Consider the following 57,541-nt stretch of genomic DNA (forward strand, 5'->3'; position numbering starts at 1 on the left):
CCCGGCAAACTGGCGCAGGATCGTGGTTTCGTACAGCGCTTCCTCCATCGCTGGATCGCTGTAGCCGAACCAGTTCTGCAGCAGATGCACACGCAGCATCGCCATCAACGGGTAGGCCGGACGGCCACCTTCACCCTTCGGATAATGTGGCTCGATCAAAGCAATCAAGCCCTTCCACGGCACCACCCGATCCATCTCGATCAGGAACAACTCCTTGCGGGTTTGCTTGCGCTTGCCAGCGTACTCGGCGTCGGCGAAGGTCATCTGCTTCATCGGGAAACTCGGTGGGTGGGGTCGCGGTATTTTGCCAAATCAGAAAGTCTTTTTCAGAGTTTCCCTAAAGACAACACCGAACCGGACGCGGAGCGTCCATACAGGCATTCCCACGCAGAGCGTCACTAGTGTCCGGTAAAAAAACGCGGGGGTGGCTCCAGCCCCCGCAACCGCACATTATTCGTTGATAATCGGCCTTCAAGACTCGATTTGAACGGCCTGACATGTTTTCACCAACTCGGTTTTCCCAACTTCTCAAATTCATTCCAAGAACGGCCTTTAACGCCGCTGTCAAAGAAAGTCAGGCTGACCGATATGCCAAGAAGGTCAGCTCATGGGATCTGTTGGTTACGCTGCTCCTGGGGCAGTTAACTCAGGCTCGAAGTCTGCGCTCGCTCGCAGTGACATCACAGTCTTTACAGCCCCATAGCTACCATCTCAATGCCACAAGCCTTAGCCGTTCAACGCTCAGCGACGCCTTGCAGAAGCGTTCGTGTGAGCCGCTAAAAGCGGTATGTCAGCTGCTCCTGGCTCAGGTTGGACGCAAGCAAAGACGCTCGATGGAGCCGATGATCAGCTTGATTGATTCGACCTGCATTACCTTGCGTGGCCCAGGTTCGATGACTGGACTCTTGCCACCAAGACGCGGATCACCCAAGGGCTCAAGCTCCATGTCGGACTGGACGCTCAGCAATTCGCCCCGACTTACGTGAATGTCACCCCCGCCAACATCAACGACCTTAGCGATGCACTGCAAATGCCAATCGAGTCAGGTGTGACCTACGTGTTCGACAAGGGTTACTGCGACTACAACTGGTGGCACCACATCGATCAGGCGGGTTCGATTTTTGTCACCCGACTAAAGAAAAATGCCAGTGTGGTGTGTATTGGAAAGCTGTCGGAACCCGAGCATGGAGTCGTGTCGGACGAAGTCATTCGCTTCAACAAGAAAAACCTCAACACCAAACGGCCCAACCACTATTTCGGGCAAGATGTGCGCCGTATACGGGTCAGCCGTGACAGCGACAAGTCCGATTTGATACTGGTCACCAATGATTTCAAACGTAGCGCTCAGGAAATCGCGGCACTGTACAAACAGCGTTGGCAAATCGAGCTGTTCTTCAAGTGGGTCAAGCAGCATCTGAAGCTCAAGTACTACTTCGGTTGTTCAGAAAACGCCGTGCGCTTGCAAATCTACAGTGCTCTGCTGGCGTTTCTGCTGCTGCATGCCTACCGGCGACAGTCAGCGGCTACCAGCAGCATTTACGAGTTTGCCACTCACCTTGCGTACAGCCTATTCGAGCGGCCGGCAGCGCTGCTGAAGGCAGACGAGCGAAGGCGGGATCAAGCGCAATTGAGAGTTGCTATGGGGAGCCTTCAGCTATGAGCAATTTTCCCCGGACACTAGTGACGCAGAGCGTGGGAACGATCAACGGAGCGGCAGCCGCCACCCAGCTACTCCGGAAACAACGCCAACCCAATACTCAACAACATCCGATCCGTCATCCGATCCAAATCCAGCCCGGTAATCTCGGCAATCCGGTCCAACCGATAACGCAAAGTGTTGCGATGGACTTCCAGGGCGGCAGCGCAAGCCTGGGCGTGGCCGTTGTGCTGCAGCCAGCTACGCAGGGTAGCGACCAGCTGTCCGCTGCCATCGGCCCTGCGCAGGGGCTGCAACGGCGCCAGCAGGCGCTGCACGGTCCAGCTGCCCTGCTGTTGATGCAGCAACACCGCCAGACGGTAATCCCCCAGCCCGACCAGACGCTCGGACAGGCGCATCTCCTGAGCGTAATCCCGCAGATTGATCAGCGCCTCGGTGGCCTCGCGCAAATCCGCCAGTGACTCGACCGCTTCGGCCAGCAGCAGGCGCCCCACCGGCCAGCCGCGCTGATCAGCCTGCTCCAGCCAGCTACGCCGGACCGTCTCGGCCTTGCCGCTGCGCAGCCAGAGTACGTCATGCAGGCCCAGCGGCAGGATGATGTCATGCGGATGGCGCAGGCGCATCTGGCTGATCAGCTGGCCCTGGGCCAACTCGTGGTCGGTTTCGCTCGCCAGGCACAGCAGACAGCCTTGCAGCGGCCACTTCCAGCGCATGCGCAGCCGCTCGGCGTCGGCCTCCAGGCTCGCCAGCGGGTAGCCGCGCTCCAGCAGGTTGACCAGCCAGGCTTCCTGCTGCTGCCCGCGCCAGTGCTGCTCGGCCTGCAGCACCCGCTGCTCGACCAGCATCTCGGCGGTCATGCGCAGCAGCTCGGCAAAGGGCCGTACCTGTTCCGGGTCGCCAGTGATGCCCAGCACACCGACCAGTCGGCCAGCATGCAGCAGGGGCAGGTTGATACCCGGTTTAACCCCCTGCAAACAGGCCGCGGCCTGCTCATCCAGCGCCACCACGCGCTGGTTCGCCAACACCAGCTGGGCGCCTTCATGCAGTGAGTCGATGCGCTGAGCATCACCGCTGCCGATGATCACGCCCTGCCGATCCATCACGTTGATGTTGTAAGGCAGGATGGCCATGGCCCTATCAACAATGTCCTGGGCCAGCAGCCGGTCCAGTTCAAACATAGTTCACTCCTGTGTCATCACCCGGTCATGCAAGCTGGCTCATGATGCCCCCGTGACGCAGCACCAACCACGACTCGGGAGACGCCAACATGGCCTTTAATCCGGATTTTGCAGGTGACACTCACTCCGCTGCCAGCGAGCGCCGCGAACGCCGCCGACAGGAAGACAAAAAGCGCATGGCCTACCGCCGTGCCATCGAGGACTACCGCGAGAGTCAGGCGCTGCAAGCGTCTTTCAGTGACTTTCCCGAACTGCTTGGTCAAACCGACTTTCATCGTTCGCATCGTCTCTACTGATCGGCAACGGTAGGTTCGAAGGGTTCTGCCAACTGACGGATCAGCGCCTTTTCCTCGCGCAGAAAAGCCAGAAACGCTTCTGCGACCGGGCTCAGGCGCTTGCCGCGTGAATGCACTGCGCACCAGCTGCGCATCAGCGGCAACTCGCTGATATTAAGGCAGACTAGCTCGCCGCGCCGAATCCAGGCCGCCGCCGCGTGGCCCGGCACCAGCGCTACGCCCAGTCCTGCTATGGCGCCCTGCACCAGCGCCTCGGTCGACCCCAGCTGCATGCTCTGCCCCAGATGCACGCGCTTGAGCTGCAGAAACTCATCGCAGGCCTTGCGGATACCCGACCCGGCCTCGCGCTGCAGGACCATTTCTTCCTCCAGTCTAGCCAGCGGGATATGGGTTTGCCTGGCCAGCGGGTGATTCGGGCGGGCAACAGCGACAATGGGGTTATTCAGAAACGGGAAGAACTCCAGCGCCCGGTCAGCCGGCACCAGCCCCATGATCACCAGGTCATCCAGGTTATCGGCCAAGCGCTGGATGATCTGCGCCCGACTGGTGACGTCGAGGCGAAAGGTGACCTGCGGGTAGCGTTCGCGAAACGCCGCCAGCAGATGCGGCAGCAGATACTGCGCGCTGCTCGCCGCCGACAGCCGCAACTCACCGCGCAGGCTGCCCTCCAGCGTCGAGAGATTCATGTCGAGGCTGTCCAGACGATCAAAGATGTCAGCGGATGCAGCCAGCAGCGACTCCGCCGCCTCGGTGAGATACAGCTTGCGGCCCACGTACTCGAATAACGGCAAGCCAACCTGCTCCTCCAGCTGGCGAATCTGCAGGCTGACAGCCGGCTGGGTCAGCGCCATGGCTTCGGCGGCGCGACTGTAGGAGCGGGACTCACAGACCGCGCGAAACACTTGCAGCTGGCGCAGGGTCATTCGCAGCAATGATTTACGCATGATGGTCTAGCCTTGATGGACGGGGCGGCTTTGCATGGCCGCAGTATATATAAGCAATCACTTATACATAAGCCAAGTATTATTCATTTCACAGAATACAGGCGGCCCCCGTAGGGTATGCAGGACACATTTTGCAATGTGTTGCCCGGGGACCACGCATCCAAGGCGCGACACGCAAAATGTTCACCGCATCCACTCGATCACCACCACGAGGAACGCGTACGTGATCAAGAAAATTCTGATTGCCAACCGGGGCGAGATTGCCGTTCGCATCGTCCGCGCTTGCGCGGAGATGGGCATCACCTCGGTTGCGGTCTATACCGATCCCGACCGCTATGCCCTGCATGTCAAACGTGCCGACGAGTCCTACAACGTCGGCAGCGACCCGCTGGCGGGTTATCTGAACCCGCGCCAGCTGGTTAACCTGGCGGTAGAAACCGGCTGTGACGCACTGCACCCGGGCTACGGGTTTCTGTCTGAGAACGCCGAACTGGCGAAGATCTGCGCCGAGCGCGGCATCAAGTTCATTGGTCCGGCGGCGGAGGTCATTACCCGCATGGGCGACAAGACCGAAGCCCGCCGCAGCATGATCGCCGCCGGTGTACCGGTCACGCCGGGCACCGAAGGCAATCTGGCGGATCTGGCTGAGGCCCTGCGTGAAGCAGAGCGCGTCGGCTACCCGGTGATGCTCAAGGCAACATCCGGCGGTGGTGGTCGCGGTATCCGTCGCTGCAACAACCGCGAAGAGCTGGAATCGGCGTACCCCCGCGTCATCTCTGAAGCCACCAAGGCGTTCGGCAGCGCGGAAGTCTTCCTCGAGAAGTGCATCGTCAATCCGAAGCACATCGAAGCGCAGATTCTCGCCGACAGCTTCGGCAACACTGTGCACCTGTTCGAGCGCGACTGCTCGATTCAGCGCCGCAACCAGAAGCTGATCGAGATCGCGCCCAGCCCGCAGCTGACCCCCGAACAACGCGCCTACATCGGCGATCTGGCGGTCAAGGCGGCGCAAGCCGTTGGCTACGAGAACGCCGGTACCGTCGAGTTTCTGCTGGCCGATGACGAAGTGTATTTCATGGAAATGAATACCCGGGTTCAGGTTGAGCACACCATTACCGAGCAGATCACCGGCGTCGACATCGTCCGCGAACAGATCCGCATCGCTTCCGGCCTGCCGCTGTCGATCAAGCAGGAAGACGTTCAGCACCAGGGCTTTGCCATCCAGTTCCGGATCAACGCCGAGGACCCGAAGAACAACTTCTTCCCCTCTTTTGGCAAGGTCACCCGCTACTACGCACCGGGCGGCCCGGGCGTGCGGGTCGATACCGCGATCTACACCGGTTACACCATTCCGCCGAACTTCGACTCCATGTGTCTGAAGCTTATTGTCTGGGCAATGACCTGGGAAGAAGCGCTGGACCGTGGCCTGCGTGCGCTGGACGACATGCGTCTGCAGGGGGTCAAGACCACGACCCCGTACTACCAGGAAATTCTGCGTAATGCCGAGTTCCGCTCCGGCGTGTTCAACACCAGCTTCGTGGAAGCCCATCCCGAGCTGCTGAACTACTCGATCAAACGCAAACCCGAGGAGCTGGCGCTCGCCATCGCAGCCGCGATTGCCGCCCACGCCGGACTATGAATTTAGCTTGAAGCCAGAAGCCTTAAGCTGGAAGCAGCACCAGACTACTTCCAGCTTTCAGCTTCAAGCTTCCAGCTCATCAGGAGATTAGACAGATGAGTAAACGCATTACCGTTACCGATACCATCCTGCGCGACGCCCACCAGTCCCTGCTGGCGACCCGTCTGCGTACCGAAGACATGCTGCCGATCTGCGACAAGCTGGATCAGGTCGGCTACTGGTCACTGGAAGTCTGGGGCGGCGCGACCTTCGACGCCTGCGTCCGCTTCCTGAAAGAAGATCCGTGGGAGCGCCTGCGCACCCTGCGCAAGGCGCTGCCGAACACCCGCCTGCAGATGCTGCTGCGCGGTCAGAACCTGCTCGGCTACCGCCACTACAGCGACGACGTGGTTCGCGCCTTCGTCGCCAAGGCCGCCGAGAACGGTATCGACGTGTTCCGCATCTTTGATGCCATGAACGACGTGCGTAACCTCAAGGTCGCCATTGAAGCCGTCAAGGCTGCCGGCAAGCACGCCCAGGGCACCATCGCCTACACCACCAGCCCGGTGCACACTGTTGAAACCTTCGTGCAGCAGGCCAAAGACATGGCCGCGATGGGCATCGACTCCATCGCGATCAAGGACATGGCCGGTCTGCTGACGCCGTTCGCCACCGGTGATCTGGTCAAGGCGCTGAAAGCCGAACTCGACCTGCCGGTGTTCATCCACTCGCACGACACCGCCGGTCTGGCCGCCATGTGTCAGCTCAAGGCCATCGAAAACGGTGCCGACCACATCGATACCGCAATCTCCTCCATGGCCTGGGGCACCAGCCACCCGGGTACCGAGTCGATGGTTGCCGCGCTGAAAGGCACCCAGTTCGACACCGGCCTGGATCTGGAGCTGCTGCAGGAAGTCGGCATGTACTTCCACGCCGTGCGCAAGAAGTACCACCAGTTTGAAAGCGACTTCACCGGCGTCGACACCCGCGTGCAGGTCAACCAGGTGCCGGGCGGCATGATGTCCAACCTGGCCAACCAGCTGAAAGAGCAAGGCGCACTGGACCGCATCCAGGACGTATTCGCGGAGATTCCGCGCGTACGTGAAGACCTCGGCTTCCCGCCGCTGGTGACCCCGACCTCGCAGATCGTCGGCACCCAGGCGGTATTCAACGTGCTGGCCGGTGAGCGCTACAAGACCATCACCAACGAGGTGAAGCTGTACCTGCAGGGCCGCTACGGTCAGGCACCGGGTGCGGTGAACGAGAAGCTGCGTCGTCAGGCCATCGGTGGCGAAGAAGTCATCGACGTGCGTCCGGCCGATCTGCTCAAGCCGGAAATGGACCGTCTGCGCGGTGAAGTCGGCGCACTGGCCAAGTCGGAAGAAGACGTACTGACCTTCGCCATGTTCCCGGACATCGGCCGCAAGTTCCTTGAAGAGCGCGAAGCCGGCACCCTGAAACCCGAGCAACTGCTGCCGGCACCGGGCGAAGGCGCCCCTGCCGCATCCAGCGAAGGTGTACCGACCGAGTTCATCATCGACGTTCACGGCGAGTCCTACCGCGTCGACATCACCGGTGTTGGCGTCAAGGGCGACGGCAAGCGCCACTTCTACCTGAGCCTCGACGGCATGCCGGAAGAAGTGGTGTTCGAGCCGCTCAACGCCTTTGTCGGCGACGGTGGCAGCAAGCGTAAGCAGGCCAGCGAGCCGGGCCACGTCACCACCAGCATGCCGGGCAACGTGGTCGACGTGCTGGTCAAGGTCGGCGACACCGTCAAGGCCGGTCAGGCCGTACTGGTCAGCGAAGCCATGAAGATGGAAAGCGAGATCCAGGCTGCCATCGCCGGTACCGTCAAGGCGGTCAACGTCGCCAAGGGCGACCGTGTGAACCCGGGCGAGATCCTGATCGAGATCGAAGCCTGAGCCGGTGCCGTACAGCGGGTGGCAACACCCGCTGACATTTAACTGCACCGGCGCCTATCGGCGCCGGTGTCGTATGCGAGACGCCAAGCGTCTCCTGAACAGTTCAACCTGATGATTGAGACTGCGACATGAATAACGACTCCAGACGCAATGAAAGTGCCGAAGAAGCCCTCAAGCAAATCGTCGACGGCTTCAACCGTTTCCGTAACGAGGTTTATCCCGCCCAGCAGGAACTGTTCAAACAATTGGCCCACGAACAGATTCCGCGCGCCATGTTCATTACCTGCGCCGACTCGCGCGTTGCGCCGGAGCTGATCACCCAGAGCTCGCCCGGCGACCTGTTCGTCTCCCGAAACGTCGGCAACGTGGTACCGCCGTACGGTCAGATGATGGGCGGCGTTTCCACCGCCATCGAGTTCGCGGTACTGGCGCTGAACGTGCAGCACATCATCATCTGCGGCCACTCCGACTGTGGCGCGATGAAGGCGGTACTGGCCCCGGAAACCCTCGACTCGCTGCCGACGGTAAAGGCCTGGCTGCGCCACGCCGAAGTCGCCAAAATCGTGGTCGAAGACAACTGCGGCTGCTGCGACGACAAGCTGGCCATGATGACCGAGGAAAACGTCATCGCCCAACTGCAGCACCTGGCGACCCACCCGTCGGTCGCATCCCGCCTGGCCCGTGGCGAGCTGTTCATCCACGGCTGGGTGTACGACATCGAGACCGCCCGCATCCGCGCCTACGACTCGGAAACCAACGAGTTCCGCCAGATCGGCGAAGGCCCGCTGCCGATGGCAACACCGCGCGCGCGCTACCCCGGCCGCAACGCGAGCTAACCGACGGGCGCATTACTGTATTTACACAATTACAGGTATACTGCGCCGTCTGTTTAGCGGCAGGCCCTCCATAAGCCTGCACTCTCCAAGCAAGCCACGCCAGTTCGCTGCCGTGGCTTGTTGGTTTCTGCCGCCGAGGCGGCCCTGATGAGCGAGGCACTACAGATGACCGCACTGGTTGGCGTGATCATGGGCTCCAAGTCCGACTGGTCCACCCTGAGCCATACGGCCGACATGCTTGAACAGCTGGGTATTCCCTACGAAGTAAAGGTGGTTTCTGCTCACCGCACCCCTGATCTGCTGTTCCAATACGCTGAAGAAGCGGCCGATCGCGGCATTGAAGTGATCATCGCCGGCGCCGGCGGCGCAGCCCACCTGCCGGGCATGTGCGCAGCCAAGACCCACCTGCCGGTCCTCGGCGTTCCGGTGCAATCCTCCATGCTCTCTGGTGTCGACTCGCTGCTGTCCATCGTGCAGATGCCGGCCGGCGTTCCGGTCGCCACCCTGGCTATCGGCAAGGCTGGTGCGATTAATGCCGCGCTGCTGTCAGCCAGCATTCTTGGCGGCAAGCACCCGCAGTTCAGCAAGGCCCTGCAGGAATTCCGCACCCAGCAGACCGACAACGTGCTGGACAACCCAGACCCGCGTCAGGCTTGAGGAAACGGATATGAAGATCGGTGTCATCGGTGGTGGACAATTAGGTCGCATGCTGGCGTTGGCCGGCACCCCGCTCGGCCAGCAGTTCGCGTTTCTCGACCCGGCCCCGGACGCCTGCGCCCAGGCCCTCGGTGAGCATATCCGCGCCGATTACAACGACACCGATCACCTGCGCCAGCTGGCCGATGAAGTGGACGTGGTGACCTTCGAGTTCGAAAGCGTGCCCGCCGAAACCGTCGCCTTCCTGTCGCAATTCGTTCCGGTCTACCCGAATGCCGAATCGCTGCGCATCGCCCGTGATCGCTGGTTCGAGAAGTCGATGTTCCAGGACCTCGGCATCCCCACCCCGGAGTTTGCCGACATCCAGTCGCAGGACAACCTCGACGCTGCGGTCAAGCGCATCGGCCTGCCGGCGGTGATGAAAACCCGCACCCTGGGTTATGACGGCAAGGGCCAGAAGGTCCTGCGCCACCCGGAAGACGTGGTTGGCGCCTTTGCCGAGCTGGGCAGCGTGCCCTGCATTCTGGAAGGCTTTGTGCCCTTCACCGGCGAGGTATCACTGGTCGCCGTGCGCGCCCGCGACGGGGAAACCCGCTTCTACCCGCTGGTGCACAACACCCACGAGAACGGCATCCTCAAACTGTCGATTGCCAGCACCGAGCATCCGCTGCAAGCGCTGGCCGAAGACTACGTTGGCCGCGTGCTCGACAAGCTGGACTACGTCGGCGTGCTGGCCTTCGAATTCTTCGAGGTCGACGGCGGCCTGAAAGCCAACGAGATCGCCCCGCGCGTGCACAACTCCGGCCACTGGACCATCGAAGGCGCCGAGTGCAGCCAGTTCGAAAACCACCTGCGCGCTATCGCCGGCCTGCCGCTGGGCTCGACCGCCAAGGTCGGTGAAAGCGCGATGCTGAACTTTATCGGTGAAGTGCCAGCAGTCGAGGCAGTCAGTGCCATCGAGCACTGCCATCTGCACCACTACGGCAAGGCCTTTAAGGCCGGCCGCAAAGTCGGCCACGCCACCCTGCGCTGCCCGGATATAGCGGCGCTGAAAGCGGGTATCGCCGAGGTTGAGGCGCTGATCGACAAATAAGTTGGTGGCGGGATAAACGAGAAAGGCGCAGCACTGGGTGTTGCGCCTTTTTGCTTGCAGCAACCGTTGCCGATGCTCCTGTGGAGGGCCACGGCACGCCGTGGCCGTGCGACCAACACCACCGCACCGTTGGCTTGTTCACTACGCTGCTTTCTTGCTCGCCTTTCGCCTTTTCCGGCGAGCCAAGGGGGGCTGCTTGCCCAGCCCCCCTTAGCGATCCCCCGGGGCACCCGGCTACGCGGCCCTTCGGGTTCGCTGCGTTGCTCGGGCTAACGGGGAGTCATAAAACTCGTCGCTTCGCTCCTCAGACAACCTATGACTCTTTTTCCCGTTAGCCCTGCGCTACTCGCCCGCGTAAACGGGACTCGGGTCCGTGCGGCAGTCACCTTCGTTGATCTTGCCTTCAAACCTAAAATCCCCGCAGCACCACACGGTGCTCCGGGGGTTGCTCATCGCTCATTGCATTACTGGTAGCGCTTGAGCTCGGCCTTGGCAATCGCGTTGCGGTGCACTTCATCCGGACCATCGGCGGTGCGCAGGTGGCGGGCGTATACGTACAGCTGGGCCAGCGGGAAGTCGGACGAGAAGCCACCAGCGCCGTGGGCCTGAATCGCCCAGTCGATGACCTGACAAGCCATGTTCGGCGCGGCGACCTTAATCATCGCGATTTGCTTGGCAGCGACCTTGTTGCCTACGGTATCCATCAGGTGCGCAGCGTTCATCACCAAAAAGCGCGCCTGATCGATCATGATCCGCGACTCGGCGATGCGCTCACGCCAAACGCCCTGCTCGGACAGCGGCTTGCCGAAGGCAACACGCTTGCTCAGGCGTTCGCACATCAGCGCCAGCGCACGCTCGGCCTGACCGATTACGCGCATGCAGTGGTGGATACGGCCCGGGCCAAGGCGCCCTTGCGCGATTTCGAAGCCACGACCTTCACCCAGCAGCATATTGCTGGCCGGTACACGGACGTTTTCAAAGACGATTTCCGGGTGACCGTACGGCGGATCCATATAGCCGTAGCAACCCATGTCACGCACTACCGTCACACCGGGGGTGTTCATCGGCACCAGAATCATCGACTGCTGCTGGTGACGGTTCGGGTTTTCCGGGTCGCTCTTACCCATGACCACCATGATTTCGCACCGCTCGTTAGCGGCGCCGGAGATGTACCACTTTCGGCCGTTGATAACGTACTCGTCGCCGTCACGCTCAATGCGGGTTTCCACGTTGGTCGCGTCGGAGGAAGCAACCAGCGGCTCGGTCATGGCAAAAGCTGAGCGGATTTCGCCGTTCAGCAGCGGGGTCAACCAGCGCTCTTGCTGCTCCTTGGTGCCATAGCGGGCCAGCACTTCCATGTTGCCGGTGTCCGGTGCACCACAGTTGAAGACCTCGGAGGCCCACATGCCGGGCACGCGACCCATCAGCTCGGCCAGCGGGGCGTATTCCATGTTGCTCAGGCCCGGGCCGTGCTCTGCTTCCGGCAGAAACAGGTTCCACAGACCTTCGGCGCGGGCCTTGGCTTTCAGCTCTTCCATCAGCTTGACGGTGGTGTAGGCGTTGCCGGCCTTCTCGTTGGCGCGGATTTCTTCTTCGTAACGCTGCTCATTCGGGAAAACATGCGCATCCATAAAGTCGGAAACGCGTTTCTGCAGGTCCAGCGAACGTTCGGTCTGGTGATACATGGCGAACTCCTGAGGTGTCGATCATGCGGCTGCGGTGGCGGCCGTCCTGAACACAAAATCTCAATACACATGTGTATTGTCAATTGTGTATGGAAATAGATATGACGCGGCCTTCGCCTGACTTATAATCGGCCGCTTCACTCAGTCACCGGAGCTGCCGATGTCCGCTGCCAGCAAACCCACCCGCCGCGGTCGCCCAACCGGCCGCGCCGTGCTGACGCCACAGGACTGGTTCGATGCCGCGACCGAAGCCATCCTTGACGGCGGCTTCGATCAGTTGCGCGTACTGCCCTTGGCCAAACGCCTGAAGGTGACCCGAGGCAGCTTTTACTGGCACTTCGAAGACCTGCCGCAATTCATTCGCCTGTTCCTCGATCAATGGAAAGCCCTGCGCATCAAGGGCCTGCGCTACTGGAAGCCGGGTATGGACCCGTCGCTTACGCCGCAACAGGAAGTGGATCGCGTGCTACTGCTGATGTTTGAGGGGCCGGCGGTGGAGTTCAAACGCATGAAGGTGGAGTTCGCCATCCGCGATTTTGCTCAACGCGACCTCTACGCCCGCGACATTGTTGCCGCTGTAGACGAGGCCCGCGTAGAACAGACCGCCAGACTGCTGCAGCCCCTGGTGCCTGAAGGCAACGCTCGGGGCATGGCAATGATTCAGTACGCCACCGTGCTTGGCAGTGTGCTGCTGTTCCGTGGCCAGCTCGGCGGCGAGAAGGCACTGCAGACGATCCGCGAACAATGGCGCTCATTGCTGCAAGCGCCTCAAGTTGTCACCTCTGAGGCCGATAATGACAGTACGGGAAGCTAAGCTGGACAGCTTGCGCCAACCCCGCCATGATTTCATAGTGCCGTCACGCGCCGGATGCGGGATGACTGCGCACCTGCTGACGCCAGGCTGGCGTTGGGCATAGTCAGGAGCGAAGCGTGCCGATCCATTCCTGGTTTTATCAGGCCGACCTACATCAAGGCCCCCTATTGCATGGCCACCACCACCACCACAGCTTAATAGTGCTGTCGGTGCTGGTCGCCATTGCGGCGTCGTGGCTGGCCTTGCAGGTGGCAGGCCTGGCGCGCCGCGCCGCCACTCCGGCCACCCGCCGCGGTGCTGTGCTCAGTGGTGCCGCCGCGCTCGGTGGCGGCATTTGGGCCATGCACTTTATCGGCATGCTGTCTTTCACCCTGCCGCTGGAAGTGCACTACGACCTTACCGTTACGCTGCTGTCCATACTGCCCGCCATGGGCGCCTCGCTAATTGCCCTGCAGCTACTCTCACGCCGTCTGCTGGGCGCCCGCGAACTGCTGATTGGCGGTACCCTGATCGGCGCTGGCATCGGCACCATGCACTATGTCGGAATGACCGCCATGCGCATGGACGCCCAGCTACTGTTCGACCCCTGGTGGTTTGCCGGCTCGGTGGTAGTGGCCGTGGTGCTGGCCATTCTTGCGCTCTGGATTCGCTTCGGTCTGGGCCGCCCAACCGCCAAAACCCTGCTGGTGGCGGCGGTGGTCATGGGGTTGGCGAATGCCACCATGCACTACACCGGCATGGCAGCGGTGCGCATTATCGGTACGCCGGAAACTGGCTACATCACGCAGTTTGAACAGCAACGCAACCTCGGCCTGCTGATCGCCTTCGCCACGCTGATGATGGGCATTCTGGTCGGCGCGGTGAACGGTGCTGTGCGCTTCAACCAGCTATATCAAAAAGTACAAGCCAGCGAAGAGCACATCCGTGGCATCGTCGACACCGCGGTGGACGGCATCATCAGCTGGGACCGCCACGGCCGTATTCAGGAGGTCAACCACGCCGCCGAGCAGATGTTCGGCTGGCCGGAGGCCGAGTTGCTTGGGCAACACCTGGATATGCTGCTGCCACTGAGCAGCCGAGAACGACTGAATACCTTTCTTGCCGAGTTTGCTGCCGGCCGCAAGCCTGAGCAACTGGGCAGCAGTACCGAGAGCTGGTGGAAGCGCCGCAATGGCGAGCACTTCCCGGTACGGCTGTCGATTGGCCAAACCCACATCCACGGCAAGATTCGCTTCGTCGGCTTTGTCAGCGACATCACGGAACGTCGCCAGCTGGAAGACTCGCTGCAGCAGAGCGAGGAACAATACCGCAGCCTGATCAGCAATATTCCGGGCGTTACCTTTCGCTGCCTGCCGCGCGAAGACTGGCGGATGCTGTTTGTCAGTGATGCCGTAGAGCAGTTGACCGGCTGGCCGCCCGAGCGCTTTCTCACCGGCGACCTGAGCTTTGCCGACATCATTCACCCTGCCGACAGCGACTTCACCGTCGAGCATGTCATGGGTGGCCTCGGCCGCCATGAAAAGTACAACCTCGAGTACCGCATCTTCCACCGCGACGGCCAGATTCGCTGGGTATCCGAGTACGCCAGCGCCATTTTTGACGAGCAAGGTGACCCCGAGTGGATTGACGGGGTCATCATTGACATTACCGAGACCAAGCTGCGCACGGCGGAATTCGAGGGCATCGTGCGGGCCATCAGCCAGGCCCAGGGCATGCTTGACCTCGATATGCATGGCCAGATCCAGTTTGCCAACCCGCACTTTCTGGCGCTGTGCGGCTGCACCGAAGACCAGCTCAAGGGGCGCAGCTTCCAGCAGCTGATCGACAACGGTGAGTTTAGCGATGAAGCCTGGGCCAGCATTCGCCGAGGTGAATATCTGGTCGGTGAGTACAGCCTTACCCACAGCCAGGGCAATAGCGTCTATGTGCAGATCTACTGCAACCCGATCATCGACAGCCTGGGCAATCCCGCCAAGGTGATCGTTCTGGTCACCGACCTGAGCGAGCGCCGGCGCATGGAAGTCGATCTGCTCGAAGCCAAGGAGCGTGCCGAGCTGGCGGCCGAGTCCAAGGGCGCCTTCCTGGCCAACATGAGTCACGAAATCCGCACCCCAATGAACGCCATAATCGGCTTCAGCGAAGTGCTGCTGAACGACAACCTGACCGCCAATCAGCGCAAGTACGCACGTACCGTTAACCAGTCTGCCCGTTCACTGCTGGGCCTGCTCAACGATATTCTCGACACCGCCAAGCTGGAAAAGGGTCAGGTACGGCTGGAGGGCCAGGACTTCTCTCTGCGCGAACTCTGCCAGCAACAAATCAACGTGTTCAGTCTGGAAGCCAATCGCAAGGGCTTGCAGCTGGCGCTCAGCTACCAGCTACCGCAGGAGCACTTCAGCGGCGACCCGACGCGTATCCGTCAGGTGCTGACCAACCTGCTGGGCAATGCCATCAAGTTTACCGAGCAAGGCCGGGTCGAGCTCCGCGTGGATAAGCACCAGAAACAGGTCCGTCTGCGCATCAGCGACACCGGCATCGGTATCCCGACGGATCGCCTGCAGCAGATTTTCGAGCCGTTCGCCCAGGCTGATGCGTCCATGAGCCGGCGCTTTGGCGGCACCGGATTGGGTACCACTATCGCGCGCCAGCTGGTGGAACTGATGGGTGGTCACATCAGCGTCGAGAGTACTCCGGGGCAGGGGTCTACCTTCCAGGTACTACTCCCGCTAACCGCTGCCAGTGCAGACGCCAAGGCGCTGAGCGCACTCACCAGTAACCGCATTGAGCTGCCACCACTACGCATTCTGGTTGCCGATGATGTCGCCGAGAACGTGCAACTGATGGAGCTGTTGCTGCACAACGAGGGCCACCGGGTACGCAGTGTGGGCAACGGGCTACGTGCCTTCGAGCTGGTGGCCGAGGAGCCCTTCGATCTGATCCTCATGGACATGCAGATGCCGGAAGTTGACGGCCTGGAGGCCACCCGCATCATCCGCCGCTACGAAGCCAATCTGGGGCGACGGCCCACCCCGATCATTGCCCTCACCGCCAGCGTGCTGGACAAGGATCGCCAGGCGGCACGAGAGGCCGGCATGGAAGGCTTTGCCTCGAAGCCGGTCGACCGCGTGGCGCTGCGCCAGGAAATGGCGCGGGTATTGGGCCTGCAAGCCCCCAGCGCCGACCACGACAGCGCCAAGACGGATCAGACTGCCCCCTTGATCGACTGGGCCGGCGGCGAGCTGCGCTGGGGCAATCGGGCCGCTCTGGAACAGGCCATTCACCGCTTCCTTGGGGAGTTGCCCGGCCAACTTGCCGAGCTCGACCAGGCGTTGGAGCAAGGGGCGCTGGAGCAGGCTCGCCGTCTGGCACACAAACTCAACGGCAGCGCCGGCAACCTGTCACTGCAGGCGCTGCGCCTGCTTGCCAGCGAACTGGAGGCCAAGCTGGCCGCGGGCCAGAACGATACCGAAACGCTGCGTCAGGCGCTGCATACCTGCGCCCTGCAGAGCCGCGCTGCGGCGCCGGTTCCCGCTCCTGCCCAGACCGGTGTCGCCGGCGAGACGCTGGATGCGGCAGAGCGTGACAGCCTGATTGAGAAGCTAATCACCGTGCTGCAACGCGGCGAGGTCAACGAACAGGCCCTGCAGCGTCTGGCTGGCAGCCTCACCAGCGAGCAACGCATGGCGCTTGACCAAGCGCTCGATAATTTTGACTTTGCAGCCGCTATCGCTCTGCTGGAAGCCGAGCTCAGCACTGCCTCCACCCAAGGTTGACCCCATGCCCTTCAAGGACCGCCGCCCGTCGATACTGCTGGTGGATGACGAACCAGCCAACCTGCACGTACTCAAGCATATCCTGCAGGACGACTACCGTCTGCTGTTCGCCCGCGACGGCGAGCGCGCGCTGGAGCTGGCCAGCAACGAGCATCCGCAGCTGATTCTGCTGGATGTGATGATGCCGGGCACCACCGGCCATGAGGTCTGTACACGGCTGAAGGCCGACCCGCGGACCGAAGCCATTCCGGTCATCTTTGTCACCGCTCTGGCCAACCCGGAGGACGAGGCGTTGGGCTTTGAGCTGGGCGCCGTCGACTACATCAGCAAACCGGTCAGCGCCCCCATCGTCCGCGCCAGGGTGCGCACGCACCTGTCACTAGTGCGCGCAGAGGTCCTGCGCCAGACCCGGCTCAACATCGTGCAGGCCCTGGGCATGGCCGCCGAGTACAAGGACAACGAGACCGGCCTGCACGTCATTCGCATGAGCCACTTCTCCCGCATCATCGCCCTGGAAGCCGGCTTCAGCGCTGAAGACGCCGAGGAGCTGCTGCACGCTGCCCCCATGCACGATGTCGGCAAAATCGGCATTCCCGATGCCATCCTGCAAAAGCCTGGCAAGCTCGACGCCGACGAGTGGGCCATCATGCAACAGCATCCGGATATTGGCGCGCGCATCATCGGCGAACACGACGCCAGCATGCTGCAAATGGCCCGTCGCATTGCCCTTGGTCATCACGAGAAATGGGATGGCAGCGGCTATCCGGCAGGCCTGGCCGGCACCGATATCCCCGTTGAGGCCCGTATCATTGCCATAGCCGACGTGTTTGACGCCTTGACCAGCGTGCGCCCGTACAAGCGGGCCTGGAGCGTGGACGAAGCCGTCGCCCTGATTCGCGAGCAGAGTGGCAAACACTTCGATCCGCACCTGGTGAATTGCTTCCTGGCGCGCCTGGACGAGATTATCGAGATCCGCGACCGCTGGGCGGAGTAGGCGCCGACTCACCGATGTGGAACACTGACGCGCTGAATCTGTCTCAGCACTGCCAGAGAGATTGGAATACGCTGATGCTGCGCCCCCTGCTACTGCTATTTGCCCTTGTACTACCACTCGCCTCGAGCGCCGCTCCCGCGACCATCGACTGGCTCGACCTGCTGCCGGCAGAGGACTACCAGGCCATGCTCGACATGCCGGAAATCGACCATGGCGGCAACCTGGACAGTGAGGGTGACTTTACCCAGAACCTGCACCAGCGCGATGGTCTGCCCGAGGTCATGTATTCGACCCGCGTAGTCGATGACTACGACGGCCAATCGGTACGCATTGGCGGCTATCCCGTGCCGCTGGAGACCGACGCTCAGGGGCGCTACCTGAGTTTCTTTCTAGTACCCTATGCCGGCGCCTGCATCCATGTACCACCGCCACCACCCAACCAGATCATCCTGGTCGACTACCCCGATGGTATCGTGATCGATGATATCTACCAGGCCTTCTGGGTGCAGGGCACCCTGCGCGTCAGCCAAAGCAGCAACGAACTGGCCGACGCCAGCTACGCACTGTCCGCCGAGCGTGTGTGGCTCTACGACGGCGAATAGGGGCGTAACAGAACGCTCTTGGCGAGTACGCAAATCGCCCAGCCGGGTGGCCCCACGCCAGCACTGAATCCGTTATGCTGTGACCAAATTATCATTGGCCCGCCCAAAGGGAGCCTTTTGCACATGCATATTCTGATAGGCCTTATCGGCCTGTTCATCCTGATTGCCACCAGTCTGCGCCGCTGGTTGCTACGGCGCGAAACACCGCAGGTGCAAGCGGTCGATTTCCAGGGTGAGCTGTATCAGGTCGGCCAGGCCTGCGTTGCCCGCCAGGGGCCGGAGGATGCAGCGCAAAGCGTCATCGTCATGCCCGGTTTTGTCGAGAACTTCCTGTATTTCACGGCGTACTATCAGGATCCTGCCCTGCAACTGATCATGCTGACCAGCGCCGACTACCATGTCCCGGTCAACCGTCCACGCTACCGCAAAGCCGAGTGGGTCGCCCCGCTGCGCTCGCGCCCCGGTACCATTGCCTACGACGCCGAAGTGCTCAACCAGGCCCTGGAGCACCTGGCCACCGGTCATCAGGTGCGCGTGCACGGCCATTCCCGCGGCGGCGCAGTCATTCTGGAAGCGGCGCGTCAGCGTCCGGAGCTGTTCAGCCGGGTCGAGGTTATCCTCGAGGCGCCGGTTCTGCCCCAGGGCAAGCCCTTCCGTGAGGTGCCCAGAGCCGCGCGCTGGTTTCTGCCGTTTTACCTGTTTGCCTGGCAGCAGCAGCCCATCTCACCCAGCAACCGACACCTGTTTGGCCCGCTGGATGACCCACGCAAGCGCGAACTGGTCAGTGCCCTGCCGTTCAACCCGCGTCACGGCAAAACATTTGTCGACAACATTCTCGACCTGGCCGACTGGATGGAGCGCACCCCCACCGCTATTTATCAGCACCTGCAGCGCGGCGCCATCCTGGTCCCGGAGAAGGATCGCATCCTGCAGGCCGAAGCGATGCGGCGCAGCGCGGACCAGGCAGAGAACCTGCAGATCATCCAGATCCCGGACTGCAGCCACCTGATCACCCAGGACCGTCCCGACTGCATCCCGCCGCTGGCGGAGACCTGAACGTGGGCTGGGAGTTCGAGCCGGTCGCCGTTGTGCACTCCTGCTTCGCAGAGAAATTTGCCATCCCGCGCCAGCCCCTGCTGGCCCCGGCGGCTACCGCCACCCTGGAGCTGTTGCCCCCCTATGACCAGCCCGAGGCGCTGGAGGGGCTGGAAGGCGTCAGCCATCTGTGGCTGCTGTTCGTTTTTCACGCCGCCGGTCACGGCAGCAAGCACCTGCGCGTTCGCCCGCCGCGCCTTGGCGGTAACCAGCGTATCGGCGTGTTTGCCAGCCGCGCCACCCACAGACCCAACCCGATCGGCCAATCGGTGGTGCGCCTTGAGGGCATTGTTGACGGCCGCCTGCTGCTGTCCGGCGTTGACCTGCTGGACGGCACACCGATACTCGACATAAAGCCCTACGTGCCCTATGCCGATGCCATTGGCGACGCGCATAACTCGCTCGCCCCGGCACCGCCCGCGCCTATCGCCGTTGTCTGGCAGGACAGCGCGCGGCAGCAGGCGGAAATACAGCAGCAGCGTCTCGACCAGCCTCTGGTCGCGTTGATTGAGCAGTGCCTGGCACAAGACCCGAAGCCCGCCTACCAGACGCCCGATGCCGAGCGCGAGTACGGTGTACGCTTCTGGGACGTCAACGTCCGCTGGCACTACCCCCGCCCCGAGTGCATCTGCGTGCTGGGCGTCGAGCCAGTCTGAACCGCCGCCGGGTGGCAGTAGCCCGAGGGCGGGTTATACTCGGGCCACGTTGAGTCACAGGGTAGTGCACGCGCCATGGAGCAGCTGTATTTCTCACCGATGCTGCTGGGCATTTGCCTGCTGGTTGCCATCGCACTGTGCGCCACGGCCTTGTACCGAACAGTGCCCGGCGAGCCCGGCCCCGGATTCTGGCTGGCAGGCTGTTGGAGCCTGATCGCCGGTATCGTGCTGTTTCTGATCTTTGTGATTACCCGAAACCCGGTGCTGAATGTCCTGGGTAACGCCCTGCAGCTGGCCGGCGAGGCCCTGTTTTTATTGGGTATTTTCCGTTTTTTTGGCCGCCGTATTCCCTGGTGGACCCTGCCGGCGAGCACCGGCGTCATGGTGCTGTTCAACAGCTGGTACTGGCTGACCAATGGCAGCTCTGATCTGCTGATGGGGGTGTACTCCAGTATTGCCGGGCTGCTCCCGCTGCAAGCCATCGCTCTACTGCTGCGCGAGAGCCGCGATCCGGCCACCCGCCCGGCACGCCTGCTGGTCGCCATCGCACTGGTTATCTACAGTGCAGTCACCCTGCTGCGCGGCGCCCTTGGCTACCGCAACTGGTGGCTTGATGCCCCCTACGTGCAGCCCTACGAATCATTCAGCTACCTGCTGTCCTACAATTTCGCCCTCCCCGCACTGGTGCTCGGTTTTGTCGGCTGCTGTCTGATGACCACCCAGCGCGTTCTGGCCCGTAGCGAGCAACTGGCCGCACAGCTGCAGGAACAAGCCATCCGCGACCCGCTCACCGGCGCCTTCAACCGTCGCGCCTTTCACCAGCAACTGGCCGATGAAGTGGCCCGCAGCGAGCGCTATGGCAGACCACTGTGCCTGGCCATCTTCGACCTGGATCACTTCAAGCAGCTTAACGACGAGCTTGGCCATCAGGCAGGCGACCACGCCTTGCAGCATTTCGCCGCCCTGTGCCAGCAGCAGGCACGGCATAGCGATCTGTTTGCCCGCTTTGGTGGTGAAGAGTTTGTGCTGCTGATGCCCGAAACCTCGGCAAGCCAGGCCAGCCATTCACTGGAGCGTCTGCGTCAGCAGGTGGCAGCGCACCCATTTCAGTACCGGCAGCAGCGCTACAACTTGCGCGTGAGTATCGGGTTGGCGCAAAGGCAGATGGGCGACAACGCCGACAAGTTGCTACGCCAGGCGGATCTGGCGCTGTACCAGGCCAAGAGCCAAGGCCGAAACCAGCTCCAGCTGTGGTCGGCCGAGCCAACCGTGGCATACTGAGCCACCTGCCCACACCAAGGATCTTGCACCGTGTTCAACCTGGGCCACGCCACGTTATTGCTCGTATGCGCCTTTGCCGGCTGGTGGCTCTGGCGCGCCCTGGGTCAGGGTGATCACGCACTGCGGTGTGTGCGCTCGCACTGCGAGCGCGCCGACGTGCAACTGCTGGACGACAGTGTGGCGCTCAGCTCCGTGCGCATCGGGCGCAACCGCCGCGGCATGCCTGGGCTGATTCGCCGCTACAGCTTCGAGTTCACCGTCACCGGCGAGCACCGCTACCGCGGTCATCTTGATCTGCATGGCCTGCAGGTACTGCAGATCGAACTGGCGCCGCACCCTTTCCCGGGCGGCGAAGCGCCCTCCGGTGAGCCAGCTGCTTCTACCGGCGGCAAGGCGCTACGATTCATAGAATTTATTAAACAAGCCGAATAGAGTTATTTTTACTATTCAATAGTTCCACGTGGAACCAATGCTCAGCCAGATCCCGACTCACCTGATTGCCGGCCCGCTTGGCGCCGGTAAGACCAGCTTGCTGCAGAACCTCCTGGCGCAACGCCCTGCGGATGAGCGCTGGGCCGTGCTGATAAACGAGTTTGGCCAACTGGGGCTCGACCGCGCATTGCTGCAATCCAGTACAGAGTCAGGGGTCAGCATGGCGGAAATACCTGGCGGCTGTCTTTGCTGCGTGAACGGTGTGCCCTTCCAGGTCGGCCTGGGCCGCCTGCTGCGCAAGGCACGGCCCGACCGTTTGTGGATAGAGTGCTCCGGGCTGGGGCACCCGGCCGAGTTACTGCAGCAGCTGGCGCGCACGCCCTGGCAAGGCGTGCTGGATCTGCAACCACTGCTGATGGTGGTGGACGCAGGCCAACTGGCAAGCGGCGAGCCCTTGCCTGACAGTCAGCAGCGCAGCCTGCCCCACGCCGGTCTGCTGATAGCCAACCGTACCGATTTGCTCAGCCCTGAGGCACAACAGCGGCTGGCCGATGCCTGGCCGCAAGCGCTCCCCTGCCAGCATGGCGCAGTTGACTGGGCCGCCATCCCCCGTCATAACACGCCGGCTGCCAGCAGCGAGCTGCCGTCCGCCAGTGTAGGTCAGCCCGTCGGTCAGATCGCTCTGCAGCCCGGACAGTGGCAGTGCCACGCACAGTTGGAGCATGCCCCCTACAGCCTGGCCTGGCGCACTGCCAGCGACCAGCGCTTCAACCGGGAAAAGCTGGAACAGTGGCTGGGCTGTCAGCCCTGGCTACGCGCCAAGGGCATCTTGCATACCGATCAGGGTTGGCTGGCCTGCAACCTGGTGCCAGGGCAGCCGGTCACCTGGACGGACAGCGCCTGGCGACAGGACAGCCGGCTTGAACTGATCTGCGCCGAGCGTCCAGACCGCGAGCAGCTTGAACAGGGCTTGCGGGCAGCCGCCTGCTGCCAGTAAGGTGGCGTTTTTGCTGGCGACATCATGACCCGCTTACTTCTGCTTGCCCTCACCCTGTTCAGCCCAGCCATTCTGGCCAGCGCCTGTCTGATCGAATCAAACGACGACCCGTTGCCCATTCGCCTGTGCCAAGCCAACCGCACCATACCTGACGGCCTGTTCGAGCAGCAGTTCTGCCAGCCACAAATTCCCGACCGCAGCTTCCAGATACAGATGCTAGACGCCTGCCCAGACGGCGCCTACGGCGTTTGCGCAGGCGCGCATACCGAAGGTGTCGGATACCAGCAGGATATTCACTACTACAGCAACGCAGAGGATGCGCCGGTACTGCAGGCCTATTGCGAGCAGATCAGCCAGGGCCAGTGGCAAACACCCTCCTCGCCCTGAGCTAGTGCATTGGCGGTGTCGGCGGCAGCTCCGACATGTCCAGCTGGTCGCCCTCTTCCAGCCCCAAGCGCGCGACGCTGCCCGCCGGCAGCTCTATTACCCAGCGCAGCGGCTGCGTCGCCTGATAGAGGGCACACGGCAACTCGGCACAGGGCGGCACCTCGGAAAAGACATGCCGAATCTCGCCAGTGTCTGCAACAAACACCAGGTCCAGACTGATCAGCATATTGCGCATCCAGATGGCCGGTTGGGTGCCGGCAGGAAAATCAAACAGCATGCCGCTGCCAAAGGGCAGATCAGACACGCCCATCAGGCCCTGACGACGGCTGTCTGGATCAGCCACATAGGTGAGCTCAAAGGAGGTGTTACCCAGCACCACGGAGCGTGTGCCGGCCTGGGCACTGGTGCACGCCAGCACGGCAACAACCATGGCTAACAGACTTGTCTTCACAGGGTATCTTTCAGCAGGTTCTGATAGACCAGATTGGTCAGGTACAGACGGTTCTGTTCGCTCAGCTCAACAAACTCCACTCCGGTGGCAACCTGCTGCTCCTGAGCTTCTTCCACGGTCACTGCGCGCACACGCGCATCCACCGTCATATACACATCCAGCCCCGAAGGGTTGATGCGGAAGGACAACTTCAGCTCTTCGTCCTTGTTGGCAAAGGGTTTGGCAGACACCAGACGTGCCCCACCCACGCTGATATCAGTCATGCGAGCCGAACCCTGGGCGCCGTTCTGGCGGATCACCGCCGTGACCAGGTCCACCGATGCGCGGGCCGAACTACGAATGCGCATGGACTGCACGGTCTCAGGATAGGCCAGATGCAGATAGGGAAAGGGCGACAGACTGGATTTAAGTACACGGGTCTTGTAGGCCACCGCGTCCTTACCCACAAAGCCACGGACCAGAAACTGCTGGCCTTCCTTCACGAACACCAGCTTGCCCTGCACCGTCGGCGCGGTCACCAGCAGGCTGACCGGCGCGTGAAAGCCGATCATGCGCACCTGATAGCGCTCGGCGCTGTTGCTGTTCATGGTCTGCAACTGCACGGCGTCGCCCGGCGCCAACTGGATCTGCTCCAGCGTGGATACGGTTGCACCCTCTCCGTTGCTTGCGTGCTCTGCAGTGGCGCTGCGATAAACCCCCAGCTTGACCAACTGCTTGAGCAGTGAACGGTTCTCTACCACCTTAGACTGAGCAAACAGCACCTTGCCGTCAGCATCGACAACGTTCCACGGCAACGGCTTGCCGACGGGGATGTCTTCTTCAGTCAGCGCTATCATTGGCACAAAACAGCTCCGGTTCAGAATTCCAATTGGCATCAAATGTATCAGCGTCCGGACGGCGCGGCTATATGCTGTTGCAGCCAAATCAGGTGTAGAGGTCCGCCCGAGTCAACGGCAGGTGATGCCCACCACCAGGCAATGGCTTGACCGCCAACACCTGATGAATGTTCATCCAGTTATGCGCAAATCCGTAGGCGCATCCGGCCAGGTAGATCCGCCATATTCGCAGGCTACGCTCGCCGACCAGCGCCCTTGCTTGCTCAAGACGGTCCTCCAGGTTACGGCTCCAGTGCTGCAGAGTGAGAGCATAGTGCAGGCGCAGACTCTCCACATCGACCACCTCCAGGCCCTGCTCGCTCATGCTACCAACCGCTGTCGCCAAGTGCGGCAGCTCGCCGTGAGGAAATACATAGCGACCAATAAAGCGTCCGGCGCCGCGCCCTACGGGCCTGCCATCGACATGACGGGCCGTGATGCCGTGATTGAGTACCAGCCCGCCCGGGCGTACCTGCTCGGCCAGGATTCGGAAGTAGTTATCCAGATTGGCGTGTCCGACGTGCTCAAACATGCCAACGCTGACGACCTTGTCATATTGCTCACTCCTCGGCAGATCGCGGTAATCGCGCAGCTCCAGCCGTACCTGCTGGCCTAGTCCCTGGGACCGCACCCGCTGGTTTCCCAACTCCAGCTGCTGTTCGCTTAACGTGATGCCGTGCACGCGAACGCCATACTCCCGCGCAGCATGACGCGCCAGGGCGCCCCAACCGCAGCCCACATCCAGCAGGTAGTCGCCCCGATGCAAACGCAGCTTGCGACACAGGTGATCAAGCTTTTGGACCTGAGCGCGGGCCAGCGAATCTTCCGCATGGCGAAAATAGCCGCACGAGTACACCATCTCCGGGTCGAGCCAGAGCGCATAAAAGCTGTTGGACAGATCGTAGTGGTAAGCGACCGCCTGAGCATCGCTCTGACGGTCATGGGGGGCGGTTGCGGGCGGGTCGCCGGGGGCATTGATCACCAGCGACTGACTCAGCCGGTCAGCAATGGCCATTGCATCCGGCAACGGCCCGTGGATATCCAGGCGTTCTTCGATATAGGCCTCGCCGAGTGCATCCAGCGTCGGTCGCTGCAACTCGGCGAGTAAGGCTGGATCGCGTATCCGCAGCTCCACCGTGGGTGACTGTGCTAGATCCAGCGATTCGCCATCGGGCAGGCTGATCCGCAGCGGCAGCTGCAACGCACCAAGGGTGCTGGCCAGTTGGGCAAGCATGGCTATTCCCCCATGAGATGTTTACCCCACTATAGAACAGCCAAGCGGCGGGCCTCAGGACTTGGTCGGACGCTTCCAGCCGTCGATGTTGCGCTGGCGTGCGCGACTCACGGCCAAGGTGTCTGCAGGCACGTTAGCGGTGATGGTCGAGCCCGCCGCGGTGGTGGCTCGCGCGCCGATAGTTACCGGTGCTACCAGCGCGGTGTTGGTGCCGATAAAGGCACCTTCCTCAATGGTGGTCAGGTGCTTGTTTGCGCCATCGTAGTTGCAGGTAATAGTGCCTGCGCCAATGTTGACGTCCGGGCCGACAACCGCATCGCCGATATAAGACAGGTGGTTAACCTTGGCGCCTGCGCCGATATCAGCCTTCTTGGTCTCGACAAAGTTACCAATCTTGGCACCCGCATGCAGTCGCGTGCCGGGCCGCAGGCGCGCATAAGGGCCCACATCACAGCCACTCGCAAGCTCGGCCCCGTCGATATGGCTGAAGGCCTTGATATGGCTGCCGGCGCCAATATGGCAATCACGCAGCACACAGTTGGACTCGATGATCACGTCGTCTTCGATCACCACCCGCCCTTCCAGTACCACGTTGATATCGATGCTGATATCGCGTCCCACGCTTACATCGCCGCGCACATCAATGCGCGCCGGGTCGGCCAGGCTGACGCCTTCGGTCATCAGGCGCTCGGCCTGACGACGACGGTACTCGGCCTCCAGCACCGCCAGCTGCACCCGGTTGTTGGCGCCCAACACCTCATACTCGTCGCCCGCGTGCGCCACCTCCACCGGGATCTGCTCGGCGACGGCCATGGCCACGACATCGGTCAGATAGTACTCACCCTGAGCGTTCTGATTGGACAGGCTGCCCAGCCAGCGGGCGGCATGCTTGCCAGGCAGCGCCATGATGCCGGTGTTGCCCTCGCGGATGCGCAGCTGCTCGGCGCTGGCATCTTTCTGCTCGACAATCGCCTGGACCTCGCCGGCCTCGTTACGCAGGATACGGCCGTAGCCCGTCGGGTCAGCCAGGGTCACGGTCAGCATGCCCAGCGCCTGCGCACCTGCCTGGCTGCTCAGCTGCGCCAAGGTCTCGGCGCGCAACAAAGGCACGTCGCCGTACAACACCAGCACCTGATCAGCACCCTCGGTGCCCGGCAGGGCCTGTGCCACCGCATGACCGGTCCCCAATTGCTCGGTCTGCAGTACCCAGTGAATATCCTCGGCGGCCAGTTGTTCACGCACCAGCTCGGCACCGTGGCCAATCACGACATGAATCCGCGTTGGCGACAGACTGCGAGCGCAGTCAATCACATGCCCCAACATGGGCTTACCTGCCACCGGATGCAGAACCTTGGGCAGTTTGGAGCGCATGCGAGTGCCTTGACCGGCGGCAAGAATGACAACGTGCAGATTCATGGAAACGTCCTGTAGGAAAATAAAAGTTCGCGCATTCTAGCAAAGCAGAGCAGGCTTCTGGGGATGGAGTGACTGGCTGCAAGCTTGGTCAGGATGGGGCGGAGCGAAGCGCCGTAAAGTGTCTTTGAATATTTACAGCTACCGGAAAACAAAAAAAACCGCGCGGCTTGGCACCGAGCGGTTCTTCTTGCAGCTTGCGGCTTGTAGCTTGCCGCTGGCCTTACCGGTTATTAAGCGCCGGTCCGCCGTACTTCTTGCGCAGTTCCTGCACGGTCCGCAATTGGGCCGCCGCCTCGGCGAGACGAGCAGAAGCCGAACCATAGTCGAATTCTGCACCTTTCTCGTTGAGAGCGCTTTCAGCGGCTTTCTTTGCTTCCAGAGCAGCTGCCTCATCAATGTCACCAGCACGGATAGCCGTGTCGGCAAGCACCTTGACCACGCTCGGCTGAACTTCTAGGAAGCCGCCAGAGATGTAGAACACCTCTTCGCCACCGTCCTGTTTGATCACCCGAATGGGGCCCGGCTTGAGGTCGGTCAGCAGCGGCGCGTGACCAGGCATGATGCCCAGATCACCCAGGTTGCCGTGTGCAATGACGCGTTCAACCAGACCTGAGAACAGCTCTTCTTCCGCGCTTACGATATCGCAGTGCACTGTCATAGCCATTGTATCGCCTCGGTTCAGCGCCCCCTTGCGGGGGCGCACCCATTACAGTTTCTTCGCTTTCTCGATCGCTTCGTCGATGGTACCAACCATGTAGAAGGCCTGCTCAGGCAGGTGGTCGAACTCACCCTTGAGGATGCCGCCGAAGGCACGAATGGTTTCTTTCAGCGGGACGTACTTGCCGGGTGCACCGGTAAATACTTCAGCAACGAAGAACGGCTGGGACAGGAAGCGCTGGATCTTACGAGCACGGGCTACCAGTTGCTTGTCTTCTTCAGACAGCTCGTCCATACCCAGAATCGCGATGATGTCCTTCAGCTCTTTGTAGCGCTGCAGAACATACTGAACGCCACGAGCTACGTCGTAGTGCTCTTGACCGATAACCAGCGGATCCAGCTGACGAGAGGTGGAATCCAGCGGGTCTACAGCCGGGTAGATACCCAGAGACGCGATGTCACGGGACAGTACTACGGTCGCATCAAGGTGAGCGAAGGTAGTTGCCGGAGACGGGTCAGTCAGGTCGTCCGCGGGAACGTATACGGCCTGAATGGAGGTGATGGAACCGGTCTTGGTGGAGGTAATACGCTCCTGCAGAACGCCCATCTCTTCAGCCAGCGTCGGCTGGTAACCTACCGCAGACGGCATACGACCCAGCAGTGCGGATACTTCGGTACCGGCCAGGGTGTAACGGTAGATGTTGTCGATGAACAGCAGAACGTCACGACCTTCGTCACGGAACTTCTCGGCCATGGTCAGGCCGGTCAGTGCAACGCGCAGGCGGTTACCCGGCGGCTCGTTCATCTGGCCGTATACCAGGGCTACCTTGTCCAGTACGTTGGAGTCCTTCATCTCGTGATAGAAGTCGTTACCTTCACGAGTACGCTCACCCACACCGGCGAATACAGAGTAACCGCTGTGCTCGATCGCGATGTTACGGATCAGCTCCATCATGTTTACGGTCTTGCCTACACCGGCACCACCGAACAGACCAACCTTACCGCCCTTGGCAAACGGGCAAACCAGGTCGATAACCTTGATGCCGGTTTCCAGCAGCTCGTTGGAGCCAGCTTGCTCGTCGTAGCTCGGAGCGGCGCGGTGGATACCCCAGCGCTCTTCTTCGCCAATCGGGCCAGCTTCGTCAATCGGGTTACCCAGCACGTCCATGATACGGCCCAGGGTCTTGACCCCGACCGGCACGGAGATGGCTGCACCGGTGTTAGACACGGTCAGACCGCGCTTGACACCTTCGGTGGTACCCATGGCGATGGTACGTACGATGCCATCACCCAGTTGCTGCTGGACTTCCAGGGTCAGGCCCTGATCGGTCACCTGCAGCGCGTCATACACCTTCGGCACGTCTTCACGCGGGAATTCCACGTCGATGACGGCGCCGATGATTTGAACGATACGTCCGCTACTCATTTGTTGGTTCCTCTAAATGGTTGAAACCGTTCCGGTTAAACCGGGTCGCCTCAAACCGCGGCGGCGCCGCCGACGATTTCCGAAATTTCCTGCGTGATCGCTGCCTGACGAGCCTTGTTGTAGATGAGCTGCAGATTGTTGATGAGCTCACCGGCGTTGTCAGTCGCGTTCTTCATCGCGATCATCCGGGCTGCCTGTTCACAGGCATTGTTTTCGACCACAGCCTGGTAGACCTGGGACTCGATGTACCGCACCAGCAGTCCATCAAGCAGTTCCCGGGCATCGGGCTCGTACAGATAGTCCCAGCTGCCTTTCTGTGCGCCTTCGTCTTCGGAGGGCACCAGCGGAATCATCTGTTCCACTTTGGGCTGCTGAACCATGGTATTGACGAAGCCGTTGGAGACCAGATACAGACGGTCGATGCGTCCTTCGTTGTAGCCGTCCAGCATTACCTTGACGCTGCCGATCAGGTCGTTCAACGCGGGCTTTTCGCCCAGGTTGCTGATCGCCGCGACAACATTGCCGCCGTAGCTACGGAAGAAGGAAGCGCCCTTGCTGCCGATAACACAGAGTTCGGTTTCGACGTTACGGTCACGCCATTCTTTCATGCTGTTGACCAGAGCCTTGAACAGGTTAGTGTTCAAGCCGCCGCACAGACCGCGATCCGTGCTCACCACGATGTAACCGACACGCTTGACTTCACGCTCTTGCATGAACGCGTGACGGTACTCGGGGTTGGCGTTGGCCAGATGACCGATCACCTGCTGGATACGCTCAGCGTACGGGCGGCTGGCCGTCATGCGCTGTTGTGCCTTGCGCATCTTGCTGACCGCCACCTTTTCCATGGCGCTGGTGATCTTCTGCGTACTTTTAATACTCGCGATCTTGCCGCGAATCTCTTTTGCGCCTGCCATGTCACACCTTTCCAGGTTTGCCCTTGGCCGGATCGCGCGAAGCGGGGCTCAGCTCACGCTGCGCCCCGCCGTCGGCTTACCAGCTCTGGGTCGCCTTGAACTTCTCGATGCCGGCTTTGATGCCTGCTTCGATATCGTCGTTGTAATCGCCCTTTTCATTGATCTTGGCCAGCAGGTCTGCGTGCTCAGATTTGAAGTAGGCAATCATGGCTTTCTCGAAAGCACCGACCTTGTTCTGCTCGACGTCGGACAGGAAGCCCTTCTCGGCTGCGAACAGGCTGACACCCATCTCGGCGATGGACATCGGCGCGTACTGGTCCTGTTTCATCAGCTCGGTAACACGCTGACCGTGCTCCAGCTGCTTACGGGTGGCTTCGTCCAGATCAGAAGCGAACTGGGCGAATGCAGCCAGCTCACGGTACTGTGCCAGTGCAGTACGGATACCACCGGACAGTTTCTTGATGATCTTGGTCTGAGCAGCACCACCTACACGGGATACCGACACACCGGCGTTAACGGCCGGACGGACACCCGAGTTGAACAGGTTGGATTCCAGGAAGATCTGACCGTCGGTGATGGAAATCACGTTGGTCGGTACAAACGCGGATACGTCACCAGCCTGGGTTTCGATGATCGGCAGAGCGGTCAGCGAGCCAGTCTTGCCAGTTACGGCACCGTTGGTGAACTTCTCGACGTACTCTTCGGAAACGCGGGAAGCGCGCTCCAGCAGACGGCTGTGGAGATAGAACACGTCGCCCGGGTAAGCTTCACGGCCCGGCGGGCGGCGCAGCAGCAGGGAGATCTGACGGTAGGCAACGGCTTGCTTGGACAGGTCATCATAGATGATCAGAGCGTCTTCGCCGCGGTCGCGGAAGTATTCACCCATGGTGCAGCCGGCGTAGGGAGCCAGGAACTGCAGGGCAGCCGGGTCAGAAGCAGAAGCGGCAACGATCACGGTGTGACCCATGGCATCGTGCTCTTCCAGCTTGCGTACCACGTTGGCGATGGTCGATTGCTTCTGACCAACAGCGACGTAGACACACTTAACGCCGGAACCTTTCTGGTTGATGATGGCGTCAACGGCCATGGCGGTCTTACCAGTCTGGCGGTCGCCGATGATCAGCTCACGCTGACCACGACCTACCGGAACCATCGCGTCGACGGCCTTGTAGCCAGTCTGGATGGGCTGGTCGACCGACTTACGCCAGATCACGCCCGGCGCAACTTTTTCAACTGCGTCGGTAGCGTTGGCGTTGATGTCGCCTTTGCCGTCGATCGGAGCGCCCAGTGCGTTGACAACGCGACCCAGCAATTCCGGACCAACCGGCACTTCCAGGATGCGGCCGGTGCACTTGACGGTCATGCCTTCGGCCAGACCCAGGTAGTCGCCCAGGATTACCGCACCAACGGAGTCTTGCTCCAGGTTGAGTGCCATACCAAAGACGCCTTCGGGAAACTCGAGCATTTCCCCGTACATTACATCGGCGAGACCGTGAATCCGCACGATACCGTCAGATACGGAAAGAATCGTACCTTCGTTGCGTGCTTGAGAAGAGATATCGAGCTGCTCGATCCGCTTCTTGATGATGTCACTGATCTCTGATGGATTCAGTTGTTGCATGCCTTTATCCTCAAAACCTTATGCTGAAATCAGGAGCCCAACGACTCGGCCAGTTTGGTCAGCTTTCCGCGCACGGAGGCGTCGATGACCAGGTCGCCGGTGCGAACAACCAGTCCACCAATCAGTGACTTGTCCAAGGTCGCATCGATGCGCACATTGCGATCGAGCTTTTTGGACAGCGCCTGAGCGAGCTGCTGCTGCTGTGCGTCAGTCAGCTCGAAGGCCGAACTGACGTTGATGTCGATGGTGCGCTCAAGTTCAGCTCGGAAGCTGTTGAATAGCGTCGCGATCTCGGGCAGCAGGGCAAGCCTGCGGTTATCGGCGAGGATCATCAGAAAGTTGCGTTGCTCCTCGGACACCGATTGACCGGTGCACTCGAGGATGACCTCGGCTTTCTTCTGTTCCGCCAGACCCGGATCGGTCAGCAGCTGGCGAGTTGCCTCGTCTGCGGCCACCTGGCCAGCAGCGTTCAGCACCTCGGCCCATTCGGCCAGGGCCTGTTGGGCTTTTGCCCGCTCAAATGCCGCTTTGGCGTAGGGGCGGGCCAGCGTAATCAGTTCTGCCATGATGACCTCGCTTAGAGTTCGGCTACCAGCTTGTTCAGCATGTCACCGTGCTTGTCAGCGTCGACAGAAGTTTCCAGAATCTTCTCGGCGCCAGCCACTGCGATAGCAGCGATTTCGGCGCGCAGAGCGTCTCTGGCCTTGATGCGCTGCTGTTCGATTTCCGCCTGGGCCTGAGCCAGAATTTTCTCGCCTTCTTTGCGAGCGTCTTCTTTGGAGCCTTCAACAATCTGGTTGGCGCGCTTGTTAGCTTGCTCAATCAGTGCTGCGGCCTGCTCTTTTGCCTGACGCAGTTCCTGGGCTGACTTCTCTTGTGTCAGTTCCAGGTCCTTGGCGGCGCGATCAGAGGCTGCAAGGCCGTCTGCGATCTTCTTCTGGCGCTCCTGCAGAGCAGCGATGACCGGAGGCCACACATACTTCATGCAGAACACCACGAAGATGAAGAACGCGATCGCTTGACCGAGTATCGTCAAATTGATGTTCACGTCTTCACCTCTTGCCTGTTATTCAAAACCATCAAGTTGGAGTCGCCGTTACCGGCGACTGCATTAAGCAACTTGGGCAATGAAGGGGTTGGCAAAGGTGAAGAACAGAGCGATACCAACACCGATCATGGTTACGGCGTCGAGCAGACCGGCGACGATGAACATTTTCACCTGCAGAGCGGGGATCATTTCAGGCTGACGCGCAGCGCCTTCCAGGAATTTGCCACCCAGGATACCAAAGCCAATTGCAGTGCCCAGTGCGCCCAGGCCAATCAGCAGTGCTACGGCAATCGCGGTCATTCCAACTACAGTTTCCATTTAAAGCTCCCAGTTTTCAGTTAATTGCAAGTTATGGGTTTTCGGGTAGAACTAAATCGTCATCGCCTGATCAGTGACTGTCTTCGTGCGCCATGCTGAGGTACACGATGGTCAGCATCATGAAGATGAATGCCTGCAGCGTGATGATCAGAATGTGGAAGATAGCCCACGGCACGGACAGAGCCCACTGAGCCCAGAAGGGCAGCAGAGCGATCAGGATGAAGATCAGCTCGCCGGCGTACAGGTTACCGAACAGACGCAGGGCGAGAGAGACCGGTTTGGCCAGCAGGCTGACGCCTTCGAGCAGCAGGTTGACCGGAATCAGGAGGACCTTCAGGAAAATATTGCTGGAGGAGAAGGGGTGCAGGGTCAGCTCACCAACGAAGCCGCCAATGCCCTTGACCTTGATGCTGTAGAAGATGATCAGCGCAAACACCGACAGGGACATGCCCAGGGTGGCGTTGACGTCGGTAGTGGGTACGACCTTCATGTATTCGACGCCGGCCATGTGGAACAGCTGCGGCAGGAAGTCGACGGGTACCAGGTCCATGAGGTTCATCAGGAAGACCCAGCAGAAGATGGTCAGTGACAGCGGAGCAATCACCTTGTTGCGACCGTGGAAGGTTTCCTTGACGCTCTGATCGACGAACTCGACCATCATTTCAACGAAGTTCTGCAGGCCGCCGGGGACACCGGAGGTGGCTTTCTTGGCAGCCATGCGGAAGAAGAACAAAAACAGTGCACCGAGGAACAGAGACCAGCCGATGGTGTCTACGTGAATAGCCATGAAGCCCATATCGGACGCTTCCTGAGCGCCGTGAGCCATGGTCCAGGTGTCCTGACTCAGAACGGTACCATCGGCACGCTCGTAACCGGCCGGGAGTTTCCCGTAGGTCAGGTTCTGAAGGTGGTGCTTAATATAATCTGATGCGGTAGCGCCTGCCATAACGTTCCTCAGGTCCTTTAGCTGTGCTGCGTTTTTCCACCCATTACCGCAGGTGTTAGCCAGTTCGTGACCAGCATGATCGCAAATGTAAGAAACAGTGCCGATACATCAATCGGCTTAATACTTTTGAACGCCACCGCAAAGAGGACGGCGCAAAGGATGAGCTTGCCGGCCTCACCCTTGTAAAAAGAATCCATTATCTGCTTTGCAGCGCGCGCCCCGGTGTACCTGAAAGCCTTGAGCGCGAAATACACATTGGGCAGGAGGAAAATAAGGCCTCCCACCAGGGCGGAGTATGCCGCCACGGGGCTTTTAATCCAGAAAAGCGCCCCCATCAACACCACAACAACAGCCTGAAACGCGAACCACTTGAGCAGCGGGGGACGACGAATGGCATTGGTCTTCATTGTCGTCATCTGTACTCGTTCACCCCTGCCGGTGGTGCATGCGTGAAACAAATTACCGGGCTGTTCGGCCACCTTGCTGCGCGCGCACCCGGCGCGGGGATTCGTGTGGCCGCCCCCTAAAGCGCCGGTGATTATATGTGTTAGCCCTGCCAGTAGCAACCAAACAGGCGCGGCACTACATGGCGCGAGGGCGCATGCTGCCTGATCTGCGCGGCATCCCCGGCTGCTTTGGTTGTGCCTTGGAATCAGGCACTACATGTTGTGGTCAAAACGCCAATCAAGCCGCCTGACGGTCATCTTTTGTAATAATTGGCGGCGCCTCGCCAAGCCAGCAATGACGCCACTTGCGCGCTCGCAAGAGCTTAGCGGATGTGCTCGAGAATGCCATCAAGCTCGTCAAGCGAGCTGTAGCTGATGACCAAACGGCCCTTGCCGCGGGCACCATGCAGCAGCTTCACATCGGCGCCCAGACGCTCCCCCAGGTCCTGTTGCAGACGCTCCACATCCGGGTTGGTGCGCTGTTGTGTCGCATCCCTTCGGGGATTCAGCCACTGGCGAACCAGCGCTTCGGTCTGACGAACGGTCAGCCCCTTGGCGACCACCTGGCGTGCGGCGGTGGTTTGCTGCTCGGCCGGTAGACCGAGCAATGCGCGGGCATGGCCCATCTCCAGATCGCCGCGCTCAAGCATCAGCTTGACGTCTTCGGGCAGGCTCATCAGGCGCAGCAGGTTGGTGATGCTGACCCGTGATTTGCCAACGGCATCGGCCACCTGCTGCTGGGTCAGCTCGAACTCCTGCTGCAGCCGCTGCAGGGCGATGGCTTCTTCGATCGGGTTGAGGTCTTCGCGCTGAATGTTCTCGATCAGCGCCATGGCGATGGCGGCTTCATCCGGCACTTCGCGGATCACCGCCGGAATGCTGTCCAGGCCGGCCAACTGACTGGCGCGCCAACGGCGCTCACCGGCGATGATCTCGTAGCGGCCTTCGCTGATCGGGCGCACAACGATGGGCTGCATCACGCCCTGGGCACGAATCGACTCGGCCAGTTCCTCCAGCGCCTGCGGGTCCATGTCCCGGCGGGGCTGATACTTGCCGCGCTGGACCAGATCTACCGGCAGCTCCTTGAGCACCTGATCCTGGCTGTCGTTCTCGCTGGCCGCGCCGGCGCCTGCACTCAGCAGTGCGTCCAGTCCCCGTCCCAAGCCGCGCTTCTTGCCCGCCATGCTCGTTGTCCTTGTCGTCAATCGTTCAAATCGGTAACGGCAGCCGCCTTGGCTGCCTGCTTGCTGCGACGTACCACCTCGCCGGCGAGCGCCAGGTAGGCAACAGCGCCACGCGACTGCTTGTCATACGCCAGCGCGGGCATACCGAAGCTGGGCGCCTCGGCCAGACGCACGTTGCGCGGAATCACGGTCTGGTAGAGCTTGTCGCCAAAATGCGCGCTGAGCTGGGCGGATACATCCAGCGTCAGGCTGTTGCGCGGGTCGTACATGGTGCGCAGAAGACCTTCAATCTGCAGGCTCGGATTAAGCACCGAGCTGATCCGGCTGATGGTGTTGACCAGCGCGGACAGACCTTCCAGCGCGTAATACTCGCACTGCATCGGAATGATCACTCCATCAGCGGCGACCAGGCCGTTGACGGTCAGCATGTTCAGCGACGGCGGACAGTCGATCAGGATGAAGTCGTAATGCTCGCGGGCGTTGACCAGCGCGTAGCGCAGGCGGCTCTCTTTCATCTTGATGTTGATCAGCTCGACTTCGGCGGCGGTCAGGTCGCCGTTGGCGGGCAGCAGATCGTAGCCGCCGTACTCCGAGCGGCAGACCGCATCGGCAAACTCGCACTGCCCGGTCAGCAGCTCGTACACCGAGTTGTCCAGGTTGGCCTTGTCGATACCGCTGCCCATGGTCGCGTTGCCCTGGGGGTCGAGATCAATCAGCAGCACCTTACGCTTGGTTGCGGCCAGCGAGGCGGCGAGATTGATCGTGGTGGTGGTCTTTCCCACACCGCCTTTCTGGTTGGCAATTGCCAGCACCTTGCCCACGTATGACCCCCTTGATCTCAGCCCTGATTCATCCGTCGCAGTATCAACAGATGGCGGCTGCCGACGCAACCGGGAACCTGCAATTGTGCACTGCTCTCGAGCTGGAAGTCGACCGGCATGGCGGCCAGTTCGTCCTCCGGATACACGCCCTTCATGGCCAGCCAGCGGGTATCCGGGCTGCCCAGGTGACGCGTCAGGTGAGTGAAATCGGCGAGCGAGGCAAAGGCCCGCGAGGTGATGCCGTCAAACGGCTGCTCGACGTTGAACGCCTCGACGCGGCTGTTGATCACCTCAAGATTGGTCAGCCCCAGCTCGGTTTTCACCTGGGTCAGAAAGCGGGTCTTCTTGCCATTGCTGTCGAGCAGGGTAAAACGGCGGGCCGGAAACATGATCGCCAGCATCACGCCGGGCATGCCGCCACCGCTGCCAACATCAAGCCAGCGCTCGCCCTGGATGTAGGGCAGGATGCTCAGGCTGTCGAGCAGGTGGCGGCTGACCATCTCGTCCGGGTTGCGCACCGCGGTGAGGTTGTAGGCCTTGTTCCACTTGTTCAGCAGCGTCAGGTAGGCCAGCAACTGGCCTTGCTGATCTTCGGTCAGGTCGATGCCTAACAGCCGCGCACCGTGCGCCAGCTCGATTGCGTGTTGCCCCATCGCGCTCATGCCTCCTTGGCCAGACTGCCGCTACCCAGGGCATTGCGTTTTTTCAGGTGAATCAGCAACAGACTGACCGCCGCCGGGGTCACGCCCGGGATACGCGAGGCCTGCCCCAGCGTCTCCGGCCGCACATCAGCCAGCTTGCCGCGAATCTCGTTGGACAGACCGTTCAGGCTGGCGTAGTCCAGATCGTCCGGCAGACGCGTCTGCTCGTGTTGGCGCAGGCGATCGATCTCTTCCTGCTGACGCTCGATATAACCGGCGTACTTGGCCTGAATCTCGACCTGCTCGGCCGCATCGGCCTGCACATCGCTGCCGCCGGTCAGGGCGACCAGCGCGCTGTATTCCACTTCCGGGCGGCGCAGCAAATCAAGCAGGCTGTACTCGTGGGTCAGTGGCGTGCCGTACTGGGCGCTGTAGGCCTGGCCTTGGGCACTGCCCGGCTGCACCCAGGTGCTGCGCAGACGCTGGGTTTCCTGCTCGATGGCTTCGCGCTTGGCATTGAACGCCGCCCAGCGCGCATCGTCGACCAGCCCCAGCTCGCGGCCCTGTTCGGTCAGGCGCAGATCGGCGTTGTCTTCACGCAGTACCAGGCGGTATTCGGCACGCGAGGTAAACATGCGATAGGGCTCGCGGGTGCCCATGGTGATCAGGTCGTCGACCAGTACCCCGATGTAAGCTTCATCGCGGCGCGGACACCAGGCGTCCAGCTCCTGCGCACGGCGCGCGGCATTCAGACCGGCCAGCAGGCCCTGAGCGCCGGCCTCTTCGTAGCCGGTAGTGCCGTTGATCTGACCGGCAAAGAACAGGCCGTCGATCACCTTGGTTTCCAGCGAGTACTTCAGGTCCTGCGGGTTGAAGTAATCGTATTCGATGGCATAGCCCGGGCGCAGGATGTGCGCGTTTTCCATGCCCTTGATCGACTGCACGATCTGCAGCTGCACGTCGAACGGCAGCGAGGTGGAGATACCGTTGGGATACAGCTCGTGGGTGGTCAGCCCCTCGGGCTCGATAAACACCTGGTGACTCTGCTTGTCGGCAAAGCGGTGAATCTTGTCTTCGATCGAGGGGCAGTAGCGCGGCCCGATGCCCTCGATGACCCCGGAATACATGGGGGAGCGGTCGAGGTTCTCGCGGATGATGTCGTGCGTGCGCTCATTGGTGTGCGTGATGAAGCAGTTGACCTGCTCGGGGTGCAGCTCGGCGCTGCCCATGAACGACATCACCGGAATCGGTGTATCGCCTGGCTGCACGGTCATCTGGCTGAAATCGACACTGCGTCCGTCGATACGCGGCGGAGTGCCGGTCTTCAGGCGATCAACCCGCAGGGGTAACTCACGTAATCGTTTTGCCAGGGCAATGGCCGGCGGATCACCGGCGCGGCCGCCGGAGTAGTTGTCCAGGCCGATATGAATCAGCCCGCCGAGGAAGGTACCGGTGGTCAGCACCACGTTGTCGGCGAGAAAACGCAGGCCCATCTGGGTAACGACGCCACGCACCTGCTCTTGCTCAACGATCAGGTCATCGCAGGCCTGCTGGAAAATCCACAGATTGGGCTGGTTTTCCAGCATGTGACGGATGGCGGCCTTGTACAGCACACGGTCAGCCTGGGCGCGGGTTGCCCGTACCGCCGGGCCCTTACGGCTGTTGAGCACGCGAAACTGGATACCGGCTTTGTCGGTCGCCAGCGCCATGGCGCCGCCCAGCGCATCGATCTCTTTCACCAGGTGGCTCTTACCGATACCGCCGATAGCGGGGTTGCAGCTCATCTGTCCCAGCGTCTCGACGTTGTGACTGAGCAGCAGGGTCTTCACGCCCATACGCGCGGCTGCGAGCGCAGCTTCGGTACCGGCATGGCCACCACCGACCACAATGACGTCAAAACGGCTGGGAAAGTCCACCTGTCACCTCGTTTGCCGGGCGTACCCCCGGCACAGAAAAAAGGGGCTGATTATAGGGCCAAGGGGAGAAAATTGCAGCCGTGCTGACCATTTTTTGTACAACCGGCTTTTCTCTCCCGGCAAAGAGTTAAAAAGAATAAAGATGAAAATATATAAAAAGACTGAATAAGTTAATGTTAATAGGGCCGCCCTGTCCTGTGGAAAACCCTGTAAACCCCTTTATTTTCATAGCTTTGTGAAAAAAGAAAGGTTGTGAAAAAACGGTCAGTTAGAGGTGGGCAGGCAGTGGTGCATCCTGTGGATGAAAGGCCGGGTTATCCACAGGCGGGTTATGCCCAGGCTTGTCCTCCGGGTTATCGACCGGGTTGGGGGGCAGTTTTCCACAGGGTTCAGCAAGCGCTTATCGGTTGCTGCCCCATCCGTTTTCTCACCGGTATACGCCTTATAATGGGGCAGTGTTTATGAGTAATTGTGCAGTCTGCACAATATGCGCCCTGCTCCAGCTGTCTCTACCGGCGCTATCGGGCCTGCTGGCACGCTGGTTGCTCTAGCCCGGACAGGTATCCACCGTCGTGGATGCACCGCTGCCAACCGGAGACAATGTCATGAGTGAAATACAAGACAGCGCCGATCAGGATTACCCCCTGAGCCCGGTGCCGACCCATGCGCGCAAGAGCATGTGGTCAATGAGTTTCGTCCTGCTGGGTTTTACCTTTTTCAGCGCCACCATGTGGGCCGGTGGCAGTGTTGGGGCTGCCTTCGAGTTCTCCACCCTGCTGTGGATTTTGCTGATTGGTAACCTGCTGTTGGGCGCCTATGCTGCAGGACTGGGCTTTATCGCTGCCCGCTCGGGCCTGAACACCGCGCTGATGAGCCGTTATGCCTTTGGCGATGTGGGCAGCAAGCTGTCCGACTTTATTCTCGGCTTTACCCAGATCGGCTGGTACGCCTGGGGCACCGCCACCATGGCGCTGCTGCTGGTGAAAATGACCGGCCTGCCGGAAAGCCTGACCCTGCCGCTGATGGTGCTGTTCGGCTTTGGCTTTTGCATCAGCGCCTTTATTGGCTATCGCGGGCTCGACCTGCTGTCGCGGGTCGCAGTGCCTGCGATGATCATTCTGATTGCCGTCAGCCTGGGCATTGCCGGCTCCGATGCTGGCGGTCTGGCTGGGCTGTCTGCGATCGACCCGAGCGCCGAGATGAGCGTGGCGGCGGCCATTACCCTGGTGTTCGGCACCTTTGTCAGCGGCGGTACCCAGGCCACCAACTGGACGCGCTTTGCCAAGTCCGGCAAGGCTGCGGTTATCGCAACCCTGGCCGCTTTCTTCGTTGGTAATGGTTTGATGACTCTGGTCGGCGCCTTTGGCGCGCTGGTGTACCAGCAGGCCGATATCGTCGACATCATGGTGGCGCAGGGCCTGGCTACCCTGGGTGTGCTGATGCTGTTCCTTAACCTGTGGACCACCCAGGACAACACCGTCTACAACTTTGCTGTGGCCGGCTGCAACCTGCTGCGCACCGAGCGTCGCCGTACCGTCACCGTGGTTGGTGCCGCCATTGGTACCCTGCTGGCCGTACTGGGTATGTACGATTGGCTGATCCCCTTCCTGATTCTGCTGGGTACCTTTATCCCACCGTTGGGTGGCGTGATCATGGCCAACTATCTGGTGACCTGGCGCGGGCGCTACGGTGATCTGGCGACCACTGCCCTGCCGGCTTTCAACTGGGTGGGGCTGAGTGCCTACGCCATCGGCTCGCTGGTTGCCTACACCTCAAACTGGGTCGCGCCGCTGGTGGGTGTGCTGACCGCTGCCCTGGCGTATGCGGTACTGGCGCTACTGATCAACCCGGTACGTGAACGCCGCGCTGCGCTGTCCAGCCGCGCATGAGTGAGCTGCTGTGTACAGCCGATATCCCGGACCTGCCGGGTCTGGGGGCCATTCGTCTGCGCGCCGGTCGAACCGGCGCCAGACGTCGAGTGCGTTGGCCCTATGTGGCGGAAAACCGCTCGTTCACGCCCTGGATCAAGGGCGGCGAGCTGGTGTTCATCACGGGTATCGGTCGACATCACAGTCTGGATAACCTGTTTGAACTGGTGCACGAGGGCGCCGCGACCGGGGTAGCTGGTCTGGTGATCCTGACCGGTGATGCCTATATCGGTCAGTTACCGGCCGCGCTGCTGAAACGCGCCGATGCATTGCAGTTGCCCCTGTTGGAGCAACCCTATTCGCTGCCTATGGTGACGGTGACCGAAGTTATCAGCCGCGCCATTATCGCTCGCGAACAGTTGGCCGCGCGTGCTGCAGAAGATCAGGCCGACCATCTGCTGCAGCGCTTGCAGCTGCGCCTGGGCTCGCTACCTGAGCGCGAGGCCTTTATTGCCCCCTGGTTTGCCGAGCATCAAGCGTTGCTGCATGAACTTAGCCCCACCCTGGCCGCCTGGCTACAGCATGGCGGCAACCTCAGTGCGGCCGCCGCGAGCCTTGGCAGTCACCGTAATTCCGTGCGTTACCGGCTGAACAAGCTGTTTCGCGCTACCGGTCTGGACCCACGCAGACCAGCCGATCTGAATAACCTGATTCTGGCGCACCTGTTGTGCCAAAGCCCTGATTCTGGAGAATACCCATGACCCTGCCCCTCACTGCCATCGTCAATGCCCGCCTGGCCGGTCGCCCCGGTCTGTATCGCGTCGCCATGGCTGATGGTCGCTTCACTGCCATCGATGCCCAAGCTGCCAGCCAGAGCGCGGCGGCGGACGAGCTGGATGCCGGCGGCAATCTGCTGCTGCCACCTTTTGTTGAGCCGCACATTCACCTGGACGCCGCACTGACCGCCGGTGAGCCGCGCTGGAACCAGAGCGGCACCCTGTTTGAAGGCATTGAATGCTGGGGTGAGCGCAAGGCCATGCTGAGCCGTGATGATGTGGTGAGCCGCGCCGAACAGACGCTCAAGCTGTTTGCCGCGCACGGTATCCAGTACGTGCGCACCCACGTGGATGTAACCGACCCGCAGCTGACTGCGCTGCGTGCGATGGTTGAAGTGCGCGAGCGGGTGCGTGAGTTTGTCGACCTGCAGATTGTCGCTTTTCCGCAGGAGGGGATTCTGTCCTTTCCGGGCGGTAAGGAGCTAATGACCGAGGCGGTGGCTATTGGCGCCGATGTGATCGGCGGCATCCCGCACTTTGAGTTCACCCGCGACTACGGCGTGGAGTCGGTCAAGTGGCTGATGGACCTGGCTGAGCGCCATGACTGCCTGGTGGATGTGCATTGCGATGAGATTGACGATCCGCAATCGCGCTTTCTCGAAGTGCTTGCCGCCGAAGCACTGAGCCGTGACTACGGCAGCCGGGTAACCGCCAGCCACACCTGTGCCATGCACTCCTACGAGGATGCCTATTGCAGCCGTCTGTTCCGCCTGTTGGGCAAGTCTGGCCTGAACTTTGTTGCCCTGCCCACCGAAAACCTGCATTTGCAGGGGCGTTTTGATGGATACCCCAAACGTCGCGGTATTACCCGAGTACCGGAGTTGCTCGATGCCGGCCTCAAGGTTTGCTTTGGCCAGGACTCGATCCGCGACCCCTGGTATCCGATGGGCAACGGTAACCTGCTGCGTACCCTGGATGTTGGTCTGCACGCCTGCCATATGCTGGGGATGGAACGCATTGAGACCGCGTTGGAGATCGTGACCGACAACGGCGCGGCCGCGCTTAACCTGAACAGCTACGGTATTGCCGTTGGCAACCCGGCGCGCTGCATGGTGGTAAACGGCGCTACACCCTACGAGGTGTTGTTAAACCAGTCGCCAGTGTTGGCCTCGATCCGCGACGGGCGTTGCCTGGTGCAGCGCGAAGCGCCGGTGCATGAGGTTGCCGGGTGGTCCTGAGGCTAGCGCTGCTGTGCTAAGGTGACCGGCCGGTTCTGTCATTCAGAGGCCCGCTTTGCCCCCAGCAACCCATGACGGCGTCCCCATGCCCCAACGCGTCGGTGCGATCATCGCGATCGCACTGGGCGTAACCATGGCTGTGCTCGACGGCATGATTGCCAATGTTGCGCTGCCAACCATCGGCGCCGATCTGGGCGCCAGTGCAGCCGGCTCTATCTGGGTGGTCAACGCCTATCAACTGGTTATTGCCGTCAGCCTGCTGCCACTGGCCTCGCTTGGCGACCTGTGGAGCTATCGGCGCGTTTACCTGATCGGCTTGGCGATCTTTGCCAGCATGTCGGTGCTCTGTGCCCTGAGTGACTCGCTGCTGGAGCTGACGTTGGCGCGCATGCTGCAAGGGCTGGGCGCGGCGGCGGTGATGAGTGTCAACGGTGCACTGACCCGGCTGATTTATCCGCGTGCGCGACTCGGCCGCGGCGTAGCACTCAATACCCTGATTGTGTCGGTGGCGGCGGCCGCCGGGCCCAGTGTGGCAGCTGCTATCTTGTCTCTCGCCAGTTGGCCCTGGCTGTTTGCTGTCAGTGCCCCGGTCGGCGTACTGGCCCTGCTGATGGGGTGGCGCTTTCTGCCAGCCAACGAGGGTGCGCCTAGCCAGCGTTTTGACTTGCCCAGCGCCGCGCTGAACGTCCTTACGCTGGGCTGTTTCTTTCTGGCGGTGACCGGCTTTGCCCAGGGGCATGGCGGTTGGTGGCTGCTGCTGCCGGTTGCGATCGGGCTGCCGCTGGGCTGGCTGTTTGTGCGCCGTCAACTGAGCCGCAGTATGCCGTTGCTGCCGGTGGATTTGCTGCGTATTCCCATCTTTGCCCTGTCTATCTGCAGCTCAATCAGCGCCTTTACCGCGCAGATGCTGGCGATGGTCTCCATCCCGTTCTACTTTCAGCATGCGTTGGGCCTTAATGCTATTCAGACTGGTCTGCTGATGACGCCCTGGCCGCTGGCAACCATGTTTACTGCGCCACTGGCAGGAAGACTGCTGGAGCGCTACCACGCCGGCTTGCTCGGTGGCATCGGCATGCTGCTGTTTGCCGGCGGGCTGTGGGGGCTGGCCAGCCTGCCCGATAGCCCCGGATTTGGCTTGATACTGGCCTGGATGATGCTCTGCGGCGCCGGTTTCGGGTTGTTCCAGTCGCCCAACAATCACACCATCATCACCGCCGCCCCCCTGCACCGCAGCGGCGGCGCCAGCGGCATGCTCAGCACCGCTCGGCTGGTCGGCCAGACCTGCGGTGCCGCGCTGGTGGCACTGATGTTCAACCTGTTTGCGGATAACGGCACCCATGTTGCGCTGCTGGTGGCCAGCACCTTTGCGGTGATGGCGGCGGTAGTCAGCAGTTGGCGGATGCGTCAGGCGCTGCCCTGACTATTTGCCAATGCAGAAGCTGGAGAAGATCCGCCCCAGCAGATCATCGGCGGAAAACTCGCCGGTGATTTTGCCGAGTGCCTGCTGGGCCATGCGCAGGTCTTCGGCCAGCAGCTCGCCGGCGCCCATCAGGGTCAGTTGATCAAAGCCGTGCTGCAGGTAGTCAGCTGCTTCCTCCAGCGCTTCGAGGTGGCGGCGGCGGGCGCTGAACAGGCTTTCGCCGGTCTGCTCAAAGCCCATGCAGGCCTTCAGGTGTTCACGCAGCAGGTCGATGCCCTCGCCCTGCCTGGCTGACAGGTGCAACACAACCGAGCCATCGGCTGCGGTGTCCTGTGCTACCGGTTCACCGGTAACGTCGACCTTGTTATATATCAGCGTAACCTTGGCCGGGTCGGGCCGCTGCTCGAGAAATTCCGGCCAGAGCAGCTCGGGATTTTTGGCTTCGGGTTGGCTGGCGTCGACCATCAGCAAAATGCGATCTGCCTCGCCGATGGCCGCCATGGCGCGCTGCACGCCAATTTGCTCCACCTGATCATCGGTGTCACGCAGGCCTGCGGTATCAATGATGTGCAGCGGCATACCATCGATGTGGATGTGTTCGCGCAGGATGTCCCGGGTGGTACCGGCAATGTCGGTAACAATGGCGCTTTCCCGCCCGGCCAGGGCGTTGAGCAGACTCGATTTGCCAGCGTTGGGACGCCCGGCAATCACCACGTTCATACCGTCGCGCAGCAATGCACCCTGCCCGGCCTGGCGCTGTACCTGGGTCAGTTCGCCCTGCACCGCCTGTAGCTGGGACAGTACGTGGCCGTCGGCGAGAAAGTCGATCTCTTCCTCCGGGAAGTCGATCGCCGCCTCAACATAGATACGCAGGGCAATCAGCGATTCGGTCAGCGCGCGTACGCGCTGGGAAAACACCCCTTGCAGGGAATTCAGGGCGTTGCGCGCGGCCTGCTCGGAGCTGGCCTCGATCAGATCGGCAATGGCCTCGGCCTGGGCCAGGTCCAGCTTGTCATTGAGGAAGGCACGTTCGCTGAACTCGCCCGGGCGGGCCTGACGGGCACCGGCGGCCAGGCAGGCCTTGAGCAGCAGATCCATCACTACCGGGCCACCGTGGCCCTGCAGCTCCAGCACGTCTTCGCCGGTAAAGGAATGCGGCCCCGGAAAAAACAGCGTGATGCCTTCATCCAGGGTCTGCTCACCGGAGAAAAACGGGCCGTAATGGGCGTAGCGCGGCCGCGGTTCACGCCGGGCAATCTGCTGGGCGATGGAGTGCGCCGCCGGGCCCGACACACGAATGATGCCTACCCCGCCCTGCCCGGGGGCCGTGGCGAGGGCGGCAATGGTATCGGCGTGATAGGGCGTGCTCATGGCGGCTCCGATGTTTTCTGTGGATAGCAAAACGCCCCGCGAACGGGGCGTTTGACTGGCGGTGAGCAGGACTTAGTCCTTGCTCGCAGCGCCCTTCTCGATCTGCCGGGTAATGTACCACTGTTGTGCAATGGACAGGCAGTTGTTGACTACCCAGTACAGCACCAGACCGGCCGGGAACCACAGGAAGAAGAAGGTAAAGATGATCGGCAGCATCTTCATTACCTTGGCCTGCATCGGGTCCGGCGGCGTCGGGTTCAGCTGCTGCTGCAGGAACATGGTCGCGCCCATGATGATCGGCAGGATGAAGTACGGATCCTTCAGCGACAGGTCGGTGATCCAGCCGAGCCATTCGGCCTGGCGAATTTCGACGCTTTCCATCAGTACCCAGTACAAGGCAATGAAGACCGGCATCTGCACCAGAATCGGCAGACAGCCACCCAGCGGGTTGATCTTCTCTTTCTTGTACAGCTCCATCATGCCCTGGGACATTTTCTGACGGTCATCGCCGTACTGCTCACGCAGTGCCTGCAGCTTGGGCGCAACACGGCGCATATTGGCCATGGAGCGGTAGCTGGTGGCTGACAGCGGGAAGAAGATCAGCTTGATCAGGCAGGTCAGCAGAATGATGCTCCAGCCCCAGTTGCCGACAAAGCCGTGAATCAGGCTCAGTACCCAGAACAGCGGCTGGGCAATCCACCACAGGAAGCCGTAGTCAACGGTCAGCTCCAGACCCTGAGAGATGGCCTTGAGGTCATCCTGAATCTTGGGGCCGGCGTAGAAATCGGCGCTGATCTGCTGCTGCTCGCCAGCCGGCACGGTAACGGCCGGGCTGGTGAAGCCGACAATGTAGTTGCCACTGCGGTCTTTCAGCGTGCGGTAGTGATGAGTGACCTCCGGGCTCGGAATCCAGGCGCTGACAAAGTAGTGCTGCAGCCAGGCGATCCAGCCACCGGAGACGTTCTCAGCCAGGCGAGTGTCGTCCAGCTCCGACATCTTCAGCTTGGTGTAAGAGGCATCGTCGCTCCAGTAGGCGGTACCCAGGAAGGTCGCCATGCCAGTGGCAGTGGAGCTGGACGGATCACCGCTGCCGTCGCGCTTGATCTGACCAAACAGGCTGCCGCTCCAGGGCTGGCTGCTCTGGTTGTCGATCAGGTAGCTGACGCCGACCAGGTAGCTGCCACGGGTAAAGGTGAAGCGCTTGGTGACGTTGACGCCTTCGCTGCTGGTAGTCAGGTCAACAACCAGTTGCTCCTGGCCGTCGGCCAGCTGGTAGCTGTTCTGCTCAACGCTGTAACGCGCGCGGCCACTGGACTTGTCCGGGCCTTGCTGGCCGGTCAGGCCGCTCTGCGCGATGTAGGTGCGGTTGCCCGATTGCTCCAGCAGCTGGAACGGCAGATCCGGACGATCCTTGCGGGTCGGATACTGCGGCAGCGCCAGCGAAACAATGTCACCGCCCACCGGGTTGATAGTTACCTGCAGGGTGTCGGTTTCAACCTTGACCAGTCCACCCTTGGCATCCGGGGTGGTTACCTGGGCCGGTGCCAGGGCTTCGCCCTCGCCATTGATGGCAGCCGGTACATCACCGTCATGAGCGGCGGCGTTGTCATCGCTGCCCGGCAGATCACTGCTGTCGAGCGGCGCGACCTGGGTCTGCGCTGCCGGAGCAAGATCCTGCTGAACAAAATCCTTATTCCACTGCACCACCATCAGGTAGGTGATCACCAGTAGAGCACCGATGAGGATATTACGTTGGAGGTTCATGGTTTGTTGGCCATTCGGGTCGGTCGGTTGGCAGAAGCTGGCGGTACCGGATCATACCCACCGGGGTTCCAGGGGTGACAACGTCCAAGGCGGCGTGCGCTGAGCAGGCTGCCCTTGAGAAAACCATGCTCTTCGATGGCTTCCTGGGCGTAGCAGGAACAGGAGGGATAGAAACGGCAGTGACTGGCCATCATGGGACTGATGGCGTAGCGGTAAACCTTGATCAGTCCGAGCGCGATGCTACGCATGGGATGACGGGGGTCCGGGGTCACGTGAGCGGTTTTTTGCAGCCGATTTTATAAGCCTGCGCCACATGCCCTGGTACAGGGCATGCAGAGCAGCATTGTCCAGGTCGCCCAGACCCTTGCGGGCCAGTACGACAATGTCCAGATCTCCCAGCTCAGCGCGATGCTGTCTGAACGACTCACGGGCGATGCGCTTGACCTTGTTACGGTCTACCGCACGCCGAACATTTTTCTTGGCAATGACCAGACCCAGCCGTGCGTGGCCCAGAGAGTTCTCTCTGGCCAACAGCAACAGACTGGGTCTTGAGGCTTTGCAGGTGGCTCCATCGAATACGCGCTTGAACTGAGCAGGCGTCAATAGCCTGTGTTCAGGTGTGAATCCGAGATCCACCAGTAAACCGGTGCTTAGGCGGACAGGCGTGCGCGGCCTTTGGCACGTCGGCGAGCCAGAACAGCACGGCCGTTCTTGGTAGCCATACGAGCACGGAAACCGTGGGTGCGCTTGCGCTTCAGTACGCTGGGTTGGAACGTTCTTTTCATCTTCAGATACCTGAGTAAGTCACATCAGAGCAAAGTGCCCCTTCGAGGGACCGGCAATTCTAGAGAAAAAGCCAGGGCAGGTCAATTTCTCCGCAGGGTAAAAAATGGGCTATTCGGCGATTAATTTCACCAGCCTCTCTGCACGCAGATCAGCATGCAGCTGGGACGAGCTTGTCATGCCTAAACGTGCAGGTTTCAGCCTTTGTCGGTTGATCTGCTTATGGCTGGCAGCGGGTGTTTTCGCGTTGGCTCTTTTCCGGCTTTGAGGCCTGTTCGGCCAAGCACGTTATCCCTGTTAGTAAACAATATGAAATCAGTTTGATTAAAAGATAAATACAGTGACTGTATATAGTGCAGCGTTCTTCTGTGGATAAGCGGATAAACCTGAATAAGATCAATGCGTTGATGCGATGATAACCCTGCGGATAACGCGGGGACGGCACCCTTGGGGTCTTGTGTGTGGCTTGTGGATAAAAGGCATGGATATCCACAGGCCGTTTTATCCACCGATTCGGGCCCCGGTTACCAACAACGCTGGGGCGCACTTGTTAACAGGTTCTACAGAGCCCGATTTACAAGGCATTTCTAGGATATTGCCGTCCAATTTTTGGATTCAGTCGGGCCTGTGACACCAGGCTTTTTTGTCGCAGGGAGGGGGTTGGTGTGTGGATAAGTCGGGGGTGAAGGGATAGAATAGGCTGCTCTGTTATCCGTAGTTCGTCGCCCCGCCGCGATGTGCATTTGTCTTCAATAAAAGCCGCTGGTTTCAGTGGTCCCCGGGGGATTCAGTGTCTGTTGCACTTTGGCAGCAATGCATCGATTTTTTGCGTGATGAGCTTCCATCGCAACAGTTCAATACCTGGATTCGCCCGCTGCAGGTCGATGGCGATCAGGCCGAGATACGTCTCTATGCGCCCAATCGCTTTGTGCTTGACTGGGTCAATGACAAATATCTGAACCGCATTCAGGAACTGCTGGATGACCTGTCCCAGGGGCAGGCGCCTATGGTGTCGCTGCTGATTGGTAGCCGCCGTGCTGCGCCTGCCGCCGCACCGGCCGCTCCAGCGGCACCTGCACCAACGCCGCGACCGATTGACCCGACGCCTGCCGCCGCGCCTGTGACGCCGGCAGTAACCCCGGTCGTTGTCAGCTCACAACCGGCCGCCGATCATGCGGGTGCAGACGCCACCGCCGAGTTCGCCGGTAATAGCCAGCCCGACACCAGTCAGCCACCGCCTACCCTGATCAAGCACACCAGCCTGCTCAACCGTAGCTTCACCTTCGAGAATTTTGTCGAGGGTAAGTCCAACCAGTTGGCGCGCGCTGCTGCCTGGCAGGTGGCCGATAACCCCAAGCACGGTTACAACCCGCTGTTTCTTTACGGCGGCGTAGGTCTGGGTAAAACCCACCTTATGCACGCTGTGGGCAATCACCTGCTGAAGAAGAACCCGGCGGCCAAGATTGTTTACCTGCACTCCGAGCGCTTTGTTGCCGACATGGTCAAGGCGTTGCAGATGAACGCCATCAATGATTTCAAGCGTTATTACCGCTCGGTGGACGCGCTGCTGATTGACGACATTCAGTTTTTTGCCAAAAAGGAGCGTTCGCAGGAGGAGTTCTTCCATACCTTTAACGCGCTGCTAGAAGGCGGCCAGCAGGTCATCCTCACCAGCGACCGTTACCCGAAGGAAATCGACGGCCTGGAAGAACGTCTCAAATCGCGTTTTGGCTGGGGGCTGACGGTTGCCGTCGAGCCGCCGGAGCTGGAAACCCGCGTCGCTATTTTGATGAAGAAGGCCGAGCAGTCGCGGGTGGATCTACCCCACGACGCGGCCTTCTTTATTGCCCAACGCATTCGCTCCAACGTGCGTGAGCTCGAAGGTGCGCTCAAACGTGTTATCGCCAGCGCCCACTTCATGGGGCGCGATATCACCATCGAGCTGATTCGCGAGTCGCTGAAAGACCTGCTGGCCTTGCAGGATAAATTGGTCAGTATCGATAATATCCAGCGTACCGTTGCCGAGTACTACAAGATCAAGGTCGCGGACGTGCTGTCGAAGCGTCGTTCGCGTTCGGTCGCCAGGCCGCGTCAGGTTGCCATGGCGCTGTCCAAGGAGCTCACCAATCACAGCCTGCCGGAAATCGGCGATGCCTTTGGTGGACGCGATCACACCACGGTATTGCATGCCACGCGCAAGATTGCTGAACTGCGCGAAACCGATGCGGATATCCGCGAGGACTACAAGAATTTGTTGAGGACGCTGACGACCTGATCGTCAGCCCACACCACTGCCAACCAGCACGAGGTCGAAGGAAGACAATGCAATTCACCATTCAGCGCGAAGCTCTGTTGAAGCCCCTGCAACTGGTTGCGGGTGTTGTGGAACGCCGCCAGACCCTTCCGGTTCTGTCCAACGTACTGCTTGTTGTCGACGGCAATACCCTGTCGCTCACCGGTACCGATCTGGAAGTCGAACTGGTTGGTCGCATTCCCCTGGAAGAAGGTAGCGAAGCCGGCGAGATCACCGTGCCTGCGCGCAAGCTGATGGACATCTGCAAATCGTTGCCGGATGACACCGCCATCACCCTCAAGGTGGAAGAAGGCAAGGCGCTGATCAAGGCCGGCCGCAGTCGCTTTACGCTGGCTACCCTGCCGGCCGCCGATTTCCCGAACGTTGAAGACGGCCCGGGCGCGATGAGTTTCGCCATCACCCAGAACAAGCTGCGTCGCCTGATTGATCGCACCAGCTTTGCCATGGCTCAGCAAGACGTGCGCTATTACCTCAACGGCCTGCTGCTGGAGATCAACAAGGGCCAGCTGCGAGCAGTGGCCACAGATGGTCACCGTATGGCGATGTGTACCGTTGATGCCAACATCGACTATCAAGAACGTTATCAGCTCATCGTGCCGCGCAAGGGTATTCTTGAGCTGGCCCGTTTGCTGGGTGAAGCTGATGACACTGTTAACGTCGTGCTGGGTAGCCATCACATTCGCGCCACCACTGGCGACTTTACCTTTACCTCCAAGTTGGTCGACGGCAAGTTTCCGGATTACGAGCGTGTTCTGCCGCGCGGCGGCGACAAGATTGTTGTTGCCGATCGTCAAACCCTGCGTGATGCATTCAGCCGCACCGCCATTTTGTCGAACGAAAAGTATCGCGGTATTCGCCTTACCCTCGAGTCCGGTCAGCTGAAGATTCAGGCTAACAACCCGGAGCAGGAAGAGGCAGAAGAAGAAGTGATGGTCGATTACAACGGCGCCGGTCTGGAGATCGGGTTCAACGTCAGCTATTTGCTCGACGTAATGAACGTGCTGGGTCATGAGCAGGCCAAGCTGGTACTGTCTGACGCCAACAGCAGCGCGCTCGTTCAGGAAGCCGAGTCCGACGAAAGCCTCTACGTCGTCATGCCCATGCGCCTCTGATCGCGCATGCCCCTCACTCGTCTTGCGGTCACCGCGGTGCGTAATCTGCACCCGGTGACCCTGCTTCCCTCCCCTCGCATCAATCTCGTTTCCGGCGCCAACGGCAGTGGCAAAACCAGTCTGCTGGAAGCCATTCATATTCTCGGCCTCGCGCGCTCCTTTCGTAGCACTCGTTTGCAACCCGTTATTCAGTACGAGCAAGACAGCTGTACCGTTTTTGCCGAGCTGCAATCCCATCACGGTGTCGCTTCAAAACTGGGTATTTCGCGCAATCGACAGGCCGATTACGAGATACGCATTAACGGACAAAGCGCACGCAGCACAGCGCAGCTTGCCGAATTACTGCCACTGCAACTGATTAACCCTGACAGTTTCCGTTTGCTCGAAGGTGCGCCAAAACAGCGTCGGCAGTATCTCGATTGGGGTGTGTTCCACGTGGAACATCGTTTCCTGTCAGCTTGGCAGCGGTTGCAAAAGAGTCTCAAACAACGGAATTCGTTGCTGCGACGTGGTAGAATCGAACGTTCGCTTCTGGCCCCATGGGAGGCCGAGATAGTCGCCGCTGGTGAGCAGATAGACGGCTTCCGGCAGGCCTATCTCCAGCAGCTCAAGCCCATCTTCGAACAGACGCTGGGCGAGCTGGTTGAACTGGATGGCCTCACCCTCAGTTACTTCCGAGGCTGGGACAGAGAGCGGGGTTTGGCAGAGGTACTGGATAGCCAGTTCGAGCGCGACTGTGCTCTCGGGCATACCCAGGCCGGCCCTCAACGGGGTGATTTGCGCTTGCGGCTGCGGGGGCTGAATGCAGCTGAGGTGCTCTCAAGGGGGCAGCAGAAGCTGGTGGTATGTGCTCTGAAAATAGCCCAGGGCCGACTGCTGCGTCAGCTTGATCGCCAGCAGGACTGTGTCTTCCTGGTGGACGACCTGCCCTCAGAACTGGATCAGGCGCACCGGCAGGCGCTGTGTGGCCTGCTCGAATCGCTGGAGTGTCAGGTATTTATTACCTGCGTAGATGCCGACTCGCTGAGCAACTGCTGGCAGCCGGATACACCTTTATCCATGTTCCACGTGGAACATGGGCACATTGTGCAGACCGAATGAAGTCTGGAGTGACTCAAGATGACTGATAACAAAGCCTATGATTCATCGAGTATTAAGGTTCTGAAGGGCCTTGATGCGGTGCGTAAGCGTCCCGGTATGTACATCGGTGACACCGATGACGGTACTGGCCTCCACCACATGGTCTTTGAAGTCGTCGACAACTCTATCGACGAAGCCCTCGCCGGCTACTGCAGCGATATCGACATCACCATCCACACCGATGAGTCCATCAGCGTGCGTGACAACGGACGGGGTATCCCGGTCGACGCGCACGAAGAAGGGGTCTCGGCGGCCGAGGTGATCATGACCGTGCTGCATGCCGGCGGCAAGTTCGACGATAACAGCTACAAGGTGTCTGGTGGTCTGCACGGGGTAGGTGTTTCGGTAGTGAACGCACTATCCGAGAAACTGATTCTAACCATCCGCCGCCACGGCAAAGTGTGGGAACAGACCTACGTTCACGGCGTACCTCAGGCCCCGTTGGCCGAGGTCGGCGACACCGATAGCACCGGTACCCAGATTCACTTCAAGCCTTCTGCCGAGACCTTCAGCAGCATCACCTTCAGTTGGGACATCCTGGCCAAGCGCCTGCGTGAACTGTCGTTCCTCAACTCCGGTGTGGGCATCAACCTGCGTGACGAGCGTACCGGCAAGCACGAGCTGTTCCGCTACGAAGGTGGTCTGCGCGCCTTTGTTGAATACCTGAACCAGAACAAGACCAGCATCAACTCGGTGTTCCACTTCAACCTGCAGCGTGAAGATGGCATTGGTGTAGAAGTGGCGATGCAGTGGAACGACAGCTTCAACGAAAGCATCCTCTGCTTCACCAACAACATTCCCCAGCGCGATGGCGGCACCCACCTTGCCGGTTTCCGCAGTGCCCTCACCCGCAGTCTGAACAGCTACATCGAGCAGGAAGGTCTGCTGAAAAAGCTTAAGGTCAACACCTCCGGTGACGATGCCCGTGAAGGTCTGACCGCGATTATTTCGGTTAAAGTGCCAGACCCCAAATTCTCCTCGCAGACCAAGGACAAGCTGGTTTCGTCCGAGGTAAAAACCGCGGTCGAGCAGGAAATGAACAAGTACTTTGGTGACTACCTGCTTGAAAAACCGGGTGAGGCCAAGGCTGTTGTCGGCAAGATGATCGACGCAGCCCGTGCCCGTGAAGCGGCTCGCAAGGCGCGCGAAATGACCCGCCGCAAAGGGGCGCTGGATATCGCCGGTCTGCCCGGCAAACTGGCCGACTGCCAGGAGAAAGACCCGGCGCTCTCCGAACTCTACATTGTGGAGGGTGACTCCGCCGGCGGCTCTGCCAAACAGGGCCGTAACCGTCGTACCCAGGCGATCCTGCCGCTCAAGGGTAAGATCCTCAACGTAGAGAAAGCGCGCTTCGACAAGATGCTCTCCTCCGCCGAGGTGGGCACACTGATCACCGCACTGGGCTGCGGTATCGGCCGCGAAGAATTCAATATCGAAAAGCTGCGTTACCACAACATCATCATCATGACCGATGCTGACGTCGACGGCTCGCACATTCGTACCCTGCTGCTGACTTTCTTCTTCCGTCAGATGCCGGAGCTGATTGAAAACGGTTACGTGTATATCGCGCAACCGCCGCTCTACAAGATCAAGAAAGGCAAGCAGGAGCAGTATCTGAAAGACGACGAGGCGCTGGAGGAATACCTCACCCAGTCTGCGCTGGAAGACTCCTACCTGTACGTCAACGAAGATGCTCCGGGTATCACCGGTGAAGCGCTGGAGCGCATTGTGCAGCAGTTCCGTGCTGTGATGCGCACGCTCAAGCGTCTGGCCCGTCTGTACCCGCAGGAGCTGATGGAGCACTTTGTCTACCTGCCCCGTCTGACCGTCGAGAACCTTGGCGACAAGGCCTTTATGGATGAGTGGATCAAGGGCCTGGCTACCCGTGTTGCCGCGACCGAGCGCTCCGGGCAGCAGTACAATGTCAGCCTGCGTGAAGACACCGAACGCCACCTGTGGCTGCCGGAAGTGGAGTCCATCACCCACGGTATGTCGAGCTACATCACCTTCAACCGCGACCTGTTTGCGAGCAACGACTACCGTTCCATGGCCGAACTGGGCGAAACCCTGCAAAGCCTGCTGGAGCCGGGCGCCTATATGCAACGTGGCGAGAAGAAAAAGCCGATCAGCACCTTTAAGGAAGCGCTGGAGTGGATGATGAACGAGACTGCGCGTCGTCATTACATTCAGCGCTACAAAGGGCTGGGCGAGATGAACCCGGACCAGCTGTGGGAGACCACCATGGACCCGGAAAGCCGCCGCATGCTGCGCGTGAACATTGAAGACGCTATCGCCGCCGACCAGATCTTCAACACCCTGATGGGCGATCAGGTTGAGCCGCGCCGCGACTTTATTGAAAGCAATGCCCTGGCGGTATCTAACCTGGACGTTTGATCTGCTGTAGGTGGGCAAAGTTACCTGCCACTTCGGTCAAAGTTAAACGTCTCGGCCAGAGTTAAGTGACGGAAAAGCCCCGGTGAGCTAGCTCAACCGGGGCTTTGCTATAAGGGGGGGAGCTCTCACCAGCGCTCTTCGGCAAGATATGAGTTATTCAGCAGCTCTCTGAGCTGACTCCATTGAGGAAGGTGTTGATTCAGAAGACTGATGAAACGGTCGTTGTGATGCCGTTCATGCAAATGGGCCAGCTCATGCACCAGGATGTACTCGAGGCATTGCACGGGCTTCTTGGCCAGTTCCAGGTTGAGCCAAATGCGCTGGGCTTCGATGTTGCAGGTGCCCCACTTGGTCTTCATGCGCTTGATGCCCCAGGCGCGCACTTCAACCCCTAGCTTCGGTTGCCATTTTTCCAGCAGCTCCGGCACCAAGCGCTTCAACTCTGCACGATAGAAGTCCTGAATCACCTGCTCGCGCCGCTCGACGGTGGTCTCCGGGCGTACGAAAAGATCCATGCATGCCTTACCGCGCAGCGCTATATGCAGTGCTGTACCACTGGTCTCATGCACACGTAGGCGATACCGCTGGCCCAGGAAGTAATGGCTCTCGCCACTAACCATGCGTCGCTCGGATTGCCGGGGCTGGGCCTGAAACTTCGCCTGCTGGCGTTTGATCCAGCCAAGCTTACCTACGACTGCCTGGCGCACTGCTTCGTCATCTACCGCCAACGGAGCTGCCACACGCACACGTCCCTGTGGCGGATAAACACCTAGGTGCAAGTTCTTGATCGGCTTGCGCACGACTTCCACGGCCAAGCCGCTGACCGTGATCTTTCGGGACTCAGTACTCATGTTGATGCTTGACCAGTTCCAGCAAGGCATCTAGCCGTTCGTTCTCCTGTCCTGCCAAATATTCACCCCTGGTATCAGCTATGCCGCTGCCGCATTGATCCAGAGCCCCCTTGATTGCTAGGCGCACGCGTTTAATCTTCATTGCATTGCCGCGCCAGTCATCCTGTCGGCTGTCCAGTACGGCTGCATCCACGGCCAGTGCTAGGCCCGTATGCTGTCCGAGGTTGTCATACAGTGCCTTGCGGGCCGGGGTATTGATTGAACCGGGATAGTTGGTCGAGCTGGTGGGGTTCTTGGCCTGCTGAGCCAGCTTCACCACCTCATCCAGATATTCCTGGTAGCTGATGGCATCTTCCTTGCGCTTGACGATCAACGCATCCAGCAGCGAAGACATGGTCTCGTAGTATTTTGGGTTGATCGGCGACTCATCGATGATCAGCTTACGCACGTTGTTCTCGATGGTCTCGGCCACAGCTTCCTGACTTTCACGGATGCCCTTGGGCAGCGCGTCTACAGCTCCGACACCGCGCTCCACGATCAGCTGGATCAGCGACATATCGTCGAAGGCAGAGATTTTCTCGCTCTCATCGGCACGGATGTAGGTGTCGATCAAGAAGCGCATGTCCGGCTCGTAGGCCTTCAAGTCGATGTAATCGCCACTGGCCAGCTTCACCTCGTCGCGCACTTTGGTGAAGTGATCGACCTCATCCTTGATCTCGGTGATTTCCCTGGCGTTATAGCCTGCCTCTTCCAGCTCGTTGGCCAGGTTGCCGAAGCAGCGAATCAGCGCGGAGGTCATCTTGTACAGGTTCAGTCGCTTCGGCTCGTTGGTCTTGAGCACTTCGGCGTTACCTGAGTCGGTGCCGCAGAAGAAGCGGATATAGGCAGGCGTGTCCTTGGGTTTCTCAACCGGCTCGCACAGAGCCTTGATCGCCTCGCGGGCCTCCTCCAGGTCTTCCTGGGCTTTGCTCAGCCGGTCTTCCAGCAGGCCTGCCACATCGGCTTTGTCGTAGCCGTCCAGTGCGCCGCTGGTGTAGTCGCCGATGGCACCCTCCAGCTGCTTGAACAAGTCCTTGTAGTCGATGATGTAGCCATACTGCTTGTCCTCACCGTCCAGGCGGTTGACCCGGCAGATGGCCTGGAACAGACCGTGGTCGCGCATCTGCTTGTCGATGTAAAGGTAGGTGGCTGAAGGTGCATCGAATCCGGTCAGCAGCTTGTCCACCACGATGAGCAGACGCATCTGCCCCGGCTCCTTGATGAAGCGCTGCTTCACTTCCTTCTCGAAGGTTTCCGGGTCTTTGTCGCCCAGCATCTGGTTGTAGATTTCGTACTGGCGCAGCTTCTCGGTCAACCCCTCTCCGGTGGCCTCGCCCTTGATATCCGCTGGCGAAGGCTTGTAGCTGGTGACGATGGCGCACTTGTCGCCCATTCCGGCCTTGCAGAACAGCTCATAGCACTTACAGGCTTCGAAGATACTGCTGGTGACCAGCATCGCATTACCCCGGCCATCAGCCAGGCGGTGCTTGGTAGCCATGTCCATCAGAATGTCAGCGACGATCTTCTCCAGTCGCGACTGGCTCGACAGCACTTTCTGCATCGTGCCCCAGCGCTGTTTGAGTTGGGCCTTGGCCAGGTCGTTCAGCCCCTTGGTCTTGGCCTCGAACCACTGATCGATC

At 60.5% G+C, this 57,541-nt stretch carries 54 protein-coding genes and 1 pseudogene (1 of these 55 cut by a window edge); 26 read left to right on the top strand and 29 right to left on the bottom strand.

Annotated features, from left to right (window positions below; all coding sequences use genetic code 11):
* On the bottom strand, positions 1-273 hold a 273-nt coding region (locus BM116_RS02775), incomplete at its 3' end, for a transposase (protein WP_139222350.1).
* Positions 274-497: 224 nt separating this feature from the next.
* Between BM116_RS02775 and BM116_RS19075 the strand changes: the two are divergent.
* A pseudogene (locus tag BM116_RS19075) lies at positions 498-653 on the top strand (DUF4372 domain-containing protein); the annotation flags it as partial.
* 152 nt (positions 654-805) lie between these two features.
* On the opposite strand, the gene BM116_RS19245 reads toward BM116_RS19075, so the two are convergent.
* Positions 806-931, bottom strand: a complete 126-nt coding sequence (locus BM116_RS19245) for a hypothetical protein (protein ID WP_268874563.1) — start codon at positions 929-931, stop codon at positions 806-808.
* Between the two features lie 21 nt (positions 932-952).
* Between BM116_RS19245 and BM116_RS19080 the strand changes: the two genes are divergently transcribed.
* Entirely contained in the window at positions 953-1,660 is a 708-nt protein-coding gene (locus tag BM116_RS19080; RefSeq protein WP_235846684.1) for an IS4 family transposase, read from the top strand.
* Positions 1,661-1,728: 68 nt separating this feature from the next.
* On the opposite strand, the gene BM116_RS02785 is transcribed toward BM116_RS19080, so the two are convergent.
* A complete protein-coding gene (locus tag BM116_RS02785) occupies positions 1,729-2,835 on the bottom strand; it encodes a sugar diacid recognition domain-containing protein (protein WP_083729288.1) in 1,107 nt (368 codons plus the stop codon).
* 89 nt (positions 2,836-2,924) lie between these two features.
* Here BM116_RS02785 and BM116_RS02790 point away from each other — a divergent pair, with 89 nt between their 5' ends.
* Positions 2,925-3,131, top strand: coding sequence for a PA3496 family putative envelope integrity protein (locus BM116_RS02790; RefSeq protein WP_083729286.1), 207 nt, complete (start codon positions 2,925-2,927; stop codon positions 3,129-3,131).
* On the opposite strand, the gene BM116_RS02795 is transcribed toward BM116_RS02790, so the two are convergent.
* On the bottom strand, positions 3,125-4,075 hold the full coding sequence (locus BM116_RS02795) for a LysR family transcriptional regulator (protein ID WP_083729284.1): 951 nt from the start codon (positions 4,073-4,075) through the stop codon (positions 3,125-3,127). The genes BM116_RS02790 and BM116_RS02795 overlap by 7 nt on opposite strands.
* A 223-nt stretch (positions 4,076-4,298) precedes the next feature.
* Here BM116_RS02795 and BM116_RS02800 point away from each other — a divergent pair, with 223 nt between their 5' ends.
* From BM116_RS02800 to BM116_RS02820, 5 genes are all read left to right on the top strand, one after another.
* Entirely contained in the window at positions 4,299-5,714 is a 1,416-nt protein-coding gene (locus BM116_RS02800; RefSeq protein WP_083729282.1) for an acetyl-CoA carboxylase biotin carboxylase subunit, read from the top strand.
* Between the two features lie 95 nt (positions 5,715-5,809).
* Complete coding sequence (gene oadA / locus BM116_RS02805; RefSeq protein ID WP_083729280.1) at positions 5,810-7,615, top strand: sodium-extruding oxaloacetate decarboxylase subunit alpha; 1,806 nt, start codon at positions 5,810-5,812, stop codon at positions 7,613-7,615.
* 128 nt (positions 7,616-7,743) lie between these two features.
* Positions 7,744-8,451, top strand: coding sequence for a carbonic anhydrase (locus BM116_RS02810; RefSeq protein ID WP_083729278.1), 708 nt, complete (start codon positions 7,744-7,746; stop codon positions 8,449-8,451).
* A 165-nt stretch (positions 8,452-8,616) separates the two neighbouring features.
* Positions 8,617-9,108, top strand: a complete 492-nt coding sequence (gene purE, locus BM116_RS02815) for a 5-(carboxyamino)imidazole ribonucleotide mutase (protein WP_083729290.1) — start codon at positions 8,617-8,619, stop codon at positions 9,106-9,108.
* Between the two features lie 10 nt (positions 9,109-9,118).
* A complete protein-coding gene (locus tag BM116_RS02820; protein WP_083729276.1) occupies positions 9,119-10,201 on the top strand; it encodes a 5-(carboxyamino)imidazole ribonucleotide synthase in 1,083 nt (360 codons plus the stop codon).
* A 464-nt stretch (positions 10,202-10,665) separates the two neighbouring features.
* On the opposite strand, the gene BM116_RS02825 is transcribed toward BM116_RS02820, so the two are convergent.
* On the bottom strand, positions 10,666-11,886 hold the full coding sequence (locus tag BM116_RS02825) for an acyl-CoA dehydrogenase family protein (RefSeq protein ID WP_083729121.1): 1,221 nt from the start codon (positions 11,884-11,886) through the stop codon (positions 10,666-10,668).
* A 160-nt stretch (positions 11,887-12,046) separates the two neighbouring features.
* On the opposite strand from BM116_RS02825, the gene BM116_RS02830 reads away from it, so the two are divergent.
* The 10 genes from BM116_RS02830 to BM116_RS02875 all read left to right on the top strand — a co-directional run bounded on the left by BM116_RS02830 (position 12,047) and on the right by BM116_RS02875 (position 22,917).
* Positions 12,047-12,700: a TetR/AcrR family transcriptional regulator gene (locus BM116_RS02830; protein ID WP_083729119.1), complete on the top strand. Its 654-nt coding sequence runs from the start codon at positions 12,047-12,049 to the stop codon at positions 12,698-12,700.
* A gap of 116 nt (positions 12,701-12,816) precedes the next feature.
* Positions 12,817-16,473 carry a PAS domain S-box protein gene (locus tag BM116_RS02835; protein WP_139057030.1) on the top strand — a complete coding sequence of 1,219 codons (3,657 nt, stop codon included), beginning with the start codon at positions 12,817-12,819 and terminating at the stop codon, positions 16,471-16,473.
* A gap of 4 nt (positions 16,474-16,477) precedes the next feature.
* Positions 16,478-17,467, top strand: a complete 990-nt coding sequence (locus tag BM116_RS02840) for an HD-GYP domain-containing protein (protein WP_083729115.1) — start codon at positions 16,478-16,480, stop codon at positions 17,465-17,467.
* 77 nt (positions 17,468-17,544) lie between these two features.
* Positions 17,545-18,069 carry a DUF3299 domain-containing protein gene (locus BM116_RS02845; RefSeq protein ID WP_412917511.1) on the top strand — a complete coding sequence of 175 codons (525 nt, stop codon included), beginning with the start codon at positions 17,545-17,547 and terminating at the stop codon, positions 18,067-18,069.
* Between the two features lie 123 nt (positions 18,070-18,192).
* Positions 18,193-19,125, top strand: coding sequence for an alpha/beta fold hydrolase (locus BM116_RS02850; RefSeq protein WP_083729111.1), 933 nt, complete (start codon positions 18,193-18,195; stop codon positions 19,123-19,125).
* Positions 19,126-19,127: 2 nt separating this feature from the next.
* Entirely contained in the window at positions 19,128-19,820 is a 693-nt protein-coding gene (tsaA, locus tag BM116_RS02855; RefSeq protein ID WP_083729109.1) for a tRNA (N6-threonylcarbamoyladenosine(37)-N6)-methyltransferase TrmO, read from the top strand.
* A 75-nt stretch (positions 19,821-19,895) separates the two neighbouring features.
* Positions 19,896-21,101 carry a diguanylate cyclase gene (locus tag BM116_RS02860; RefSeq protein WP_083729107.1) on the top strand — a complete coding sequence of 402 codons (1,206 nt, stop codon included), beginning with the start codon at positions 19,896-19,898 and terminating at the stop codon, positions 21,099-21,101.
* Between the two features lie 30 nt (positions 21,102-21,131).
* The gene (locus tag BM116_RS02865; RefSeq protein WP_083729105.1) at positions 21,132-21,533 is read left to right on the top strand and encodes a DUF3301 domain-containing protein; all 402 of its coding nucleotides are present in this window, start codon (positions 21,132-21,134) and stop codon (positions 21,531-21,533) included.
* 37 nt (positions 21,534-21,570) lie between these two features.
* Entirely contained in the window at positions 21,571-22,530 is a 960-nt protein-coding gene (locus BM116_RS02870; RefSeq protein ID WP_083729103.1) for a CobW family GTP-binding protein, read from the top strand.
* A 24-nt stretch (positions 22,531-22,554) separates the two neighbouring features.
* Positions 22,555-22,917: a hypothetical protein gene (locus BM116_RS02875; RefSeq protein ID WP_083729101.1), complete on the top strand. Its 363-nt coding sequence runs from the start codon at positions 22,555-22,557 to the stop codon at positions 22,915-22,917.
* 1 nt (position 22,918) lies between these two features.
* On the opposite strand, the gene BM116_RS02880 is transcribed toward BM116_RS02875, so the two are convergent.
* The 17 genes from BM116_RS02880 to mnmG form a co-directional block, all read right to left on the bottom strand.
* Positions 22,919-23,368: a DUF192 domain-containing protein gene (locus tag BM116_RS02880; protein WP_139057029.1), complete on the bottom strand. Its 450-nt coding sequence runs from the start codon at positions 23,366-23,368 to the stop codon at positions 22,919-22,921.
* Complete coding sequence (locus BM116_RS02885) at positions 23,365-24,204, bottom strand: flagellar brake protein (RefSeq protein ID WP_169847322.1); 840 nt, start codon at positions 24,202-24,204, stop codon at positions 23,365-23,367. The genes BM116_RS02880 and BM116_RS02885 overlap by 4 nt, the downstream gene beginning before the upstream one ends.
* A gap of 88 nt (positions 24,205-24,292) precedes the next feature.
* Entirely contained in the window at positions 24,293-25,477 is a 1,185-nt protein-coding gene (cfaB, locus tag BM116_RS02890; RefSeq protein WP_083729095.1) for a C17 cyclopropane fatty acid synthase CfaB, read from the bottom strand.
* Positions 25,478-25,531: 54 nt separating this feature from the next.
* Entirely contained in the window at positions 25,532-26,893 is a 1,362-nt protein-coding gene (gene glmU / locus BM116_RS02895; protein ID WP_090474970.1) for a bifunctional UDP-N-acetylglucosamine diphosphorylase/glucosamine-1-phosphate N-acetyltransferase GlmU, read from the bottom strand.
* A 220-nt stretch (positions 26,894-27,113) separates the two neighbouring features.
* Positions 27,114-27,557, bottom strand: a complete 444-nt coding sequence (locus BM116_RS02900; RefSeq protein WP_083728475.1) for a F0F1 ATP synthase subunit epsilon — start codon at positions 27,555-27,557, stop codon at positions 27,114-27,116.
* 42 nt (positions 27,558-27,599) lie between these two features.
* The gene (atpD, locus tag BM116_RS02905) at positions 27,600-28,976 is read right to left on the bottom strand and encodes a F0F1 ATP synthase subunit beta (RefSeq protein ID WP_083728476.1); all 1,377 of its coding nucleotides are present in this window, start codon (positions 28,974-28,976) and stop codon (positions 27,600-27,602) included.
* A gap of 50 nt (positions 28,977-29,026) precedes the next feature.
* On the bottom strand, positions 29,027-29,890 hold the full coding sequence (gene atpG / locus BM116_RS02910) for a F0F1 ATP synthase subunit gamma (protein ID WP_083728477.1): 864 nt from the start codon (positions 29,888-29,890) through the stop codon (positions 29,027-29,029).
* A 76-nt stretch (positions 29,891-29,966) separates the two neighbouring features.
* Complete coding sequence (gene atpA, locus BM116_RS02915; protein ID WP_083728478.1) at positions 29,967-31,511, bottom strand: F0F1 ATP synthase subunit alpha; 1,545 nt, start codon at positions 31,509-31,511, stop codon at positions 29,967-29,969.
* A gap of 29 nt (positions 31,512-31,540) precedes the next feature.
* A complete protein-coding gene (locus tag BM116_RS02920; RefSeq protein ID WP_083728479.1) occupies positions 31,541-32,077 on the bottom strand; it encodes a F0F1 ATP synthase subunit delta in 537 nt (178 codons plus the stop codon).
* Between the two features lie 11 nt (positions 32,078-32,088).
* Entirely contained in the window at positions 32,089-32,559 is a 471-nt protein-coding gene (locus BM116_RS02925) for a F0F1 ATP synthase subunit B (RefSeq protein ID WP_083728480.1), read from the bottom strand.
* Positions 32,560-32,622: 63 nt separating this feature from the next.
* Complete coding sequence (gene atpE, locus BM116_RS02930) at positions 32,623-32,877, bottom strand: F0F1 ATP synthase subunit C (protein WP_083728481.1); 255 nt, start codon at positions 32,875-32,877, stop codon at positions 32,623-32,625.
* A gap of 70 nt (positions 32,878-32,947) precedes the next feature.
* Positions 32,948-33,823 (bottom strand): F0F1 ATP synthase subunit A, encoded by an 876-nt coding sequence (gene atpB, locus BM116_RS02935; RefSeq protein WP_083728482.1) that lies wholly within the window; start codon positions 33,821-33,823, stop codon positions 32,948-32,950.
* 17 nt (positions 33,824-33,840) lie between these two features.
* Positions 33,841-34,239: a F0F1 ATP synthase subunit I gene (locus tag BM116_RS02940; RefSeq protein WP_083728483.1), complete on the bottom strand. Its 399-nt coding sequence runs from the start codon at positions 34,237-34,239 to the stop codon at positions 33,841-33,843.
* Positions 34,240-34,592: 353 nt separating this feature from the next.
* Positions 34,593-35,453 carry a ParB/RepB/Spo0J family partition protein gene (locus tag BM116_RS02945; RefSeq protein ID WP_083728484.1) on the bottom strand — a complete coding sequence of 287 codons (861 nt, stop codon included), beginning with the start codon at positions 35,451-35,453 and terminating at the stop codon, positions 34,593-34,595.
* A 17-nt stretch (positions 35,454-35,470) separates the two neighbouring features.
* Positions 35,471-36,274: a ParA family protein gene (locus BM116_RS02950; protein WP_083728485.1), complete on the bottom strand. Its 804-nt coding sequence runs from the start codon at positions 36,272-36,274 to the stop codon at positions 35,471-35,473.
* A gap of 17 nt (positions 36,275-36,291) precedes the next feature.
* On the bottom strand, positions 36,292-36,936 hold the full coding sequence (rsmG, locus tag BM116_RS02955; protein WP_083728486.1) for a 16S rRNA (guanine(527)-N(7))-methyltransferase RsmG: 645 nt from the start codon (positions 36,934-36,936) through the stop codon (positions 36,292-36,294).
* Positions 36,933-38,831 carry a tRNA uridine-5-carboxymethylaminomethyl(34) synthesis enzyme MnmG gene (gene mnmG, locus BM116_RS02960; RefSeq protein ID WP_083728487.1) on the bottom strand — a complete coding sequence of 633 codons (1,899 nt, stop codon included), beginning with the start codon at positions 38,829-38,831 and terminating at the stop codon, positions 36,933-36,935. Before mnmG ends, rsmG begins: the two co-directional genes overlap by 4 nt.
* A gap of 605 nt (positions 38,832-39,436) precedes the next feature.
* On the opposite strand from mnmG, the gene codB reads away from it, so the two are divergent.
* The 4 genes from codB to BM116_RS02980 all read left to right on the top strand — a co-directional run bounded on the left by codB (position 39,437) and on the right by BM116_RS02980 (position 44,133).
* Positions 39,437-40,720 carry a cytosine permease gene (codB, locus tag BM116_RS02965; protein WP_083728488.1) on the top strand — a complete coding sequence of 428 codons (1,284 nt, stop codon included), beginning with the start codon at positions 39,437-39,439 and terminating at the stop codon, positions 40,718-40,720.
* Positions 40,717-41,460: a PucR family transcriptional regulator gene (locus BM116_RS18780; protein WP_169847304.1), complete on the top strand. Its 744-nt coding sequence runs from the start codon at positions 40,717-40,719 to the stop codon at positions 41,458-41,460. The genes codB and BM116_RS18780 overlap by 4 nt, the downstream gene beginning before the upstream one ends.
* Positions 41,457-42,713, top strand: coding sequence for a cytosine deaminase (gene codA, locus BM116_RS02975; protein ID WP_083728489.1), 1,257 nt, complete (start codon positions 41,457-41,459; stop codon positions 42,711-42,713). Before BM116_RS18780 ends, codA begins: the two co-directional genes overlap by 4 nt.
* An 85-nt stretch (positions 42,714-42,798) precedes the next feature.
* A complete protein-coding gene (locus tag BM116_RS02980; protein ID WP_083728490.1) occupies positions 42,799-44,133 on the top strand; it encodes an MFS transporter in 1,335 nt (444 codons plus the stop codon).
* On the opposite strand, the gene mnmE is transcribed toward BM116_RS02980, so the two are convergent.
* The 5 genes from mnmE to rpmH form a co-directional block, all read right to left on the bottom strand.
* Positions 44,134-45,504 (bottom strand): tRNA uridine-5-carboxymethylaminomethyl(34) synthesis GTPase MnmE, encoded by a 1,371-nt coding sequence (gene mnmE, locus BM116_RS02985; protein ID WP_083728491.1) that lies wholly within the window; start codon positions 45,502-45,504, stop codon positions 44,134-44,136. It lies immediately after the preceding gene.
* 72 nt (positions 45,505-45,576) lie between these two features.
* The gene (yidC, locus tag BM116_RS02990; RefSeq protein WP_083728492.1) at positions 45,577-47,268 is read right to left on the bottom strand and encodes a membrane protein insertase YidC; all 1,692 of its coding nucleotides are present in this window, start codon (positions 47,266-47,268) and stop codon (positions 45,577-45,579) included.
* Positions 47,265-47,516 carry a membrane protein insertion efficiency factor YidD gene (yidD, locus tag BM116_RS02995; RefSeq protein WP_083728493.1) on the bottom strand — a complete coding sequence of 84 codons (252 nt, stop codon included), beginning with the start codon at positions 47,514-47,516 and terminating at the stop codon, positions 47,265-47,267. The genes yidC and yidD overlap by 4 nt, the downstream gene beginning before the upstream one ends.
* On the bottom strand, positions 47,509-47,907 hold the full coding sequence (gene rnpA / locus BM116_RS03000; protein WP_083728494.1) for a ribonuclease P protein component: 399 nt from the start codon (positions 47,905-47,907) through the stop codon (positions 47,509-47,511). Before rnpA ends, yidD begins: the two co-directional genes overlap by 8 nt.
* An 11-nt stretch (positions 47,908-47,918) precedes the next feature.
* Positions 47,919-48,053, bottom strand: a complete 135-nt coding sequence (gene rpmH / locus BM116_RS03005) for a 50S ribosomal protein L34 (RefSeq protein ID WP_083728495.1) — start codon at positions 48,051-48,053, stop codon at positions 47,919-47,921.
* 788 nt (positions 48,054-48,841) lie between these two features.
* Between rpmH and dnaA the strand changes: the two genes are divergently transcribed.
* Genes dnaA through gyrB form a run of 4 tightly spaced genes read left to right on the top strand, consistent with a single transcriptional unit; the run spans position 48,842 to position 55,011 of the window.
* Positions 48,842-50,326 (top strand): chromosomal replication initiator protein DnaA, encoded by a 1,485-nt coding sequence (dnaA, locus tag BM116_RS03010; RefSeq protein ID WP_083728496.1) that lies wholly within the window; start codon positions 48,842-48,844, stop codon positions 50,324-50,326.
* 47 nt (positions 50,327-50,373) lie between these two features.
* Positions 50,374-51,477: a DNA polymerase III subunit beta gene (gene dnaN, locus BM116_RS03015; protein WP_083728497.1), complete on the top strand. Its 1,104-nt coding sequence runs from the start codon at positions 50,374-50,376 to the stop codon at positions 51,475-51,477.
* A gap of 6 nt (positions 51,478-51,483) precedes the next feature.
* Positions 51,484-52,578: a DNA replication/repair protein RecF gene (gene recF, locus BM116_RS03020; protein WP_083728498.1), complete on the top strand. Its 1,095-nt coding sequence runs from the start codon at positions 51,484-51,486 to the stop codon at positions 52,576-52,578.
* A gap of 18 nt (positions 52,579-52,596) precedes the next feature.
* Positions 52,597-55,011, top strand: a complete 2,415-nt coding sequence (gyrB, locus tag BM116_RS03025) for a DNA topoisomerase (ATP-hydrolyzing) subunit B (RefSeq protein ID WP_083728499.1) — start codon at positions 52,597-52,599, stop codon at positions 55,009-55,011.
* Between the two features lie 125 nt (positions 55,012-55,136).
* Here gyrB and BM116_RS03030 read toward each other — a convergent pair whose 3' ends face one another.
* Positions 55,137-55,892 carry a M48 family metallopeptidase gene (locus BM116_RS03030; RefSeq protein ID WP_235846678.1) on the bottom strand — a complete coding sequence of 252 codons (756 nt, stop codon included), beginning with the start codon at positions 55,890-55,892 and terminating at the stop codon, positions 55,137-55,139.
* A protein-coding gene (locus BM116_RS03035; RefSeq protein ID WP_083728501.1) for a type I restriction endonuclease subunit R crosses the window boundary here: on the bottom strand, positions 55,852-57,541 show its 3' portion. Its footprint extends 1,418 nt past the window's final position; only the last 1,690 of its 3,108 coding nucleotides appear in the window; the start codon falls outside the window, past its right edge; the stop codon is at positions 55,852-55,854. The genes BM116_RS03030 and BM116_RS03035 overlap by 41 nt, the downstream gene beginning before the upstream one ends.

Origin of the sequence: Halopseudomonas pachastrellae (genome assembly GCF_900114765.1) — a bacterium.
In the GTDB taxonomy this organism is placed as follows: Bacteria; Pseudomonadota; Gammaproteobacteria; order Pseudomonadales; family Pseudomonadaceae; genus Halopseudomonas; species Halopseudomonas pachastrellae.

Coding starts and splice junctions, on each gene's coding strand:
- yidD (WP_083728493.1), bottom strand. CDS start 47,516: ATGCGTAGCATCGCGCTCGGACTGATCAAGGTTTACCGCTACGCCATC.
- BM116_RS02900 (WP_083728475.1), bottom strand. CDS start 27,557: ATGGCTATGACAGTGCACTGCGATATCGTAAGCGCGGAAGAAGAGCTG.
- oadA (WP_083729280.1), top strand. CDS start 5,810: ATGAGTAAACGCATTACCGTTACCGATACCATCCTGCGCGACGCCCAC.
- atpE (WP_083728481.1), bottom strand. CDS start 32,877: ATGGAAACTGTAGTTGGAATGACCGCGATTGCCGTAGCACTGCTGATT.
- glmU (WP_090474970.1), bottom strand. CDS start 26,893: ATGAATCTGCACGTTGTCATTCTTGCCGCCGGTCAAGGCACTCGCATG.
- BM116_RS18780 (WP_169847304.1), top strand. CDS start 40,717: ATGAGTGAGCTGCTGTGTACAGCCGATATCCCGGACCTGCCGGGTCTG.
- BM116_RS02870 (WP_083729103.1), top strand. CDS start 21,571: ATGCTCAGCCAGATCCCGACTCACCTGATTGCCGGCCCGCTTGGCGCC.
- atpB (WP_083728482.1), bottom strand. CDS start 33,823: ATGGCAGGCGCTACCGCATCAGATTATATTAAGCACCACCTTCAGAAC.
- yidC (WP_083728492.1), bottom strand. CDS start 47,268: ATGAACCTCCAACGTAATATCCTCATCGGTGCTCTACTGGTGATCACC.
- BM116_RS02830 (WP_083729119.1), top strand. CDS start 12,047: ATGTCCGCTGCCAGCAAACCCACCCGCCGCGGTCGCCCAACCGGCCGC.
- cfaB (WP_083729095.1), bottom strand. CDS start 25,477: ATGCTTGCCCAACTGGCCAGCACCCTTGGTGCGTTGCAGCTGCCGCTG.
- BM116_RS02840 (WP_083729115.1), top strand. CDS start 16,478: ATGCCCTTCAAGGACCGCCGCCCGTCGATACTGCTGGTGGATGACGAA.
- BM116_RS02785 (WP_083729288.1), bottom strand. CDS start 2,835: ATGTTTGAACTGGACCGGCTGCTGGCCCAGGACATTGTTGATAGGGCC.
- atpG (WP_083728477.1), bottom strand. CDS start 29,890: ATGGCAGGCGCAAAAGAGATTCGCGGCAAGATCGCGAGTATTAAAAGT.
- codB (WP_083728488.1), top strand. CDS start 39,437: ATGAGTGAAATACAAGACAGCGCCGATCAGGATTACCCCCTGAGCCCG.
- BM116_RS02810 (WP_083729278.1), top strand. CDS start 7,744: ATGAATAACGACTCCAGACGCAATGAAAGTGCCGAAGAAGCCCTCAAG.
- rsmG (WP_083728486.1), bottom strand. CDS start 36,936: ATGAGCGCGATGGGGCAACACGCAATCGAGCTGGCGCACGGTGCGCGG.
- BM116_RS02850 (WP_083729111.1), top strand. CDS start 18,193: ATGCATATTCTGATAGGCCTTATCGGCCTGTTCATCCTGATTGCCACC.
- mnmE (WP_083728491.1), bottom strand. CDS start 45,504: ATGAGCACGCCCTATCACGCCGATACCATTGCCGCCCTCGCCACGGCC.
- rpmH (WP_083728495.1), bottom strand. CDS start 48,053: ATGAAAAGAACGTTCCAACCCAGCGTACTGAAGCGCAAGCGCACCCAC.
- dnaN (WP_083728497.1), top strand. CDS start 50,374: ATGCAATTCACCATTCAGCGCGAAGCTCTGTTGAAGCCCCTGCAACTG.
- atpD (WP_083728476.1), bottom strand. CDS start 28,976: ATGAGTAGCGGACGTATCGTTCAAATCATCGGCGCCGTCATCGACGTG.
- BM116_RS02790 (WP_083729286.1), top strand. CDS start 2,925: ATGGCCTTTAATCCGGATTTTGCAGGTGACACTCACTCCGCTGCCAGC.
- BM116_RS02820 (WP_083729276.1), top strand. CDS start 9,119: ATGAAGATCGGTGTCATCGGTGGTGGACAATTAGGTCGCATGCTGGCG.
- gyrB (WP_083728499.1), top strand. CDS start 52,597: ATGACTGATAACAAAGCCTATGATTCATCGAGTATTAAGGTTCTGAAG.
- BM116_RS02875 (WP_083729101.1), top strand. CDS start 22,555: ATGACCCGCTTACTTCTGCTTGCCCTCACCCTGTTCAGCCCAGCCATT.
- purE (WP_083729290.1), top strand. CDS start 8,617: ATGACCGCACTGGTTGGCGTGATCATGGGCTCCAAGTCCGACTGGTCC.
- BM116_RS02885 (WP_169847322.1), bottom strand. CDS start 24,204: ATGATAGCGCTGACTGAAGAAGACATCCCCGTCGGCAAGCCGTTGCCG.
- BM116_RS02860 (WP_083729107.1), top strand. CDS start 19,896: ATGGAGCAGCTGTATTTCTCACCGATGCTGCTGGGCATTTGCCTGCTG.
- BM116_RS02795 (WP_083729284.1), bottom strand. CDS start 4,075: ATGCGTAAATCATTGCTGCGAATGACCCTGCGCCAGCTGCAAGTGTTT.
- atpA (WP_083728478.1), bottom strand. CDS start 31,511: ATGCAACAACTGAATCCATCAGAGATCAGTGACATCATCAAGAAGCGG.
- BM116_RS02980 (WP_083728490.1), top strand. CDS start 42,799: ATGCCCCAACGCGTCGGTGCGATCATCGCGATCGCACTGGGCGTAACC.
- BM116_RS02825 (WP_083729121.1), bottom strand. CDS start 11,886: ATGTATCACCAGACCGAACGTTCGCTGGACCTGCAGAAACGCGTTTCC.
- codA (WP_083728489.1), top strand. CDS start 41,457: ATGACCCTGCCCCTCACTGCCATCGTCAATGCCCGCCTGGCCGGTCGC.
- BM116_RS02920 (WP_083728479.1), bottom strand. CDS start 32,077: ATGGCAGAACTGATTACGCTGGCCCGCCCCTACGCCAAAGCGGCATTT.
- BM116_RS03030 (WP_235846678.1), bottom strand. CDS start 55,892: ATGCCTTGCTGGAACTGGTCAAGCATCAACATGAGTACTGAGTCCCGA.
- BM116_RS02940 (WP_083728483.1), bottom strand. CDS start 34,239: ATGACGACAATGAAGACCAATGCCATTCGTCGTCCCCCGCTGCTCAAG.
- recF (WP_083728498.1), top strand. CDS start 51,484: ATGCCCCTCACTCGTCTTGCGGTCACCGCGGTGCGTAATCTGCACCCG.
- BM116_RS02945 (WP_083728484.1), bottom strand. CDS start 35,453: ATGGCGGGCAAGAAGCGCGGCTTGGGACGGGGACTGGACGCACTGCTG.